Source organism: Sinomonas notoginsengisoli (assembly GCF_021554725.1).
GTDB lineage: Bacteria > Actinomycetota > Actinomycetes > Actinomycetales > Micrococcaceae > Sinomonas > Sinomonas notoginsengisoli.
The window spans coordinates 113,420-169,438 of record NZ_JAIZDP010000004.1; the positions used below are offsets into that span (position 1 = coordinate 113,420).

General features: G+C 68.8%; 53 protein-coding genes and 1 tRNA gene (2 of these 54 only partly in view). 30 read left to right on the forward strand and 24 right to left on the reverse strand.

Annotated features, from left to right (window positions below; genetic code table 11):
- The 5 genes from LF262_RS09310 to LF262_RS09330 all read left to right on the forward strand — a co-directional run.
- Positions 1–24, forward strand: the 3' end of a protein-coding gene (locus LF262_RS09310; protein WP_235780026.1) for a methylated-DNA--[protein]-cysteine S-methyltransferase. The gene continues 615 nt to the left of window position 1, outside the view; 24 of the gene's 639 nt are visible here — the last part of the coding sequence; its start codon lies off the left edge, out of view; its stop codon occupies positions 22–24.
- A complete protein-coding gene (locus LF262_RS09315) occupies positions 21–692 on the forward strand; it encodes an alpha-ketoglutarate-dependent dioxygenase AlkB family protein (RefSeq protein ID WP_235780027.1) in 672 nt (223 codons plus the stop codon). Before LF262_RS09310 ends, LF262_RS09315 begins: the two co-directional genes overlap by 4 nt.
- Before the next feature lie 24 nt (positions 693–716).
- Entirely contained in the window at positions 717–1,325 is a 609-nt protein-coding gene (locus LF262_RS09320; protein ID WP_235780028.1) for a DNA-3-methyladenine glycosylase I, read from the forward strand.
- Positions 1,326–1,456: 131 nt separating this feature from the next.
- Positions 1,457–2,269: a DNA-3-methyladenine glycosylase family protein gene (locus tag LF262_RS09325; protein ID WP_235780176.1), complete on the forward strand. Its 813-nt coding sequence runs from the start codon at positions 1,457–1,459 to the stop codon at positions 2,267–2,269.
- 176 nt (positions 2,270–2,445) lie between these two features.
- Positions 2,446–2,532: transfer RNA gene (locus LF262_RS09330), tRNA-Ser, on the forward strand.
- A gap of 152 nt (positions 2,533–2,684) precedes the next feature.
- On the opposite strand, the gene LF262_RS17225 is transcribed toward LF262_RS09330, so the two are convergent.
- Positions 2,685–2,777, reverse strand: coding sequence for a PE-PPE domain-containing protein (locus LF262_RS17225; protein ID WP_372462758.1), 93 nt, complete (start codon positions 2,775–2,777; stop codon positions 2,685–2,687).
- 101 nt (positions 2,778–2,878) lie between these two features.
- Here LF262_RS17225 and LF262_RS09335 point away from each other — a divergent pair, with 101 nt between their 5' ends.
- From LF262_RS09335 to LF262_RS09345, 3 genes are all read left to right on the forward strand, one after another.
- Complete coding sequence (locus tag LF262_RS09335) at positions 2,879–3,052, forward strand: hypothetical protein (protein WP_235780029.1); 174 nt, start codon at positions 2,879–2,881, stop codon at positions 3,050–3,052.
- 245 nt (positions 3,053–3,297) lie between these two features.
- The gene (locus tag LF262_RS09340; RefSeq protein WP_235780030.1) at positions 3,298–3,684 is read left to right on the forward strand and encodes a hypothetical protein; all 387 of its coding nucleotides are present in this window, start codon (positions 3,298–3,300) and stop codon (positions 3,682–3,684) included.
- Between the two features lie 12 nt (positions 3,685–3,696).
- The gene (locus tag LF262_RS09345; RefSeq protein ID WP_235780031.1) at positions 3,697–4,887 is read left to right on the forward strand and encodes a cation:proton antiporter; all 1,191 of its coding nucleotides are present in this window, start codon (positions 3,697–3,699) and stop codon (positions 4,885–4,887) included.
- A gap of 94 nt (positions 4,888–4,981) precedes the next feature.
- Here the strand turns inward: LF262_RS09345 and LF262_RS17105 are convergent, their stop codons facing one another.
- Entirely contained in the window at positions 4,982–5,404 is a 423-nt protein-coding gene (locus LF262_RS17105) for a hypothetical protein (RefSeq protein ID WP_235780032.1), read from the reverse strand.
- On the opposite strand from LF262_RS17105, the gene LF262_RS17110 reads away from it, so the two are divergent.
- A complete protein-coding gene (locus LF262_RS17110) occupies positions 5,382–5,732 on the forward strand; it encodes a DUF4232 domain-containing protein (protein WP_235780033.1) in 351 nt (116 codons plus the stop codon). The genes LF262_RS17105 and LF262_RS17110 overlap by 23 nt on opposite strands.
- A 189-nt stretch (positions 5,733–5,921) precedes the next feature.
- On the opposite strand, the gene LF262_RS16945 is transcribed toward LF262_RS17110, so the two are convergent.
- Positions 5,922–6,053: a hypothetical protein gene (locus tag LF262_RS16945; protein WP_268933734.1), complete on the reverse strand. Its 132-nt coding sequence runs from the start codon at positions 6,051–6,053 to the stop codon at positions 5,922–5,924.
- 170 nt (positions 6,054–6,223) lie between these two features.
- Here LF262_RS16945 and LF262_RS09360 point away from each other — a divergent pair, with 170 nt between their 5' ends.
- Both LF262_RS09360 and LF262_RS09365 read left to right on the forward strand, forming a co-directional pair.
- Positions 6,224–11,119: an ATP-dependent helicase gene (locus tag LF262_RS09360; RefSeq protein WP_235780177.1), complete on the forward strand. Its 4,896-nt coding sequence runs from the start codon at positions 6,224–6,226 to the stop codon at positions 11,117–11,119.
- A 6-nt stretch (positions 11,120–11,125) separates the two neighbouring features.
- Positions 11,126–11,992 (forward strand): DNA-formamidopyrimidine glycosylase family protein, encoded by an 867-nt coding sequence (locus LF262_RS09365; RefSeq protein ID WP_235780034.1) that lies wholly within the window; start codon positions 11,126–11,128, stop codon positions 11,990–11,992.
- 46 nt (positions 11,993–12,038) lie between these two features.
- Here LF262_RS09365 and mgtA read toward each other — a convergent pair whose 3' ends face one another.
- From mgtA to LF262_RS09380, 3 genes are read right to left on the reverse strand one after another with little or no spacing between them, the layout of a single operon-like run.
- Positions 12,039–14,768, reverse strand: coding sequence for a magnesium-translocating P-type ATPase (gene mgtA, locus LF262_RS09370; protein ID WP_235780035.1), 2,730 nt, complete (start codon positions 14,766–14,768; stop codon positions 12,039–12,041).
- Between the two features lie 36 nt (positions 14,769–14,804).
- Entirely contained in the window at positions 14,805–15,518 is a 714-nt protein-coding gene (locus LF262_RS09375; protein ID WP_235780036.1) for an SRPBCC family protein, read from the reverse strand.
- Positions 15,515–16,144 (reverse strand): ArsR/SmtB family transcription factor, encoded by a 630-nt coding sequence (locus tag LF262_RS09380; RefSeq protein ID WP_235780037.1) that lies wholly within the window; start codon positions 16,142–16,144, stop codon positions 15,515–15,517. The genes LF262_RS09375 and LF262_RS09380 overlap by 4 nt, the downstream gene beginning before the upstream one ends.
- Before the next feature lie 119 nt (positions 16,145–16,263).
- Here LF262_RS09380 and LF262_RS09385 point away from each other — a divergent pair, with 119 nt between their 5' ends.
- The gene (locus tag LF262_RS09385) at positions 16,264–16,941 is read left to right on the forward strand and encodes a hypothetical protein (protein WP_235780038.1); all 678 of its coding nucleotides are present in this window, start codon (positions 16,264–16,266) and stop codon (positions 16,939–16,941) included.
- 124 nt (positions 16,942–17,065) lie between these two features.
- On the forward strand, positions 17,066–17,746 hold the full coding sequence (locus LF262_RS09390) for a response regulator (RefSeq protein ID WP_308190515.1): 681 nt from the start codon (positions 17,066–17,068) through the stop codon (positions 17,744–17,746).
- A 28-nt stretch (positions 17,747–17,774) separates the two neighbouring features.
- Here LF262_RS09390 and LF262_RS09395 read toward each other — a convergent pair whose 3' ends face one another.
- Positions 17,775–19,466 (reverse strand): GAF domain-containing sensor histidine kinase, encoded by a 1,692-nt coding sequence (locus LF262_RS09395; protein ID WP_235780039.1) that lies wholly within the window; start codon positions 19,464–19,466, stop codon positions 17,775–17,777.
- 189 nt (positions 19,467–19,655) lie between these two features.
- Here LF262_RS09395 and LF262_RS09400 point away from each other — a divergent pair, with 189 nt between their 5' ends.
- Both LF262_RS09400 and ppsA read left to right on the forward strand, forming a co-directional pair.
- On the forward strand, positions 19,656–20,066 hold the full coding sequence (locus LF262_RS09400) for a four-helix bundle copper-binding protein (RefSeq protein ID WP_235780040.1): 411 nt from the start codon (positions 19,656–19,658) through the stop codon (positions 20,064–20,066).
- A 4-nt stretch (positions 20,067–20,070) separates the two neighbouring features.
- Entirely contained in the window at positions 20,071–22,500 is a 2,430-nt protein-coding gene (gene ppsA / locus LF262_RS09405; RefSeq protein WP_235780041.1) for a phosphoenolpyruvate synthase, read from the forward strand.
- A gap of 98 nt (positions 22,501–22,598) precedes the next feature.
- Here the strand turns inward: ppsA and LF262_RS09410 are convergent, their stop codons facing one another.
- Complete coding sequence (locus tag LF262_RS09410) at positions 22,599–23,024, reverse strand: Hsp20/alpha crystallin family protein (RefSeq protein ID WP_235780042.1); 426 nt, start codon at positions 23,022–23,024, stop codon at positions 22,599–22,601.
- Positions 23,025–23,149: 125 nt separating this feature from the next.
- Positions 23,150–26,026 carry a phosphoenolpyruvate carboxylase gene (gene ppc / locus LF262_RS09415; protein WP_235780043.1) on the reverse strand — a complete coding sequence of 959 codons (2,877 nt, stop codon included), beginning with the start codon at positions 26,024–26,026 and terminating at the stop codon, positions 23,150–23,152.
- Between the two features lie 49 nt (positions 26,027–26,075).
- Between ppc and LF262_RS09420 the strand changes: the two genes are divergently transcribed.
- From LF262_RS09420 to LF262_RS09430, 3 genes are read left to right on the forward strand one after another with little or no spacing between them, the layout of a single operon-like run.
- Positions 26,076–27,026, forward strand: coding sequence for a pseudouridine synthase (locus LF262_RS09420; protein WP_235780044.1), 951 nt, complete (start codon positions 26,076–26,078; stop codon positions 27,024–27,026).
- 32 nt (positions 27,027–27,058) lie between these two features.
- Positions 27,059–27,577: an O-acetyl-ADP-ribose deacetylase gene (locus LF262_RS09425; RefSeq protein ID WP_235780045.1), complete on the forward strand. Its 519-nt coding sequence runs from the start codon at positions 27,059–27,061 to the stop codon at positions 27,575–27,577.
- A gap of 1 nt (position 27,578) precedes the next feature.
- Positions 27,579–28,247 (forward strand): DedA family protein, encoded by a 669-nt coding sequence (locus tag LF262_RS09430; RefSeq protein ID WP_235780046.1) that lies wholly within the window; start codon positions 27,579–27,581, stop codon positions 28,245–28,247.
- 19 nt (positions 28,248–28,266) lie between these two features.
- Here the strand turns inward: LF262_RS09430 and LF262_RS09435 are convergent, their stop codons facing one another.
- From LF262_RS09435 to LF262_RS09440, 3 genes are read right to left on the reverse strand one after another with little or no spacing between them, the layout of a single operon-like run.
- Complete coding sequence (locus LF262_RS09435) at positions 28,267–28,572, reverse strand: hypothetical protein (RefSeq protein ID WP_235780047.1); 306 nt, start codon at positions 28,570–28,572, stop codon at positions 28,267–28,269.
- Positions 28,573–28,616: 44 nt separating this feature from the next.
- Complete coding sequence (locus LF262_RS17270; RefSeq protein ID WP_443729155.1) at positions 28,617–28,718, reverse strand: MFS transporter small subunit; 102 nt, start codon at positions 28,716–28,718, stop codon at positions 28,617–28,619.
- 1 nt (position 28,719) lies between these two features.
- Positions 28,720–30,108 (reverse strand): OFA family MFS transporter, encoded by a 1,389-nt coding sequence (locus tag LF262_RS09440; RefSeq protein ID WP_235780048.1) that lies wholly within the window; start codon positions 30,106–30,108, stop codon positions 28,720–28,722.
- Between the two features lie 152 nt (positions 30,109–30,260).
- Here LF262_RS09440 and LF262_RS09445 point away from each other — a divergent pair, with 152 nt between their 5' ends.
- Both LF262_RS09445 and LF262_RS09450 read left to right on the forward strand, forming a co-directional pair.
- Positions 30,261–30,908, forward strand: a complete 648-nt coding sequence (locus LF262_RS09445) for a LysE family translocator (protein WP_235780049.1) — start codon at positions 30,261–30,263, stop codon at positions 30,906–30,908.
- A 40-nt stretch (positions 30,909–30,948) separates the two neighbouring features.
- A complete protein-coding gene (locus LF262_RS09450) occupies positions 30,949–31,776 on the forward strand; it encodes a DUF1684 domain-containing protein (protein ID WP_235780050.1) in 828 nt (275 codons plus the stop codon).
- Positions 31,777–31,879: 103 nt separating this feature from the next.
- Here the strand turns inward: LF262_RS09450 and LF262_RS09455 are convergent, their stop codons facing one another.
- Positions 31,880–32,656, reverse strand: coding sequence for a 3-hydroxyacyl-CoA dehydrogenase (locus LF262_RS09455; protein ID WP_235780051.1), 777 nt, complete (start codon positions 32,654–32,656; stop codon positions 31,880–31,882).
- Between the two features lie 139 nt (positions 32,657–32,795).
- Between LF262_RS09455 and LF262_RS09460 the strand changes: the two genes are divergently transcribed.
- The 5 genes from LF262_RS09460 to LF262_RS09480 all read left to right on the forward strand — a co-directional run bounded on the left by LF262_RS09460 (position 32,796) and on the right by LF262_RS09480 (position 38,929).
- Positions 32,796–33,971 carry a glycoside hydrolase family 76 protein gene (locus LF262_RS09460; RefSeq protein ID WP_235780052.1) on the forward strand — a complete coding sequence of 392 codons (1,176 nt, stop codon included), beginning with the start codon at positions 32,796–32,798 and terminating at the stop codon, positions 33,969–33,971.
- A 207-nt stretch (positions 33,972–34,178) separates the two neighbouring features.
- Positions 34,179–35,210, forward strand: coding sequence for an iron ABC transporter substrate-binding protein (locus LF262_RS09465; protein ID WP_235780053.1), 1,032 nt, complete (start codon positions 34,179–34,181; stop codon positions 35,208–35,210).
- 135 nt (positions 35,211–35,345) lie between these two features.
- Positions 35,346–36,845, forward strand: a complete 1,500-nt coding sequence (locus LF262_RS09470; protein WP_372462762.1) for an ABC transporter permease — start codon at positions 35,346–35,348, stop codon at positions 36,843–36,845.
- Positions 36,842–37,990: an ABC transporter ATP-binding protein gene (locus tag LF262_RS09475; protein ID WP_235780055.1), complete on the forward strand. Its 1,149-nt coding sequence runs from the start codon at positions 36,842–36,844 to the stop codon at positions 37,988–37,990. The genes LF262_RS09470 and LF262_RS09475 overlap by 4 nt, the downstream gene beginning before the upstream one ends.
- Before the next feature lie 129 nt (positions 37,991–38,119).
- Positions 38,120–38,929: an MBL fold metallo-hydrolase gene (locus LF262_RS09480; RefSeq protein ID WP_235780056.1), complete on the forward strand. Its 810-nt coding sequence runs from the start codon at positions 38,120–38,122 to the stop codon at positions 38,927–38,929.
- Between the two features lie 72 nt (positions 38,930–39,001).
- Here LF262_RS09480 and LF262_RS09485 read toward each other — a convergent pair whose 3' ends face one another.
- The 8 genes from LF262_RS09485 to LF262_RS09525 form a co-directional block, all read right to left on the reverse strand.
- The gene (locus LF262_RS09485; protein WP_235780057.1) at positions 39,002–39,754 is read right to left on the reverse strand and encodes an SDR family NAD(P)-dependent oxidoreductase; all 753 of its coding nucleotides are present in this window, start codon (positions 39,752–39,754) and stop codon (positions 39,002–39,004) included.
- Positions 39,755–39,791: 37 nt separating this feature from the next.
- On the reverse strand, positions 39,792–41,915 hold the full coding sequence (locus LF262_RS17115; RefSeq protein WP_308190516.1) for a fumarylacetoacetate hydrolase family protein: 2,124 nt from the start codon (positions 41,913–41,915) through the stop codon (positions 39,792–39,794).
- Positions 41,916–42,016: 101 nt separating this feature from the next.
- Positions 42,017–43,477 (reverse strand): aldehyde dehydrogenase (NADP(+)), encoded by a 1,461-nt coding sequence (locus LF262_RS09500; protein ID WP_235780058.1) that lies wholly within the window; start codon positions 43,475–43,477, stop codon positions 42,017–42,019.
- A 76-nt stretch (positions 43,478–43,553) separates the two neighbouring features.
- Complete coding sequence (locus LF262_RS09505) at positions 43,554–44,465, reverse strand: dihydrodipicolinate synthase family protein (RefSeq protein ID WP_235780059.1); 912 nt, start codon at positions 44,463–44,465, stop codon at positions 43,554–43,556.
- A gap of 18 nt (positions 44,466–44,483) precedes the next feature.
- On the reverse strand, positions 44,484–45,314 hold the full coding sequence (locus LF262_RS09510; protein ID WP_235780060.1) for a fumarylacetoacetate hydrolase family protein: 831 nt from the start codon (positions 45,312–45,314) through the stop codon (positions 44,484–44,486).
- A gap of 47 nt (positions 45,315–45,361) precedes the next feature.
- Positions 45,362–46,660 carry an alpha-hydroxy acid oxidase gene (locus LF262_RS09515; protein WP_235780061.1) on the reverse strand — a complete coding sequence of 433 codons (1,299 nt, stop codon included), beginning with the start codon at positions 46,658–46,660 and terminating at the stop codon, positions 45,362–45,364.
- A complete protein-coding gene (locus LF262_RS09520; RefSeq protein WP_235780062.1) occupies positions 46,657–47,712 on the reverse strand; it encodes a C-terminal binding protein in 1,056 nt (351 codons plus the stop codon). The genes LF262_RS09515 and LF262_RS09520 overlap by 4 nt, the downstream gene beginning before the upstream one ends.
- Positions 47,709–49,115: an MFS transporter gene (locus LF262_RS09525; protein ID WP_235780063.1), complete on the reverse strand. Its 1,407-nt coding sequence runs from the start codon at positions 49,113–49,115 to the stop codon at positions 47,709–47,711. The genes LF262_RS09520 and LF262_RS09525 overlap by 4 nt, the downstream gene beginning before the upstream one ends.
- Before the next feature lie 156 nt (positions 49,116–49,271).
- On the opposite strand from LF262_RS09525, the gene LF262_RS09530 reads away from it, so the two are divergent.
- From LF262_RS09530 to LF262_RS09540, 3 genes are all read left to right on the forward strand, one after another.
- Positions 49,272–50,024 carry an IclR family transcriptional regulator gene (locus LF262_RS09530; RefSeq protein ID WP_235780064.1) on the forward strand — a complete coding sequence of 251 codons (753 nt, stop codon included), beginning with the start codon at positions 49,272–49,274 and terminating at the stop codon, positions 50,022–50,024.
- Positions 50,025–50,140: 116 nt separating this feature from the next.
- Positions 50,141–51,079, forward strand: coding sequence for a sugar kinase (locus LF262_RS09535; RefSeq protein WP_235780065.1), 939 nt, complete (start codon positions 50,141–50,143; stop codon positions 51,077–51,079).
- A gap of 16 nt (positions 51,080–51,095) precedes the next feature.
- A complete protein-coding gene (locus LF262_RS09540) occupies positions 51,096–51,728 on the forward strand; it encodes a bifunctional 4-hydroxy-2-oxoglutarate aldolase/2-dehydro-3-deoxy-phosphogluconate aldolase (protein WP_235780066.1) in 633 nt (210 codons plus the stop codon).
- Positions 51,729–51,870: 142 nt separating this feature from the next.
- On the opposite strand, the gene LF262_RS09545 is transcribed toward LF262_RS09540, so the two are convergent.
- Complete coding sequence (locus tag LF262_RS09545; RefSeq protein WP_235780067.1) at positions 51,871–52,245, reverse strand: acylphosphatase; 375 nt, start codon at positions 52,243–52,245, stop codon at positions 51,871–51,873.
- Between the two features lie 3 nt (positions 52,246–52,248).
- Positions 52,249–52,956, reverse strand: a complete 708-nt coding sequence (locus LF262_RS09550; protein ID WP_235780068.1) for a phosphatase PAP2 family protein — start codon at positions 52,954–52,956, stop codon at positions 52,249–52,251.
- 123 nt (positions 52,957–53,079) lie between these two features.
- Between LF262_RS09550 and LF262_RS09555 the strand changes: the two genes are divergently transcribed.
- On the forward strand, positions 53,080–55,032 hold the full coding sequence (locus tag LF262_RS09555; RefSeq protein WP_235780069.1) for a glycogen debranching N-terminal domain-containing protein: 1,953 nt from the start codon (positions 53,080–53,082) through the stop codon (positions 55,030–55,032).
- 37 nt (positions 55,033–55,069) lie between these two features.
- On the opposite strand, the gene LF262_RS09560 is transcribed toward LF262_RS09555, so the two are convergent.
- Positions 55,070–55,660, reverse strand: a complete 591-nt coding sequence (locus LF262_RS09560) for a YdeI/OmpD-associated family protein (RefSeq protein ID WP_235780070.1) — start codon at positions 55,658–55,660, stop codon at positions 55,070–55,072.
- A gap of 95 nt (positions 55,661–55,755) precedes the next feature.
- On the opposite strand from LF262_RS09560, the gene LF262_RS09565 reads away from it, so the two are divergent.
- A protein-coding gene (locus LF262_RS09565) for a YbhB/YbcL family Raf kinase inhibitor-like protein (RefSeq protein WP_235780071.1) crosses the window boundary here: on the forward strand, positions 55,756–56,019 show its start. The gene runs 462 nt beyond the window's last position; the window shows 264 of its 726 coding nt (coding positions 1–264); its start codon is at positions 55,756–55,758; its stop codon lies beyond the right edge, outside the window.

Consider the following 56,019-nt stretch of genomic DNA (forward strand, 5'->3'; position numbering starts at 1 on the left):
CTCGCTCTCGAGGCGGCAGCGTGAATACGGCACTCTTCGGCGACGAGCTGTTGGAGCGGCCTCGCCGCGAGCTCAGCCCGGGCGCAGTGCACGTCCCGGGCTGGCTCAGTCTCCCGCAGCAAGCCTGGATTACCGCTCGATTCCACGAGTGGTCCGCGGGACCGGTCCCGCTCCGGGCTGCGAGCGTGCGTGGCCACGAGATGTCGGTCAGGACCCTTTGCCTGGGCTGGCACTGGCAGCCGTACCGGTACACGCGTGAGGCCACCGACGTCAATGGCGCCCGAGTTCTGCCACTCCCGGAGTGGCTGGCGCGGGTCGGCCGCCTCGCCGTCGCCGAGGCCTACGGACAGAGCACCGAGGGCGAGGACTACACACCGGACACCGCACTTGTGAACTTCTACGACGAGTCGGCGCGGATGGGCATGCACCAGGACAGGGACGAACTCTCGCGGGCACCGGTCGTGTCCCTCTCCGTCGGCGACAGCTGCCTGTTCCGCTTCGGCAACACCGGCACCCGGACGAGGCCCTACGAAGACATCACCATCGCGTCCGGAGACCTGTTTGTGTTCGGCGGCCCCGCGCGGCTCTCGTTCCATGGCGTCATGAAGACCTTTCCGGGAACGGCACCCGCCGCGTGCGGGCTCCCGTCCGGGCGTATTAACATCACACTCCGCGTGACGGGACTTGCCTGAAGCTGGGCGGGAAAGGGGAACACCATGAGCGAGGCGGCACTCATCACAGGTGAGGACGGGCTGGCCAGACCCTCGTGGGCCGGCTCGGATGCTCTCATGCGCGAGTACTACGACACCGAGTGGGGCATGCCGATCCGGGACGAACAGGGCCTTTACGAGCGCATCTGCCTTGAGGGCTTCCAGGCTGGTCTGTCGTGGGCGACCATCCTCCGCAAGCGGCCCGCCTTCAGAAACGCCTTCGCCGACTTCGATCCGGACGCCGTGGCGCTGTTCACCGAGGACGATGTCGAGAGGCTCATGCTCGATCCGGGCATCGTCCGCAACCGGGCGAAGATCAACGCCGCGATCACGAATGCCAAGGCCACCATCGCGCTGCGCCGGGAAGGAGGGCTCGTAGAGTTCGTGTGGTTCTTCCAGCCGCCCGAGACGCCCGCTCCGGCATCGTTCGCCGAGATCCCTTCGACGTCCCCTGAGTCTGTTGCACTGTCGAAGGCCCTGCGCAGGAAAGGGTTCGCCTTCGTCGGCCCCACCACAATGTTCGCCCTGATGGAGGCGGTAGGCATCATCGATACCCATCTCGTGGGGAGCCATCGGCGCGGAAGCTCGGGCGTATGGCCCCTCACGCAGGTTTAGCGGACAAAGTGGAGAGGGGCTCGGTGGAAGGCGATACGGCAGTAATGCGCGGCAGAGGGGCGAAGTCGCAACCCGAACTGTCTGACGTGCCCGTGCGCCTTCTCGCGGAGGACGGACTTGAGCCACGAGCGATGGTGGCGAGCTTGGCTGCACACACCGTTCCCGCCGCCGAACGCACTGACTCCGAGAATGCCACACACCAACGCCTCATCCACACGGTTCAAGGTCCGGTCGCGGTATCCGTTCACCTGGGCGCTGACGGGGTGGACGTAGTTGGACAGGGCATCTCGGCAACGGACGAGCCGGTCCTCGGCGCAATCCGAGTCTGGCTTGACTTGGATGCGGACCTCGTTCGGGTCCATTCCATCCTCGCTCGCGACCCACTCCTCAGGCCGCTTGTGCTGGCCCGTCCAGCGCTACGCGTCATCGGCACAACGGACTCGTTCCAGACGGCCGTCACGACCGTCCTCGGGCAACAGGTTTCGCTCGCCGCTGGACGGACGTTTGCGGGGCGGCTCGTCGCAGCATACGGCGCACCGGGGCCCTCCGGCCTGCGTCAGTTTCCCGACTCCCAGACTCTTGCAGCAGCTGATGTCGCGCAGATGCGCGCTGCCATTGGGCTGACGGAGTCCCGGGCGCGCACAGTGAAGGCCGTCGCGGGTGCCTTCTCAGAGCGGGGCCATCCCCGAGGCGGTCAGACGCTGCCCCTCACACGAGACGAACTTCTCGGTCTTCCCGGAGTCGGCCCGTGGACGGCCGACTACATCGAGGTGCGCACCGGGAATCAGGACGCCTTCACGCCCGGCGACCTCGTGCTCCGACGCGCCCTCGGCGGGATCACCAGCCGGGCCGCGGCGAATCGTGCCGAGGCTTGGAGACCTTTCAGGGCGTATGCCCTGGCACACTTGTGGACGGCGACCGCCTATGTCTCAGGCGTGGGCTAGCGGGCTCCCCACGAGGCGGTTCGGCGACGAGCCATACGCGCGAACGCCTCCGGTGTCGATCGTTCTGGTGCAGGGGTCGTCCGGCGCTTCGTGCCGCGTGGGTCTCCCCCAATCGAGGCGAGGCCAGCGCCGCGGTTTGGAGTGGCGGGAACATGCCGGTAAAGTAAATGCCTGCTGGTGGTGTGTCCGAGCGGCCGAAGGTGCATCACTCGAAATGATGTTTGGTGTAAAAGCCAACGGGGGTTCAAATCCCTCCACCACCGCCCAGCACGAAGGCCCCCACGGCCCCGGAATCACAGGGAAGTGGGGGCCTTAGTCATGCTCCCGTCGTGCCGTTTGGGCACCTCTCGGAATAGGACCCAGGCGGCACGGGACGACCCCCGGCTCACAACGAGTCGGGGGTCGCTCGTTGTCCTCAGAGCTCCACGAAGCCCAGTTCAACCATAGACAGGATGTTCAGCGGCCAGTCGGGGAAGTCGGCAATTCCGTCATAGTCCATGCCATCCATCGTAGGACCGGCACGCCGCCAATTTGCCCCACGCTCCGACAAGGGAAATAGGGCATGGGGATAACCTGCTCAACCCGGACGGTTTACGCCAGAGTGGTCGCATGACTTCACCACAACTCGTGCGGCCCGCACGCGTCATGAACACCCAGCGCAGCTTCTATAGCTTGACCGTCCAGAACCTGGCGGACCGGGCCGGCGTAGGCCTCCGCACGATGCATGGATGGCTCAGGGCTGAGAACGCGCCGCAGGTTGCGAGCCGGGGTGCACTGCCGTGAGGCGCGAGAAGAGCAGCTGGCTGACGCCGATCCCCAGCGGCGGCCGCCACAGGGTCGGCCGCCCGAGCTGTGGGACAGGAGGGCCGCAAGGGTCGCGAACGAGGCCGCAGCAAGCCCGCGCAGCATCCGGGGAGGGCCACGACCTCGGGATGACATCATTTTCACCGCGCACAGGGCGCGCCCCGACCTAGGGAACCAGTGCTGACGTATGATACGGGCCACACGTCAGGGAACGGAGAGTGCCGATGTCGGTCAAATGGCTCAAGGAGCCGGAGGATCAGGACTACCCGGCCGCGGCAGCCTACCTTTCGCTACTCGTGCCGCCGCAGGACGTCAAGCTGGTCGTGAAGGCCCTGCGCAAGGCGCCCGTCACCGTGCAGAAGGCGAAGGACATCCTGCGCGCCTCACGTCTGGACCTGCTCGACGAGTCCAATGCCCACGTCCGCTCAGACCTGGCGAAGATCCACAAGGGCGAGAAGCTGTCCCCCATCCTGCTGGTGCGCGGCGACCTCGTCTCTGGGGTGCCGCTGCACATAGCGGACGGGTACCACCGGGTGTGCGCTAGCTACCACACAGACGAGAACACAGATATCCCAGTCAAGGTCGCAGACTTCCCTACCCGGAATGCGTGAGGACGCGCGGGCGTGTCCTTCTTCGAACTCTCACTGATCTGCATCGTCGCCCTCGTGGGACCCGCACTCGCCGCGAAGCGCTCGTGGCACCTGCCTCTCGTGCTCGGGGAACTCATCGCAGGCGTCATTGTCGGCAAGTCCATCCTGGACTGGGTCAACGCCGGGGACGAGACACTGACGTTCCTCGCGGACATCGGCTTCGCGCTCATGATGTTCGTAGCCGGCACCCATGTCCCCATGCGGGACCGGACCATCCGGGCCGCGGTGGGCAGGGGAGCTCTCCGCATGGTCCTCACGACCGCGGTGGCAACCGCCATCGGCATCGGAATCGCTCTCCTTTTCGCCTCGCACAACGCCCCCCTGTACGTCGTGCTGATCGCCTCGTCCTCGGCCGCACTCGTCCTCCCCATCGTCACCTCGCTCAAGCTGACCGGACGGACCGTCCTCGAACTCACGGCGCAGGTGGCCCTCGCGGACGTCGCGGCGATCGTGGCCCTCCCCCTCGCCATCGATCCGGCCAACGCTGGCCCGAAGGCCGCCGGTGCGGGCGCGGTGGCCGCATCCGCCGTCGTGCTCTGGGCGTTCCTGAGGCGCTTCGAGAACAACGGTTCGAGGGAGCGCCTCCATGACTTCTCCGAGGAGCGCAAGTTCGCCCTCGAGCTGCGGATCCAGCTCTCGATCCTCTTCGCGCTCGCGGGGCTGGCCGCCTTCACCCACGTCTCGATCATGCTCGCGGGGTTCGCGTTCGGGTTGGCCGTTTCCGCAGTAGGCGAGCCACGGCGGCTTGCGCGCCAGCTGTTCGCCGTCAACGACGGCTTCCTCGGGCCGGTCTTCTTCGTCTGGCTTGGGGCCTCGATCGACCTCCGCCAGCTCGGAGGCCACCCCCAGATGATCCTCCTCGGCGTCCTGCTGGGTCTGGGTGCCGTAGTGGCTCACTCCCTCAATCGGCTCATAGGGCTGCCGCTTCCGTTCGCGATCGGCTCGGCGGCCCAGCTCGGCGTGCCGGTCGCCGCGGCGACGATCGGCCGCACCGTGGGGGCCCTCGCGCCTGGGGAGGACTCTGCGCTCCTGCTCGGCGCCCTCGTGACCATCGCGAGTACGACGGCGGCCGCTGCCTGGGCGGCCAGGCGAGCGGCGGCGGCGGGGCCAGCTCCGGCCTCCGGTCCACCGCCCCCACAGGACGGGGTGCAGCCCGCGCAGTAAATCCTCGTCAGCATTGCGCTCGTCCGGAGGAGAGCCCTCAAGGCCTGACGTCGCCCCGGTCCGGCCCCATCGCGCCGCGGCCGGCACGTCAGGGCTACGGCTGGGCATGTTGCCGAAGCGTGACCCGCTCAGAACGGCATTGCGCCTTGACGGCAGTGTGGCGGGAGTGAATGGTGGGACCCATGAAACGGATTCGGCGTGCCCTCGTCCTCGCCTCCCCGCTCGTGTTGGCAGCGGGGTTGGCTGGCTGCGGATCGGGAGGGGCGGCGCCGACCGCCTCGTCGGCGTCGTCGAGCGCGTCCTCCAGTTCCACGCAGAGCCCGTCGCAGAGCCCGTCGCAAACCCCCACGTCCAGTGCTTCCTCGGGCGAGAGCACTGCCCCGGCCTCGCCGAGCGGGACGCCGAGCACGCCCGCGGCGGGAGGCACAGCGCGGTGCCTCTCGACCCAGCTCGAGGGCAGCATCCAGCCTGGGGCCGGCGGGGCGGCCGGGACTGTGTACGCCAAGATTGCGCTCAAGAACGTCTCCCAGGCCCCTTGCCTCCTGCAGGGCTTTGCGGGCGTCTCGCTCATCAACGGGCCCGAGGGCGAACCGATCGGGGCCCCGGCAGACCGGGACACCTCCGTTGCGGTGGTTCCCATCATCCTCCAGCCGGGGCAGAGCGGTGCTGCGGACTTCGGCCTGCGACAGGCACGCAATTTCCAAGGATGCACAGTGGTGGATGCGGCCGGTTACCGGGTATATCCGCCTGAGGACTATGGCTCGCTGTTCATTCCGTCTCCCGCAACGGCCTGCGGCAATGCGGACATCCATCTGCTCACGCTGCGGGCATTCCAGCCCTTCTAGGATATGCCGGGCCTTGCGAGAAAACCGGGGCCTGGAGAAACGCCCCGAAACGTGATGGACGGCCGGAGCGCGGCACGCTCTCCGGCCGTCCGGGCCAGCAGCTTTACCTGTGACTCAACGCGGCAAACCGCGGAATCCGGCTACTGGCCGACCCTCTGCGCGCCCAGCGTCAGAAGCCAGGTGGAACTGTCAGAGGGCGCCCTTGCGGCGCCACGGAAGGAATTGATCCGCGGACGACTTCGCCTTCTTCTCGACGCGCTTTTCCTTGATGGACTTTCCCTGTTTGAGGTTCTTGCTACTTCGCGGAGATTTTCCTGACATTTCAGCTCCCTACTCGAAAAAAAATCGAAACCGGCATACCTGTATCCATGACCATACCCGAGAAAAAAATAAAAGCCAGTGCTCGAGATGGACCGGGCGGAGCGAGGAGTGTCGGTGGGGTAGAGGATGATGGTGCCGTGACCCGGGAGCAGGCAGGACGCGCGGCAGTGATGGACCGGTTCGGTGCGCCTACACGCGAGTGGTTCCTGGGCGCCTTCCGCGACCCCACGCCCGCCCAGGCCGGCGCATGGGAGGCCATCTCCTCGGGCCGGCACGCGCTCGTGGTTGCTCCGACCGGTTCGGGAAAGACGCTCGCGGCGTTCCTCTGGTCTCTGGACAGACTCCTCGCGCACGACGGCGCCCGCCCGGCTGAGGCGTCAGGCGTGCCGGGCGCTGGACGCGGCGACGCCCTGCCGGGGCTGGGCAGGACCGATCTGCCTGCTGCCCAAGACAGCGGCGATCCGGCGGCTGGCCGAGGGCGGCGCCGTCGTGCGCCCAAGAATCACACCAAGGTCCTGTACATCTCCCCGCTCAAGGCTCTCGGGGTGGACGTCGAGCGCAACCTGCGCGCCCCGCTCATTGGCATCTCACAGACGGCGCGTCGGCTGGGCGTGCCGGTGCCAGAGGTGAGTGTAGGCGTGCGCAGCGGTGACACCTCGGCGTCGGATCGGCGCGCGCTGCTCTCAAACCCACCGGACATCCTCATCACCACACCCGAGTCGCTCTACCTGATGCTGACCTCCCAGGCGCGCGAGACGCTCACGCAGGTCGAGACGGTGATCGTGGACGAGGTCCACGCTGTCGCAGGGACCAAGCGAGGCGCGCATCTTGCCGTCACTCTCGAGCGACTCGATGCGGTCCTGGGGCGTCCCGCGCAGCGTATCGGCCTCTCCGCGACGGTCGAGCCCAAGGAGCTCGTGGCGCAGTTCCTAGCCGGGCAGACACCATGCGAGGTCGTGGCACCGCCCGCGGCCAAGACCTGGGAGCTAACGGTCACCGTGCCCGTCGAGGACATGAGCGACTTGGCCGCAGCTGCCGCTGCCCACGACACGGGCCCGGCATCGGGGCTCCAGCCAAGCGCCTCCATCTGGCCCCACGTCGAGGAGAAGATCGTCGATCTCATCCTCGCGAACCGGTCCACCATTGTCTTCTCCAACTCGCGTCGCCTCGCCGAGCGGCTCACGGGCCGGCTCAACGAGATCTACGCCGAGCGGATGCAGCCGAGCGTCTGGGACGAGCCACTCGCCGCGGAGCCAGGGGACGAAGGTCTCGGGCTCACGACGGCGGGAGGCGCCGTGTCCACGGTGGTTGAGCGGCGTCGGAACCAGACCCGCACTCCTGCCGAGATGATGGCCCAGGCGGGCCAGACAGCGGGCGCCGACCCTGTGCTCGCGCGCGCCCACCACGGCTCGGTCTCGAAGGAGCAGCGGGCACAGATCGAGGACGACCTCAAGTCCGGGCGCCTGCGCTGCGTGGTCGCGACGAGCAGCCTCGAACTCGGGATCGACATGGGCCTGGTGGACCTCGTGATCCAGGTCGAGTCGCCTCCATCCGTCGCGTCCGGCCTGCAGCGCGTGGGCCGCGCGGGCCACCAGGTCGGAGAAGTCTCCCAGGGCGTGCTGTTCCCAAAGCACCGCGCGGACCTCGTGCATACCGCGATCACCGTCGAGCGGATGCTCGCGGGCCAGATCGAGGCCCTGCGCCTCCCCGCCAATCCCCTGGACATCCTCGCGCAGCAGACCGTGGCGGCCACAGCACTCGGGCCCGTGGACGTCGAGGAATGGTTTGACACGCTCCGCCGGTCCGCGCCGTTCGCGACTCTGCCGCGCTCGGCGTTCGAGGCGACGCTGGATCTGCTCTCAGGCAAGTACCCCTCGGATGAGTTCGCCGAGCTGCGCCCGCGCATCGTCTGGGACCGCACAGAAGGAACCATTGTGGGCCGACCCGGCGCCCAGCGACTCGCCGTGACCTCCGGCGGGACCATCCCGGACCGCGGGCTCTTCGGGGTGTACATCGTCGGGACCGAGGAGGAATCTGGCACGGCGGCGCAGGCGGCGCGCGGCGGGCGGCGCGTCGGGGAACTCGACGAGGAGATGGTCTACGAGTCGCGTGTCGGGGACATCTTCGCTCTGGGGGCCACGAGCTGGAAGATCGAGGACATCACGCATGACCGCGTGCTCGTCTCCCCTGCCTTCGGCCAGCCCGGGAAGCTGCCGTTCTGGAAGGGCGACGGCGTGGGCCGCCCCGTCGAGCTCGGACGCGCCCTCGGAGCGTTCCAGCGCGAGGTCTCCGGCGCCGACCGCGAACGCGCTACGGAACGCATCGAGGCAGCTGGGCTCGACGCCTTCGCTGCCGGGAACCTCCTGCAGTACCTGGAGGAGCAGAAGCAGGCCACGTCGATCGTGCCGAGCGACCGGACGCTCTTGGTCGAGCGGTTCCAGGACGAACTCGGGGACTGGCGCGTGGTCCTGCACTCCCCATTCGGGATGCCCGTGCACGCGCCGTGGGCCCTCGCAGTCGGCCGGCGGCTGAGCGAACGGTACGGCCTCGACGGCTCGGCGATGGCCGCCGACGACGGCATCGTGCTGAGGGTGCCCATGATGGAAGACGAGCCTCCGGGTGCCGAGCTGTTCGTGTTCGATCCCGAGGAGCTCGAGGGAATCGTCACCGAGGAGGTCGGCGGATCCGCCCTGTTCGCCGCACGGTTCCGCGAATGCGCCGCCCGGGCGCTCCTGCTCCCCCGCCCGAATCCTGGCAAGCGCCAGCCGCTCTGGCAGCAGCGCCAGCGGGCGTCGCAGCTGCTCGACGTCGCCAAGAAGTACCCGCAGTTCCCGATCATCCTTGAGGCCGTGCGCGAGTGCCTTCAGGATGTCTACGACCTTCCGGGCCTGCGCGACGTCGCGGGTGCGGTGCAGCGCCGCGAACTCCGGCTGGTCGAGGCGACCACGCAGCAGCCCTCCCCATTCGCCCGCTCCCTGCTCTTCGGGTATGTTGCGCAGTTCCTCTACGAGGGCGATTCGCCCCTCGCCGAGCGTCGCGCCGCCGCGCTGTCCCTCGATTCGACCCTGCTCAACGAGCTCCTCGGCCGAGCGGAGCTGAGCGATCTGCTCGACCCCAAGGTCATCGAGCAGACCGAACGCGAACTGCAGAGGCTCACCGAGGACCGCAAGCTCAAGGGACTCGAAGGGGCAGCGGACCTGCTGCGGCTGCTGGGGCCGCTGTCAGTCGAGGAGGTGACGGAGCGGCTCCAGGACACTGACGGCGCGCCTGCTCATCTCGAGCACCTTGTTGCCGGCCGCCGGGCACTTCTGGTGAATGTTGGCGGCGTGGAGCGGTTTGCCGCGATCGAGGATGCCGCGCGGCTCCGGGATGCTCTCGGCGTGCCCCTGCCGATGGGCATTCCGCTCGCGTTCATCGAGCCGGTGGCCGATCCCCTCGGAGACCTTGTCGGGCGGTACGCCCGCACGCATGGGCCGTTCGTCGCCGGGGAAGCCGCAGCCCGGCTCGGACTGGGCGTCGCCGTCGTGCACACCACCCTCAAGCGGCTTGCCGCGGACGGTCGCGCGGTCGAGGGCTCCTTCCGCCCGCGCTCAGGCGAGTCGGTGGCATCGCCCGCTGAGGAGTGGTGTGATGCCGAGGTGCTGCGGAAGATCCGCCGCCGCTCGCTCGCCGCGCTGCGGGCCGACATCGAGCCCGTGGACCAATCGGCGTTCGCGCGCTTCCTCGCGGCGTGGCAGCACATCGGGAGCGTGCGCGGGAGCCAGCCGCGCGGCACCCTCAAGGGCCACGACGGCGTCCTGGCGGTCGTCGACCAGCTCGCCGGCGTGCCGATCCCCGCGAGCGCGTGGGAGTCCCTTGTGATGCGCTCGCGCGTCTCCGACTACGCGCCGTCGATTCTGGACGAGCTCATGGCCAGCGGCGAGGTGATGTGGACGGGCGCCGGGTCGATCCCCGGGAACGACGGCTGGGTCAGCCTCCACCTCACCGACTCGGCAGCCCTCACCCTCGCGCCGGATGGGGAGTTCACACCCGACGCCGCGCAACAGCGCATCCTCGACTACCTCGCCGGAGGTGGCGGCTACTTCTTCCGTCAGCTTGCCGAGGCAGCCGGGGGGATGGACGCCGTGCTCTCCGACGAGGCCGCCCTGCAGGCGCTCTGGGACCTCGTCTGGGCCGGGCGCCTCACCGGGGACACCTTCGCCCCGGTGCGGGCGATGCTCGACGCCGGGCACACGGCACACCGGCAACCCTCGCGCACGCCCCGGGTACGCTCATACGGCTACGGCGGGAGCCTGCGCCGCGGACGGCTGCCCCGAATGGGACGCCTCGGCGCAGTGGGCGTGAACGGATTCGAGCCGCCCTCTGCCGCCGCGCCGCCGACGGCAGTGGGTCGCTGGTCCGCAGTGCCGCATCCGGACCTCGACACGACGGTCAAGGCCCACGCGCTAGCGCAGCTGCTGATGGACCGCTACGGCGTGCTGACTCGCGGCTCGGTGACTGCCGAGAACGTCCCGGGTGGGTTCGGCCTCCTGTACAAGGTCCTGGCGCGGCTCGAAGAGTCCGGCGTGTGCCGCCGCGGGTACTTCGTGGACCGGCTTGGCGCGGCCCAGTTCGCCGTCCCCGCCACCGTGGACCGCCTGAGGACGTTCGTGCGCGACGACACCCTCGCCGCGGAGCCCGCCGCCGCACCCCCGCGCGACGCGCTCGCCCTCGCGGCCACGGACCCCGCAAACCCTTACGGCGCCGCTCTCGCCTGGCCGGAAGTCCCTGGGGCCGCGACCGGCCACCGGCCGGGGAGGAAGGCCGGCGCCCTCGTCGTGACGGTCGACGGCGCACTCGCCCTCTACGTAGAGCGCGGCGGCAAGACGCTCCTCGCCTTCAGTGAGGACGAATCCGTGCTGGCACCTGCGGCTGAGGCACTGGTGGGAGTGGTCCGTGCCGGAGCGGTGGACAGGTTGGCCATGGAGAAGGTCAACGGACATGATCTCCTCGACACCCCACTGGCCCGGGCCCTCACCGGTGCGGGCGCCTACTCGACCCCGCGCGGCGTGCGGATTAGGGCGTGAGGGTCCGTGCCTGAGGGCGACAACGTCTACCAGGCCGCCCAGAAGATGCACAGGGCCCTCGCGGGCAAGCGCCTCGCGGCGAGCGACTTCCGGGTTCCCGGCTTCGCGACTCTGGACCTCGCCGGCTGGACCGTTCTCGAGGTCGTCTCCCGAGGCAAGCACCTGCTGCACCGGCTCGCTCCACCGGTGACCGAGGACGGGGACACGGGGCCTGGACCGCACGACGGCGCGGGGCGGCTCAGCATCCACTCGCACCTGTCCATGGAGGGCAGTTGGCAGGTGTATGCCCCCGGCCAGAGGTGGCGGAAACCTGGCCACACGGCGCGCGTGGCGCTCACGGCCGAGGACGGCACGGGGGCGGTCGGCTTCTCCCTCGGCCTGCTCGAGGTGATCCCGACCGTCGAGGAGAACGCCGCGGTCGGGCATCTCGGGCCCGACCTCCTGGGCCCGGACTGGGACCCCGCCCGTGCGGAAGCGAACCTGCGCGCGGATCCCGGCCGGGCCGTGGGCCTCGCGCTCCTGGACCAGCGGAACCTGGCCGGGATGGGCAACATCTACCGCTGCGAAGTGTGCTTCCTCAGCCGCGTCCATCCCGCGACGCCCGTCGAGAACGTCCCGGACCTCGCCGGCATAGTTGCCCTGGCAAAGAGGCTCCTCGAGGCGAACAAGGCACGGCCACGCAACACGGTGGGCGGGTTCGGTCCGCGCAACGGCACGTGGGTCTACGGCAGGACGGGCCAGCCGTGCCTGAGGTGCCGCACGCGGATCGAGCACGGCACGCTTGCCGAACCCACTCCCGGCACCGGGACGCGTATCGGGGAGACGCGCGAACGGGACATCTGGTTCTGCCCGAGCTGCCAGCCGCTCCGCTGACTCTTCCCTCTTGGGAGAACGCCTCTGGGGGAGAACGCCTCTGAGGCTAGCGGCGCCCGGCGGCGACCCCGTGCCCCGGCGGGCGGCGGAACTTCGCCCTGCCCGTGTGCACGAGGAACGGCACAGCGCGACGATGGACCCGGGACCGGCCGTGGTGCAGGCCCACGGCCCGGGCGGCTGCGCGGGCCTCGGCCCGACCGGGGGCCTCGCGTCCGGCGCGGGCATCCTCCGCCCGGTAGTAGAAGTACTTGGCGATCTCCACGAGCACCAGATACAGGAGCACCATGCCCACCAGCGCGAGGAAGAAGTCCGCGGGGAGCGGCGAGAAGCCGACGAGCTCGCCGATCGGCGTGTACGGGAGCACGGCACCGATCGCCACCACGGCCAGGACACTCGCGGTCAGCGCCGCCGATGCGCGGGAGCGGACGAAGGGGATGCGCCGCGTACGGATCACGAAGACGATGAGCGTCTGCGTGGCAAGGGACTCGACGAACCAGCCCGCACGGAACTCCTCGGGGGCGGCCTGGAAGACCCACAGCATGAGCCCGAACGTGGCGAAGTCGAACAGCGAGGAGATCGGCCCGAACGCGATCATGAACCGCCGGATGCCGCCAATGTCCCAGTGGGCCGGCTTGCGCAGCTGCTCGCGGTCCACCTTGTCGGTGGGGATGGAGAGCTGGCTCGAGTCGTAGAGCAGGTTGTTGAGCAGGATCTGTCCGGGGAGCATGGGCAGGAACGTGAGGAACGCGCTCGCCGCGGCGGCGGAGAACATGTTGCCGAAGTTGCTGCTCGTGCCCATGAGCAGGTATTTGACCGTGTTGGCGAAGATGCGCCGGCCGCCCATGACCCCGTCCGCGAGCACGCCGAGGTCCTTCTCGAGGAGCACGACGTCGGCGGCGTCCTTCGCGACGTCGGTCGCCGAATCGACGGAGATGCCGACGTCGGCGCGGTTGAGGGCGAGGGCGTCGTTGACGCCGTCGCCGAGGAACCCCACGGAGTGGGTGCGGCGCAGGACCGTGACGATCCGGGCCTTCTGCTCGGGCGAGACTCGCGCGAACACCCGGGCGCCGGCGGCAGCGGCGGCGAGGGCGCCGTCGTCCATCGCCTCGATCTGGGTCCCGGTGAGCACCGTCCCTGGCGTCATCTTCAGCACTGACGTGACGTGCTCGGCGACGAGGGCGTTGTCCCCCGTTGCGATCTTGACGTCGACGGAGAGGCTGGCGAGCCTCGCGAGCGATGCGCGGGCGTCGTTCTTGGGCCTGTCGATGAAGCTGAGGTATCCGGCGAGCGTGAGCGGCCCGGCGTCGTCGTGCGCCGCAGTGTCCGGGGCTGCGGCCTCGGCTGGCCCGCTCGCCACGGCAACGACTCGCGCGCCCCTGCAGAACAGCGCCTCGAGGGCTACACGGTCCGCGTCGGTGACGCCGGCGCAGGCCTCGAGGACGGCCTCGGGGGCGCCTTTGAGGATGTGCACCGGAGCGCCGCCCGGCTGGTCCGGCGCGACGACGGTCTCCATGGTCCGGGTCTCGTGGTCGAAGGGCCGCAGCGACATCCGGCGCCGGCCCCCCAGGCTCGCGGGCAGGTCCGGGAACGCCTCCCAGAGAGCCGCGTCCACGGGGTTCTGGCCCGCGCCCGAGGCGCCCGGTTCGCCCGGGTCGACCTCGCAGCACAGCATCGCGAGCTCAGTGAGCCGCCTCGCGCCGTCGCCCGTGGGAGGGCCTGCGGGGACTGCTTCCTCGAAGCCGATCCTCCCCTCGGTCAGCGTGCCGGTCTTGTCGGTGATGAGCACATCGAGGTTGCCGAGGTCCTCGATCGCGAGCAGCCGCTTGACGAGCACCCCGCGCTTGCCCAGCAGCCGGGAGCCGGCGGCGAGGGACGTGCTCACGACGGCGGGCAGCAGCTGGGGCGTGATGCCCACCGCAATCGCGAGGGAGAACAGGACCGAGTCGAGGAACGGACGCTGCAGGATCAGGTTGATCACGAGGATCCCCACGGTGAGGAATACCCCGACCCACAGGAGCATGAGCGAGAACTCCTTGAGCCCGCGCTGGAAGGAGGTCTCTGGGAGCCCCTGCGCGAGTCCGGCAGCGATCCGGCCGAACTCGGTGTCGCGGCCCGTGGCGGTGACGACGGCGCGCGCGGACCCGGCGTGGACCACGGTGCCCATGAGGAGGGAGTCTGTCAGGTCCGCGAGGTCCGACCCGGCCGGGACCGGATCCCCGGACTTCTCCACGGCGGCCGACTCGCCGGTGAGCACGCCCTCGTCCGTCTCGAGGCCCACGGCGTCCAGCACGCGGGCGTCCGCGGGAACGATGTTGCCCAGGCCCACGCGAATGAGGTCTCCCGGGACCAGTTCGCGAACGGGCAGCTGGCGCTCGGAGCCGTCGCGCACCACGACGACGGTGTGGCTGATCCGCTCGTGCAGGTCCGCGGCGGTCTTCTCGGCGCGGAACTCGTTGGCGAAGCCGAGCAGGGCGCTGCCGAGGAGGATGGCGACGATGATGGACGCATTGAGGTGGTCCCCTGTGGCGAAGGACATGGCCGCGGCTCCCACGAGGAGCGCCTGGAGCGGGCTGGCGAACTGCCGCACCAGCACGTGGAACCAGCTCACGCGCCTCGCCTCGAGGACGTTGGCGCCGTCGGCGAGCCGGCGCGCCGCCTCGGCTCCGGAGAGCCCTTGCGCGGAGGTCCCCAGTGCGGCAAGCACGGCCTGCGCGGGCATGGCCGCGGCCTCGGCTGCCGGGATCTGGACCCGTTCGGAGACGGTATCGACGCTCACGGGGTCATGCTACGCGGCACAGATGGCAGTTCTGGACTACGCGTACAGCTTCTCCAGGTACGCTCGCCACGCCTCGGCGTGCTGGTCTGCGCGCGACGCCCGTACAGCCTCCGACGCGGAGTCGAGCGAGAAGTCGTGCACGGTCAAGCCCACGCGGTCACCAAAGAGATTGCGCCCGAAGACGCGCACCATCGCATCGCCCGTGCGCAGGCCGAGGAAGTACTCGTTCGCGTAGTCCACAGTGGCCTCGACGGGCCCCAGTACCGGCAGGTCGAGCTCCTTCTTCTCGCCTGGGATCACACCGACCAGCCCGAAGGCGGCGAGGAAGCGCTCGAAGGCGTCCGGGGCAATCGAGCCGTCCGGTCCCCGGACCTCCACGTAGACCACGGTGCGCCCGTCGAAGTTCGCGAGGTACTGTCCCAGAGTGTGGAGGTAGAACAGGGTGTGCTTGGCGGCGCCGTCGTACTGCTGCTCCCAGTTGTCGGTGAGCACGCCCGAGTGGACGTAGTGCAGGTGGGTCCCTTCCGGTCCGGGGGTGAGGACGTGCTCAAGCTGGTTGAACCAGCCGTCGGGCCCCTCCATGCGGGTCACGAGATGGCTGGGGTACTCGTCGACAGTCCGGACGGAGGGCCACTGGTCGGTGGGGAACATCCACGCTGCAGTGTCCTCAGTGATCGCCTTCCAGATCTGCTCCGGCGATGCGGCCAGGACCACGTCCTGGACGATCTCGAACGGATGTTGCTCGGTCATGGCTGGATCTCCTTGTCTGGGGTGCCGGGCGCGGGGACGTCCGGGGGCTCCTTGAGGGTGGGGTGGAGGGCGACGACGAGCCGGTGCCTGCGCCCGCCCGCCGCCCCAGGTTCGTGGTACTTCGCGGCGAGCGTGGCCACCTCGGCGCCCAGCTCGGCCGCGAACGCCGCCCGCGAGGCGGCGGACGCGAAGGTGATCTCGCCGTCGACCGCGTAGGTGGCGAGCTGCTGCTTGGCCGAGGCAGCGCCCGAGATGAGCCTGCCTACCTCGCCCACCATGCGCGAGGCGAGGGCCAGGAGCCAATAAGCGCTGAACCGGTCCCTCACCTGCGCGGGATCCGGCTGGACGACGGCGAGCGCCTCCGGCGATATGACGTAGGACGCCGCCGTGGCCTGCAGGACACGCTCCATGACGTTGCCCTTGCGCCGTTCCTGGACGAGGGTCACGAGCCCGTGCTCCTCGAGCGCCCTCAGGTGGTAGTTCACCTTCTGCCGCGGCAGCCCCAACCTGGCGGCGAGCCCGGAGGCGGACGACGGCGCGGCCAGCTCCCGCAGCAGCCTCGCCCTGAGCGGGTCGAGACTCGCGGCCGCTGCCGCCGCATCCTCGATCACGATGACGTCCTGCATGTCTCCAGTTGACTACCGACGAATTAATTTGTCAAGGAGATTCTAGAAGTCGGTGTTGCGGTGGGCGTACCCTCGAATCAGCTACCGGCTGGGAGGCAGCGTACCCACGAGGAGCAGCCATGCGCGACGACACCATGACCTCGCTTGGACATCTCCCGGCCGACGGCCCTGCCGCCCTCGCCGCGTACACCGCGGCCGGCCTTGGCGCTTTGGCGGTGGCCAGCTTGGCGGCGATGTACGCGGTCGAGGTCCCCCGCGGAGGTCCATACGTATTCGGCGGGATCAACGACTTCACTGGGGGCCTGTTCTACCTCGCAACCATTCCGCCCATCCTCCAGATCCAGCGTCGACTCGGCCGCGGCCCTCGGACCCGGGCCGGAACGGTGGCCGTTGTGGTGTGCTCGGCCGCCGCTGCCGCGAGCGGCGTCCTGCTGTCCTTGCATCTCATCGGCTTCGGCCCCTCGACCGCCGTGAGCGTGGCCGGGATCGTGGCCCAGGCCGCGTGGGCGGCGCTCGCGAACCACAGACTGCTCCATCACCCCAGGTACCCCCACAGGCTGGCCATGGCCGGCCGGGCGATCGGGCTGGGCATGCTCGCGGCCCTGCCGATCATAGGAGCGGGCTACCTCGCAAGCGGTGTGCCTGCGCTCCAGATGACCCTGTACGCTGCGGGCGCGGCCCTGGGTGTCGTCGCATACCTCGGATGGCCCTTGTGGCTTTTCACGGCGGGGCGCTATCTGGCCGGGCACGGGGAGAGGGCCCACCGGAGGGGGCCCGCTTCCGCCCGCCCGGTGTGAGGAGCCAGCCGGGAAGCGGCGACGGCCGAGCGGCGGGCTAGAACAGCCCTAAGTCCCTAGGCGCCCTGATTGAGGCGAGCAGAGAATGGGAAGGTCAGCTGGGAAACAGGGAGAGGGTCGCACCGTGCACCGTGAAACGCCTGCCGAATCCGCCAAGCCGGGAGCTCTGCGCGTCTTCATCCTCGATGACCATGAACTCGTGCGCCGCGGCCTCCAGGAACTGCTCGAGGCCGAAGGGTTCGAGGTTGTGGGGACGTCAGGCACAGCCGCAGAGGCAACACGCCGAATCCCGGCCCTCAAGCCGGACGTTTCCGTCCTCGACGTCCGCCTCCCCGATGGCACGGGGATCGAGGTCTGCCGCGACGTCCATGCGGTCGACCCCACCCTGCCCTGCATCATGCTCACGAGCTACGACGACGAGGACTCCCTGCGCGGGGCGATCCTCGCCGGCGCCAATGGCTACGTCCTCAAGGAGATCCGGGGCACGGAACTGATCACGGCGCTGCGACGCGCAGCCGGCGGAGAGTCGCTGTTCGATCCGGCCCTCAAGGCCAAGGTCCTCGCCGGGTTCGCGCCCCGTGAGGAAGAGGTGACGGATCCCCGGCTCGCCCTGCTGAGCCCGCAGGAGCGCCGCGTCCTCGCGCTCATCGGCGAAGGCCTGACCAACCGGGAAATCGGCGAGAAGCTCTTCCTCGCGGAGAAGACCGTCAAGAACTACGTCTCGTCCCTCCTGTCCAAGCTCGGCTACGAACGGCGGACACAAGCGGCGCTGTTCATCGCCCGGAACTCCCCCCACGGACACTGACCCTCAGCGCGGCGAGCGGTGGGGTACCTCACCGCGAGTTGAGTGGAACAGCCCACCGAAGCCGAGTGCCGCCGTCCTCCGCGGGACCGAGCTCGAAGCTGCCGCCGAGCGCGGCGGCCCGCTCCTCGACGTTCTTGAGCCCGCTGCGGCGCGTGACCTCACCCAGGCCTCGGCCATCGTCAGCCACCACGAGCTCGAACTCACCGTGGGCCACCGACACGGTGACCCACAGCGAGTCCGCCCGCGCATGCCGAACCACATTGGACACGCTCTCGGTGAGCACGGCGAGGGCCTGATCCCCCACGGCAACGGAGACGGCAGTGTCGATGGGGCCGAGGAGCTCGACGCGGGGCGTGGTGGGCAGTTCCTCGGTACGCTCCTGGACCACCCTGACCAGGCGCGCACTCAGGCTGTCGCCGCTCCTGGCCTCATTCAGCGAGTAGATGGTGCTGCGCAGTGCGGCGATGGTCTCGTCGAGCTCCCCCGTGATCGAATCGATCTTCTCGGCGGCCCGCCCGGCGTCCGCCCCCTGGCCCACGAACCGCCGGAGGCCCTGCAGGCTCAGGCCTGCCGCGAACAGGCGCTGGATGACCACGTCATGGAGGTCGCGGGCTATGCGGTCCCGGTCGGTGAAGACGAGGAGCTCCTCGCGCTGCCGGTGCTGGCGGGCCACCTGGAGGGCAAGGGAGGCGTAGGCGCAGAACGCCGGCGCCATCTCGAAGTCCACTACGGAGTAGGGGTCCGGGTGCAGGCGGCCGAAGACCGCGGCGCCGGCGTCCTGCCCCGACTGTCCGCACGGGACCACGAGAACGTGCCGGATCGGAGTGTCGGGACCCAGGACTTCGGTGCCGGTCAGGAGCAGGGCCTCGCCCGCGACGGAGACCTTGGCGGCGACAGTGAGGGCGCCGGCCCGCGCCACCTCGTCGAAGGCATCCTTCGCCGGCCCAGCCACGGCACGCCATTCGTGGCCCATTCCGGCGCCCCGCGGCCTCAGGATCGCCACGAGGTCTGACTCGGATATGGTCAGGGCCTGATCGGCGATGAGCTCGCTTCCGGTCGACGGGTCATCGAGGCCGAGGACCTTTCCGGCGGCCTCCATGCTGGCCTCGCGCCACTGCTGGCGCCGGGCGATGTTCGAGAAGAGGCGCGCGTTCTCGATCGCCACTCCGGCCGCAGCGGCGAGGGCTACCACGAGGTCCTCGTCCTCGGCGTTGAAGTCCTCGCCGTTCGCCTTCTCGGTCAGGTAGAGGTTGCCGAACACCGCGTCGCGGACGCGGACCGGCACGCCGAGGAACGTCTTCATCGGCGGGTGATTCGCGGGGAACCCGTAGGAGTCCGGGTGGGAGCCGAGGTCGTGGAGGCGGATCGGCTGTGGCTCGCGGATGAGCAGGCCGAGGACACCGTGCCCGGTAGGCCTCGGACCGATCTTCTTCACGGTCTCCTCGTCGAGGCCCACCGTCACGAAGAGGCTCAAGTGCGTGCCGTCCGGACCGAGCACGCCGAGCGCCGCGTACTTCGCGCCAACGAGTTCCTGCGCCGAGGCCACCACTCGCTCGAGGACCGCCTCGAGCGTGAGCTCCTCCGCGATGGATACGACCGCCGCGAGCAGCCCGCGCATGCGCTCCTGGGTCTCAAGCAGTTCATGGGCGCGTGAGACGAACTGGCGCAGCAGGTCCTCGATCCGGCTCGTCGCGCTGTCGGGTTTGCCCGCATCTTCCATTGGCACCTTCACTGTCCCTCACCCCAGGCTCAGTATGCCCAGATCACCTCTGGCTGCTCCACCTCCCGCGCCAGTATTTCGGCGCTGATCAGGACCAAAGACTCTCGCGGAGCAGCTGGTGCGACGCAAGCATGGGGTGAGGAGCGGCGTCGCCCGTCCCGGCATCACGCAAAGATCCAGGAGCACCGCATGTCACACGCCCGCCAGGCCCTAGTAGTCCACCCCGCCGCGCCGGACATGGACGAATCCCAGCGAACGGCCCTGAGCGAGTGCATCGATGCAGCACTCGCCTGCGGCCAGGCCTGCACCACCGGCGCGGACGCCTGCCTCGAGGAACCGGGCGTGACGCACCTGCGCCACCTGATCCGGGCCCAGCAGAACTGTGCGGCCATGTGCTCGGCCACGGCACAGATCCTCTCGAGGTTCGGCTCCGACTTCGGCCCCACCCCGGCCTCCGTGCTCCGCGCCCTCGACGACGTGGCTGCGCTGTGCGAGGACGTGTGCGGCGTGTATGCGGGGGCCTACGCCCACTGCAGGGTGGCCGCCGAATCCTGCGCCCGGGTGCGGGTCGCCGCCGCCGCGATGCTGGCCCTGGACTGACGCCGTGTCCGCGCCGTCCAGTCCCGGAACGCCGCTCGTCCTCACGTTCGAGGAGGTCGGCCTCGCCGACCTGGCCCGAGTCGGAGGGAAGAACGCCTCTCTGGGGGAACTCACCCGGCACCTCCGGGAAGTCGGCGTCGCCGTCCCTGAGGGCTTCGCCACGACCGCGGCCGCGTACCGCCTCTTCGTCGACGCGAACAGGATCCGGGATTCCCTGGCCGACCTGCTCTCCGCATTCCGCGCAGAGCAGGCAAGCCTGAGGCGCACCGGCGCAGCCGCCCGGGACCTCTTCCTCTCGGGGAGCTTCCCCGAGGAGCTCGCGACGGCGGTGCGCGCCGCGTACCGCGACCTCGCCGCCCGGGTGGGGCGGGACCAGCCGTCCGTGGCCGTGCGGAGCAGCGCGACCGCGGAGGACCTGCCCGAGGCAAGCTTCGCGGGGCAGCAGGAGACCTTCCTGAACGTGGTGGGCGAGGACGAGCTGATCGACGCGTGCCGTCGGTGCTTCGCCTCGCTCTTCACTGACCGTGCCATCACCTACCGGGAACTGCGCGGGATCGACCACCTCGACGTCGCGCTCTCGATCGGCGTGCAGCGCATGGTCCGCTCCGATCTGGCCGGTTCAGGAGTCATGTTCTCCCTCGACACCGAATCCGGCTTCCCCCGGATGGTGGAGATCAGCGCCGCCTGGGGCCTGGGCGAGACCGTGGTGCAGGGCACGGTAAATCCGGACTCGTACGAGGTTTTCTCGCCATTGTTGGCCCAAGCAGGGGCCCGACCCATCATCTCCCGCACGGCCGGGGCCAAGGAGGGCAAGCTCGTCTTCGCCGGGGGCTCGGGGACGGAGATGCTCGAGACGTCCCCTGCGGAGCGCGCCGGGTTCGTGCTCGACGACGACGAGATCCTCACGCTCGCCCGATGGGCCGTCGCCGTGCAGGAGCACTACGGCCGGCCGATGGACATGGAATGGGCCAAGGACGGAGAGACACGCGAGCTGTTCATGGTCCAGGCGCGGCCCGAGACCGTGCAGGCACGGCGTGGCACCTCGGCGTTCCGGGTCCACCACCTGACGGGAACCGGGCCCGTCCTTGCCCACGGCGCGGCGATCGGGGACGCCGTGGCGTCCGGCGAGGCGTGCGTCATTGCGGACCCGTCCCAGATCGCGACCTTCCGCGACGGCGCAATCCTCGTCACCACCATGACGGATCCTGACTGGGTGCCGATCATGAAGCGCGCCTCGGGAATCGTGACAGACCATGGCGGCCCCACGAGCCACGCAGCGATCGTGAGCCGCGAGCTTGGCGTGCCGGCCGTCGTGGGGACCGTGAGCGGCACCACATCGATCACGGACGGGGAGCCGATCACGGTCTCGTGCGCCCAGGGCGCGGAGGGCCTCGTGCTCGGCGGGCTCGTCCCGTTCGAGGTGGAGGACGTGGATGTCGGGGCGCTGCCGGAGACCCGAACCCACATCATGGTGAACCTCGCCGACCCCTCGGCAGCATTCCGGTGGTGGCGCCTGCCCGCCTCCGGCGTGGGGCTCGCGCGCATGGAGTTCGTCATCAGCAACCTCATCCGCGTGCACCCGATGGCCCTCGTGCATCCCGAGCGGGTCGAGGATCCCAGTGAGCGGGAGGAGATCGAGGAGCTCACCCGCGGCTACGCCGACCCGACAGAGTACTTCGTGGAGCGGCTGGCGACGGGCATCGCCAAGATCGCCGCACCCTTCCACCCTGGTCCCGCGATCGTGCGGCTGAGCGACTTCAAGACCAACGAGTACGCAGGACTGCTCGGGGGCGCCGCCTTCGAGGATGCCGAGGAGAACCCCATGCTCGGCTTCCGCGGTGCCTCGAGGTATTACGACGACCGCTACAAGGAGGGTTTCTCCCTCGAGTGCCGGGCCCTGAAGAGGGCGCGGGAGGGGCTCGGGTTCGCGAACGTGATTGTCATGGTGCCCTTCTGCCGCACACCGGGGGAGGCTGATGCCGTGCTGGCTGCGATGGCCGAGCACGGGCTGGCCCGCGGAGAGAACGGACTCAAGGTGTACATGATGTGCGAGATCCCCTCGAACGTGGTGCTCGCCGAACAGTTCGCCTCCCGATTCGACGGGTTCTCCATCGGGTCCAACGACCTCACTCAGCTCGTTCTCGGCGTGGACCGCGACTCAGAGCGGCTCGCGTCCCGGTTCGACGAGCGCGATGAGGCGGTCACCACGATGATCGCCGAGGCCATCCGGAAGTCCCACGAGGCCGGAATCCCCATCGGCATCTGCGGCCAGGGCCCGAGCAACCATTCGGACTTCGCCGAGTTCCTCGTCGGTGAGGGCATCGACTCCATCTCCCTCAACCCGGACAGCGTGCTGCGCACAGTGCCCATCATCGCCGCTGCAGAGGACCGCACGAAGGCAGGGGCAGCCGCTAAGGCAGAGGCAGCCGGGTGAGCACGCGTTTCGCACGCACGACGGGTGCCCGACCCATGTGGGTCGGGCACCCGTCGTCGCACGTGCCCCGATGAGGTGCCGGCGGCCCCGGCCTGGTGTCAGCCGCGGGTCACCTGCACTTTGGACGTGGTCGGAGTCGGCGGGGTGGGGGGAACGGGCACGCGGACCTCGAGCACCCCGTCCTTGTACGAGGCCGTCACAGACTCAGCCGTGACGCCCTCGGGCAGAGGGAGAGACCGTGAGAATGAGCCGTAGCGGAACTCGGAGCGGTAGGAGTCCTTCAACTTCTCTTCCGTCTTCTCCTCGCGATGCCCGCTGATGTGCAGGGAACCTTCGGAGATGCTCACATCGACGTCCTTCTCAGGGTCGATTCCCGGCATTTCCGCCCGGACCACGAGCGAATCGCCTTCACGGACCTCCTCGACCTTGATAGCAGTGCTCGAGGTGTCGCCTTCGAAGAACTTCTCCAGGAGTTCGAACGGCCGCCTGCTGCGCGGATCAAGCCAGTGGGCAAGTTCGGACATGGGTCATCACCTTCCTCGATCGGCGGGCCCCTGGCAGGCCCACCCCTCACCTAGCCTGCAACGGATGAGGGCCGGTTGGAAGGGCCGATAGTCCTACGGGCGGCTGTGGGCGGAGCGCCAGGCGCCTAACCGGTGTTGCGCAGCCCCGCGGCGACTCCGTTGATCGTGATGAGCAGTGCGCGCTGGAGCTGGCCGGCGAAACCGGGCCCGCCGGCGTCGTGCGCGCCCTCTCGTGCGCCCTCTCCGGCGGCGCCGGCCCGGAGGCGCCGGAGCAGTTCGACCTGGAGGTAGCTGATGGGGTCGAGATACTGGTCGCGGATCTCCAAGGTGCGCTTGAGGGTTGGAGCTGTGGCGAGGAGCTCGTGCCCGCCCGTAAGGCGTAGGACCTCGGCTACCGTGAGCTCGTACTCGGCGCGAATCGACTCGAAGACGTGGTGCAGCTTGGGCGGGACGAGGGACGTCACATAGTACGAGGCGATCTCGAGGTCCGTCTTGGCCAGGGTCATCTCAACATTCGAGATGACGGACTGGAAGATGGGCCACCGCTCCTGAAGCTCGCGCAGCTCGCGGTCCTTGCCGGCCTCCCGCGCGGCGCGCAGACCCGAACCAACGCCGAACCAGCCGGGGATGATCTGCCGCGACTGCGTCCAGCCGAACACCCACGGGATGGCCCGCAGTCCGGGCAGCCCCTCGATCCCCTCCGTCGCAGTCTCCGGATCGGGCCGCTGGGCAGGCCGCGATCCGATGTTGAGTTCGATGATCTGCTCAACGGGGGTCGAGGCGATGAAATACGCCGGCAGGTCAGGATCGTCCACGAGGGCTCGGTAGCGCGCGAACGCCGCGTCCGAGATGAGGTCCATGAGCTCGCTGTAGCGGTCGCGCACATCATCGCTGATGCGCGGCAGGCGGTGGAGCGCCGAAGCGCGCATCACGGCGGCGAGCGCGAGCTCGAGGTTGTCCCGCGCGAGCTCAGGCAGAGAGTACTTGTCGCTGATCACCTCGCCCTGCTCGGTGAACTTGATCTCGCCCTCGAGGACGCCGTTGGGCTGGGCCATGATCGCCTCGTACGTCGGCCCGCCGCCGCGGCCCACCGATCCCCCGCGGCCGTGGAACAGCCGCAGGCGCACGCCGTGCCGGGCCGCGACGTCGCGGAGCTGGCGTTGCGCCTTGTGGATCTCCCACTGGCTCGTGAGCACCCCGGACTCCATGTTGGAGTCCGAGTACCCGAGCATGACCTCCTGCACATCCCCGCGCAGCCCCACGATCTCCCGGTACGCGGGCTCCGAGAGCAGGTCGTCGAGGATCTCCGCGGCGCCACGCACCTCCTCGAGGGTCTCGAGGAGCGGGGCGAACCCGATGTGCGCGTACGGCTCCTCGCCGTGAAGCCGCACGAGCCCGGCCTCTCGGGCCAGCAGCGCGGGCGCCAGCACGTCGTCGGCCCCCCGAGTGACCGACACGATGTACGTCTCGATGACGTCCGGGCCCAGGAGCCGCCGCGCCTGCCGGACCACGCGCATCGTCTCGTACACGCGGCCGGCGTGCCCCGGCAGCACGATGGGGTGTGCGGACACGGGGCGGCGCGAGCCGAGCTCCGCGGCCAGAACCTTCCGGCGCTCCTCGCGCGGCAGTTCAGCGTAAGGGCGGCCGAGCTCCGCGAGCGGATCGAGCAGGAGCCCCACGGCTTCGTGGTGGTACTCGGCGTGCTCGCGGATGTCGAGGGTCGCGAGGTGCAGCCCGAACGAGGCGAGGACGCGGCGCGCGGTGGCCAGCACGCCGTCGGCGGCCAGGGGCGCGTGGGCCCGCAGCGAGCCCTCGATCACGTCCAAATCCGCGGCCAGCTGCCCGGAGTTGACATAGTCGCGGCCCGGCTCATGCGGGGTGCCGGAGGCGACCCGACGCGCTGTATTGAGGAGCTTGGCCTTGATACACGTGAGCTTGAGCCGATACGGCTCACGGGCGTTGAGCTCCAGGACGCGCGGATCCAGACCCGGGAGCCTGTCCAAATCACTCCGGATCGACTCCTCCAGTTCGGGATCGACCGGGGCGATCGCCTGCGAGTTGGAGAGAGTGCTGATGAGCTCGTCGATGATGCCGACGGCAATCCGCACCGCATGCTGGTTCTGCAGCCTCAGGATCTCGCGTGTCACCTCGGGAGTCACGTTGGGGTTGCCGTCCCGGTCCCCGCCGATCCATGAGCCGAAGCGCAGCGGCGCCCGGCCCGTCGGAAGGCTGACGCCATGCTCGGCAAGGAGCCCGGCGAGCTCGTCGAGCACCTCGGGAAGAGCGCCCGCCAGGACCTCGCCGAGGTAGTACACAGCGTTGCGCGCCTCGTCGATCGGGGCGGGGCGGACGTGCCGGATCTCATCCGTCTGCCACATCTGGTCGATCAGCTCGGACAGGTGGCGGTCCTGACGACGGCGCAGCTCGGTTCCCTCGGCGGAGGGCACCGCGAGGATACCCTCGATCGCGCGCAGTTTGTCCAGGACCGACCGGCGCGACGCCTCCGTAGGATGTGCGGTGAACACCGGACGGACATCGAGCGTGTCCACGACATCCTGGAGCACGGCGGGGCCAGCCTGCTCGGCAATGTCGCGGACCGCGGAAGCCAGCCACGCGTCGTCGTCCGCCACCGCACCGAGCTCGCGGACGCGGTGGAGCTGCTCAGCGGCGTTGGCGAGGTGGAAGTAGAACGCGAACGCGCGCACGAGATCGGTCGCCTCGTCCAGCGGCAGGGAGGAAAGGAGCTCGCGGACCTGTTCGGCGACGTCGGCCGCGTTCCATGGGCCCAGCGCGCCCGCTCCCCCGCGGCTGGCCTCCTTGGACTCCTTGGTCAGGAGGCGGACCTCCTCGACGAGGCGCAGGAGCCCGGGCCCATGCTGGCGCACGAGGGACTCGCCCAACAGCGTCGAAACGCGGCGGACGTCGGCTCTCAGTTCTGCCGCCGGACCAGCGGCGGCAGCGGCGCCGGTGCGGGCATCTGGCAGGTCGGCGGGCACGGTCATGGCCTCCAGCGAATAGGGTTCCAGCGCACAACGCTACCCTTGATGGGTGATGAAATCCCCCCTCCCCGTGCGCAACGGCGTCAACGCCACGCGCCTGCGCCTGCCAGCGGAGGGACCATGGGACACCGCACTGGACTACATGCTGCACCGCTGGGGGCACATCGACCCCGAGGGGATCCTCGAAAGGTTCGACGGCGGCGAGATCGTCGCCGCCGACGGCTCACCGCTGTCCCGGGACACCCCTCTCGAAGAGCACACCTTCATCTGGTACTACCGCACGCTGCCGGCCGAGGTGCGCCTTCCGGTCGAGGTCTCGGTGCTCTATCGGGACGAGCACGTGGTGGTCGCCGACAAGCCCCATTTTCTCCCCACCACGCCCGGCGGCACGTACATCCAGGAGTCGGCCCTCGTGCGGCTGCGGAATGAGCTGGACCTGCCTGACCTCGTTCCCATGCACCGCCTCGACCGGATGACCGCGGGCGTCCTCCTGTTCTCCGTCAGCCCCGAGACTCGCGGGCGGTACCAGGTCCTGTTCGAGCGGCGGGCGGTGCAGAAGGAGTACGAGTGCGTCTCACGCTTGGACCTGGCCGGCGGCGCGCACGACGCCGGGTGGGCTGCCCAGCGGTTCCGCTCGCCCGCCGTCGTGCGGAATCGAATGGTGAAGTCGCGCGACTACCTGCTCGCCGCGGTGGTGCATGGGGAGCCGAACGCCGAGACGCGTGTGAGCCTTGAACGGGTGGGCGGACCGGCCGATGCGCCGCGGGCGCTGTTCCGGCTCGAGCCGCACACCGGCAAGACCCATCAGCTGAGAGTGCACATGGCTGGGCTCGGGGTGGGGATCATGCACGATCCGTTCTATCCTGTGCTCCGCGACAAGGCCCCCGACGACTACTCCCGGCCGCTCCAGCTCTTGGCCCGAGGCATCCGGTTCCGCGACCCCATGTCAGGGCGGGATGTCGAGTTCCGCAGCGAGCTGACGCTCCAGGAGACCCCCGCCTGACGTTGGGGGGTCTCTTGGCGCACACTTAGTCCATGCGGATCGAGATCGTCGAGGGCGACATCACCACACGCCGGGTCGACGCGGTCGTCAACGCGGCAAACTCCTCCCTCCTCGGCGGCGGGGGCGTGGACGGAGCAATCCACCGAGCGGCCGGCCCGGAACTGCTCGAAGCGTGCCGGGCCCTCCGCCGCACACGCCTGCCAGAAGGCCTCCCGGTGGGCTCGGCCGTGGCGACCCCCGGCTTCCGTCTGCCCGCGCAATGGGTGATCCACACGGTGGGGCCCAACTGGAACGCGGGACAACGGGACCCGGAACTGCTCGCCTCCTGCTTCGCCGAGAGCCTCGCGGTGGCGCGCGAGCTCGGCGCGGCATCGGTCGCGTTCCCCGCGATCTCAGCTGGAATCTACGGGTGGGACCGGAACGTCGTGGCCACCACAGCGGTCGAGACCGTGCAGAGTGCGCCGGACGGGAGTGTCGAGACCGTGGAGTTCGTCCTGTTCGGCGCGACCACCGCCGCGGCCTTCGCCGCCGCCCTTCACCGGGCCAGCTGAGATGGACGCCGCCCTGATTGAAGGGCTCACCGGACCTTGGGCGCTGGCTTGGCTTGTGCTCATGATCGTGGCCGACGGATTCTTCCCGCCCGTGCCGTCCGAAGTTGCCCTGATCGCCGCCGGCGGCGCGGCCGCCGAGGGACGGCTGAGCCTGCCGGTCCTCATCGCACTCGGAGCACTTGGCTGCTGGCTCGCGGACCTGGCCGTGTACCTCCTCTTCAGGTACCGGCTCACGGGTCTGCTCGACCGCGTCGGCTGGGGCAAGCGGATCCACAGCACACTCCACACGGCGGTCGAACGGTTTGGCAGCACCTCGACCTATGGCGCTATCGTCGGCATTCGCTTTCTCAGCGGCGGCCGACTGGCCGCGAGCGCGACCTCGGGGGTTGCCGAGGTACCACTGCGGGGATACGCCGCGGCGTCCGCCGTGGGAAGCGTCCTCTGGTCGGCCTGGCACGTGGGGCTTGGATACGTCACCGGGACCGCGACCGGCCTCCCCTTCTGGGCGAGTGCACTCATCGGATCCGGCATCGGCCTCACGGTCGCACTCGTCTTCGGGGCCGCCGTGGCGGCCCGGCAGCGCCGGCTCGGCGCCGGAGCCCGCCGGACTCGTGGGTTTCGACACAACTCAGAGCCGATTCCCCCCGAAAACGGACCGACCGCGCCCTGAGCTGTGCAGTTTCCCACTGCTACACCGGCACCCACGCTCCCCGACGCCGACGGAGCACCTGGAGCCGGCCTGTGGTCGCGACGTCCTCCACAGCGTCCTGGACCGCAAGGGCGGCGTGTCGCGCTGCGGCGACCTCGGCATCGTCGTTCTCCGCCTCGACTAGGAACCGCAGCGTGATCTGGGGGACGCCGCGGACCACGTTGATCTGGTGCGCCTCCACGTGGTGCATCGAGTCGAGTGCCTCTCGCGCGGCTTCCATGACCCGCTCCGGTGCGTAGCCGGGACGGAGGCCCGTAATCTGCAGGACGGCGCGGTAGCTGGGCATGCGGCCTACGGTACTGCAGCCGGGGAGCCCGGTAGCCGCGGGCGTTAGCCGAACAGGTCAGCCACCTTCATGAGCGTGGTCGCGACCCCGAAGAGGAGCGGCAGGCCCACAAGGGCCCAGACGATGACAAGGCGTGCAGTCTTCAAGTCAGCTCTCCTTCTTTGCGCCCGTGGTGGTGGGCTCCTGCGGCTCGTGGAATCTCTCGTTCACCGGCCGGATGAGCAGGTTCGCGATGAACCCGACAACCAGCAGGCCCACCATGATCAGCAGCGCCGGCTGGTAGGCGGCGGCGTTGAGCTTGCCTGGTGTTCCCTGCGAGTCGAGCACCCCGTTGATGATCAGCGGACCCACGACGCCGGCGGCGGACCAGGCGGTGAGGAGGCGGCCATGGATGGCCCCCACCTCGAGGGTGCCGAAGAGGTCGCGCAGGTATGCAGGCGCCGTGGCGAACCCGCCGCCGTAGAACGAGATGATGATGAACGCGAAGAGCACGAACAGGGCTGTGGCCGTGTGCCCGGCGAAGGCCAGCAGCACATACAGGACTGCACCCACGCCGAGGTAGCCCATGTACATGCGCTTGCGGCCGATCACGTCCGACGTTGCCGACCACGCGAAGCGCCCGGCCATATTGCCGATCGAGAGGAGCCCGACGAACCCGCCCGCCACGGACGCCGCCACAAGCGACTTCCCGCTCGGCTGTCGGAAGAAGTCCTGGATCATCGGGGCGGCCTGCTCGAGGATGCCGATTCCGGCCGAGACGTTGCAGAACAGCGCCGTCCACAGGAGCCAGAACTGCGGGGTCTTGATCGCTTTGGCGGCCCGGACGTTGGCGGTGGTGATGAGGGCGTGGGTGCGGACCAAGGCCGGGTCGAAGCCCGCGGGCGCCCAGCCGGGCGGCGGGACCTTGATGGTGAAGGCCCCGAAGAGCATGTATGCCAGATAGATCACGGCGAGCGAGAGGAACAGCTTGCCCACTGCGTCGCCGCTCGCCACCCCGCCGGGTGCCGCTGAGGCGGAGTCGTAGGCGTTCAGGAGCGCCGTGGAGAGCGGGCTCGCGATGAGCGCCCCGCCTCCGAAGCCCATGATCGCGAGGCCCGTGGCGAGGCCCGGGCGGTCGGGGAACCACTTGATGAGCGTCGAGACCGGCGAGATGTAGCCGATGCCGAGCCCGATCCCCCCGATCACCCCGTACCCCAGGTACACGAGCCACAGCTGGCGGGTGAAGATGCCCATGGCGCCGACGAGGAAGCCGCCCGCCCAGAACACTGCGGCCACGGCCATGGCCTTGCGGGGCCCATTATGGTCCACCCACGTGCCCATGATGGCCGCGGAGAGGCCGAGCATCACGATTGCCACCGAGAAGATGACCCCGATCTCGGTCAGGCTAGCGCCGAAGTGCTTGACCAGGGCGGTCTTGTACACGCTCGTCGCATACGCCTGGCCGATGCACAGGTGCACCGCGAGCGCTGCGGGGGGGATGAGCCACCGGTTAAATCCTTCTGGGGCAACGCTGTGCGCCCGGTCGAGCCACGCCATCGGGGTCCTCCTGTCTCAGCCCGGCCCTGCCGCAGCTGTTCCGATTAAGCTAGCGGTCCACGAGTGACTTTCGTCACTTTTGCGCCGAGCGGTAGCTGCGGTGCGGCGAACGGTGCTGAGGAAGCGGCGTCGTCCGCCGATATCCTTGGACGATGACCCTGACCGATTCCCTCCTCGGCTTCGCCGCCATCGCCGCACTCATCACAGTGCTGCCGGGGACAGACACCGCGCTTGTGCTGCGGTACACGATCAGCCAGGGCCGGCGCCACGCGTATACGGCCGCGCTGGGCATGATCACGGGGGCGTTCGTGTGGGGTGCCGCCGCCGCGACCGGGGTGTCCGCGCTGCTCACGGTCTCAGAGGTCGCGTACAACGCCCTGCGGGTCGCCGGCGCCCTCTACATGCTGTGGCTGGCGGTGGGCCTGTGGCGGGCCTCGTTCGCGAAGCGCGACGGCGAGCTGCCGCCCGGCGCCCTCCCTCCCCACAGCCTCGAGCCACTACGGCGAACGTGGACCAAGGGCTTCGTCTCGAACATCCTCAATCCCAAGTACGGCATGTTCTGCATCGCCGTCATCCCGCAGTTCCTCGTTCCTGGCGTGCCGTCGGTGTGGATGGGGCTCCTGCTCTCGGTCGTGGCGAGCATCGAGGCCATCCTGTGGTTCGTGGCCATCGTGGCCGCGGCGCGCTTCTTCAGCCGGTGGCTCAACGGCGTCACGTTCCGCAAGTGGATCGACCGGGTGACCGGGACGGCGCTGGGGGCGTTCGGCGTCGCCGCGATCCTCGAGACGCGCCACGCCTGAGAGCGGGAATATCGCCGGGGCGCGGGGCTTTTTCAGAAGCATGACCGACTCCACCGCCACCCGGACCACCGAGGCCCAGCTTGCCCGCTGGCGCCGCTTCCGCGACAACCGCAACGCGGCGCTCGCCGCGGAGCACGGCTGGCTCACGCTGACCTCGTTCCAGTGGCTCGAGCCCACGCCATCCCCCATGGAGCTAGTGCCGGGGCTGTGGTCCTTCTCCGCGGAGGGCGGGCGCACGACGGCGGTACTCACCGCGCGTGCCTCCGACGGCTTGGCCCTCGCGGACTCCGGTGAGCCGGTCGGCGGGACGATCACCGCCGAGCTCGCGGACGAGGAGTCGCTGAACTGGGTGCAGGCCGGCACGATCGTCGTGGAGCTCGCGATGCGCGCCGACCGGTACGCCATCCGCACCCGGGACTCGGCGTCGCCGACCCTCACAGAATTCATGGGCGTCCCGGTGTTCGACTACGCACCGGATTGGGTCGTGGAAGCCCAGTGGGAGCCGTACCCCGAGCCGCGGGACGTGCCCATCTCCACGGCGAATCCCCTCGTGGACGGCGTGCACCGCTCCGCCGGCGAGGTGGTGTTCCACCGTAATGGGCACGAGTACCGGCTCCAGGCCGAGCAAGGCAGGCTCGGGGAGCTGACCATCACGTTCCACGACGAGACCAACGGCCGGACCACCGATGACTGGCGCAAGGTGGAGACGCCCCGACCCCGCCCCGATGGCACGGTGGTGCTGGACTTCAACCGCGCCATCAACTACCCGAGCGCCTTCACGCCGTACGGGACGTGCCCCATGCCGGTGCGGGGGAACTCCCTGGACCTCGCCGTCGAAGCGGGCGAGAAGAGCCCCGACCCCGTCTGATGCGGGGTCACATCCCAACGATGCGGGGTCACATCCCAACGATGCGGGGTCACATCCCTACGATGCGGGGGTCGCCCAGGTCCCGATCTGAGTCGCGTCCCGTTTACTTCGGCGCCATGCGGATCGCGCCGTCGAGCCGGATCGTCTCACCGTTGAGCATGGCGTTGTCCACGATGTGCGCCACGAGGTTCGCGTACTCTGCGGGGCGCCCGAGCCGGGCCGGATGCGGGACCTGCTTGCCGAGCGAGTCCTGCGCCTCTTGGGACAGCCCGGCCATCATCGGCGTCTCGAAGATCCCGGGCGCGATCGTCACGACGCGGACGAGCGAGCGGGCAAGCTCCCGCGCGATCGGGAGCGTCATGGCGTGGACCGCGCCCTTCGACGCGGCATATGCAGGCTGGCCGATCTGCCCGTCGAATGCCGCGACCGAGGCGGTGTTGACGATGACTCCGCGCTCCGGTCCGCCGAGCTCCGTGCTCACGGGCTCGGCTGCAACCATGGCCTCGGCGGCAAGCCGGATGACGTTGAACGTCCCGATCAGGTTCACCCGGATCACGCGCTCGAACTGCTCCAGTGGCAGCACGCCCTCGCGCCCCAAAACCCTGCCCGGGGTGGCGATCCCCGCGCAGTTCACCACAACGCGCAGCGGCCCGAGCTCTCCCGCACGCACGACGGCGTGCCGCACCTGCTCCTCGTCCGTCACATCCGCGGGGGCGAACACCGCGCGGTTGCCGAGCTCGGAGGCGAGGGCTTCGCCCGCCCGGCCTGGCAGGTCGACCAGGACCACGGCGGCCCCGTCGGCATGCAGGCGCCGGGCGGTCGCAGCGCCGAGCCCCGAGGCACCTCCCGTGATCAGCGCACTCGCACCATGAAGCTCCATCAGACCTCGCTTCGGTTAATACTCGATAACTCCGGCCATCCTAGTGGACCTCGTGACGCCGGTCACGACGCTTCCCCGCGGGCGGCTTTCGAAATCCGCCCGGAGCGAGGCCGCCGAGCTGTCCGGCTACGCTGGCGCCATGGATGCGGAGACAAGCACGGCGACGTGGGCCGAACGCGCCCGGTCCGCGGCAACCTCGGTCAACTCAGGATTCGGCCACCGCGTCCTGCGCCTGGTCCCGGGCACCTGGATCGCCTCGGTCACGAGGCCTGCCCGGAAGGTCGGCCGGCCGTGGGACCCGTGGCACTACTGGTGGCAGGCGCACTACGTGGACTGTCTCGTGGACGCGTCATGGCGCCAGCTCGATGACCAGTCACCACAGGGACATGACCCCTCAACGGGGGCGGCGGGGGCAGGGTCCGAGCCGCGGGAGCTCGCGCTCGCACGGGCGCTGCTGGCTGGCATCAGGATCCGCAACTTCTTCCAGTACCGCAACGCGTTCTATGACGACATGGCCTGGCTTGCCCTGTCAGGGAGCCGTACGCAACGGCTCACTGAACGGGTGCATGGGCGCGGGCTCCGGGATGCGGAGACGATCACCCGCACGCTGGGGAGGCAGCTGGTCGCCGCGAACACCGGGGCTGGCGGCGGGGGCCTGTTCTGGAACACACGGCGCCGCTTCAAGAACATGGCCGCCACGGCGCCGGCCGCCCTCTTCTTCGCACGCACCGGCGAGCGCGACCGCGCCCAAAAACTCGTCGACTGGATGGACGCGACGCTCTTCGACCCGGCGCAGGGCCTCTACCTGGACGGCATCAACCTCGCCAAGGACGGCACTACGGAGCTCGTCCGCGACATCTGGACCTACAACCAGGGCCCGGTCCTCGGAGCCCTCCTCGAACTCGCTGGCGCAAAGAACCTCGCCCGCGCCGAGGGGCTCATCGCCGCGATCGACCGCCACCTCACGGTGGACGCGCACGACGCCGCGCTGGGCCGCCCGCTTCGGGGCGACGGCGGCGGAGACGCGGGACTGTTCATGGGAATCCTCGCCAGGTACCTCACCCTGGCCGCTCTGGACCCCAGCCTCCGGCCGGAGGCTGGGGACACTGCACGCCGGCTGGTTCTCGACACCGCCGAAGCCCTGTGGCGTGGCGCCGAGAGGCACCCCGGAACGCGGGGTGAGGCCTACTGGACGTTCCCTCAGAAGCCCGGGCAGGCGGCGTCGGACGAGTACCCGCGCGGGAGGCGGGTCGAGCTCTCGACGCAACTGCAGGCGTGGATGGTCCTGGAGTTCGCGCACGAACTGACGCGCTGACGGCAGACTTCCCCTCCTAGCGGACGCGTCACAGGATGACATTAGCGAAGCATCAGGTTGCGTAATTGGGGTGAGATGCGCCACATTATGAAGGGAATCAGGCATTTCTTAGGTGTGGCTAACCTACAGTCGTTCCTGACGTCACCCCGACGACGCCAGCCGGCGGCGCCGTCACCATGACCCGTGACCCACGAAAGGGACGCTCCTATGACGCTCCGCCCCAGAGTCCTCGCTGGCCTCGCGATGATCGCCACGGCCGCCCTCGGCCTTGCCGGCTGCGGCTCTTCCACCTCCGGCGCCGCCAGTGACAAAGGCACGATCACCGTCTACAACGCCCAGCACGAGTCGCTCACAAAGGAGTGGATCGACGCGTTCACGGCCGAGACGGGCATCAAGGTGAACTACCGCCAGGGCGACGACACCGAGATGTCCAACCAGATCGTCCAGGAGGGCGCCAACTCCCCCGCCGATGTGTTCCTCACCGAGAACTCTCCGGCGATGACCCAAATCGAGAACGCGGGCCTGTTTGCGGACATCGACCCCGCCACAGTCACCCAGGTCCCCGCCGAGTACCGTCCCTCGACGAACAAGTGGATCGGCATCGCCGCGCGATCGACCGTGTTCGTCTACAACAAGGACAAGCTCTCTCAGGACAAGCTGCCCAAGTCGCTCATGGACCTTCAGAACCCGGAGTGGAACGGCCGCTGGTCCGCCTCGCCGTCCGGCGCCGACTTCCAGGCAATCGTCTCGGCCATGCTCGAGCTCAAGGGCGAGGCCGCGACCAAGACCTGGCTCACGGCCCTGAAGAACAACGCCAAGACCTACAAGGGGAACTCGACGGCCATGAAGGCCGTGAACAGCGGCGAGGTCGACGGCGCGGTCATCTACCACTACTACTGGTTCGGCGACCAGGCCAAGACCGGCGAGAACTCCAAGAACGTGGGCGTCGAGTACTTCAAGAACCAGGACCCCGGCGCGTTCGTGTCCATCTCCGGCGGTGGCGTGCTCAAGTCCTCCAAGAACCAGGCGGCCGCGCAGCAGTTCCTGAAGTTCGTCACGGGCAAGAAGGGCCAGGAGGTCCTGCAGAAGGGCACCTCCTTCGAGTACGCGGTGGGCTCGCAGGTTCCGTCGAATGAAAAGCTGGTGCCGCTGAGCGAGCTCAACGCGCCTAAGATCGATCCGGCCAAACTCAACTCCCAGAAGGTCAACCAGATCATGACGGCAACAGGACTCCTCTAGACCTTGGACTCCACCCCAGCCACAGCCTTCCCCGCCGCCGCGGTACCGGCAGCGGGGAAGGCTGCGCCGCGCGGGGGCGGGAACGCGGTCGAGGACCAGGGCCCCCGTCCCCGTCGCGCCCGTCCCCCGGCCGGAGTGGTCCTCGCCGCCTCCCTCGTGGCCGCCGCGTCCCTGATCCCGCTCGGCTTCGTGGTCGTCATGACGATCACGACGGGGTGGGATGCCGCCATTGCACTCATCTTCCGCCAGCGCACCCTGGAGCTCCTAGGCAATACCCTCGCTCTCGCGGTCATCACTGTGCCGCTGTGCATCGTGCTCGGAGTGGGCGGCGCCTGGCTCGTGGAGCGGACCTCGCTGAAGGGGAACAAGGCCTGGGCGGTCCTGCTCGCTGCACCGCTCGCCATCCCGGCATTCGTCAACTCGTACGCGTGGGTCTCAGCGGTGCCAAACCTCCAGGGCATCTTCTCAGGCGTCCTCATTGCGACGCTCTCGTACTACCCGTTGGTGTACATCCCGATCGCGGCCACACTGTCCCGGATGGACCCAGCGATCGAGCAGTCGGCAGCATCGCTCGGGCTGGGGGCATGGCGCGTGTTCTTCCGTGTAGTCACGCCTCAGCTGCGGATCGCGACCTCAGGCGGGGCGCTGCTCGTCGCCCTCCACCTCCTCGCCGAGTACGGCGCGTTCGCGATGATCCGCTTCGACACATTCACCACGGCAATCATGGAGCAGTACCGCTCGACCTTCAGCGGCGCGGCGGGCAACATGCTCGCGTCCGTCCTCGTGGCCGTGTGCCTCGTGCTCCTCGTTGCCGAGGCCAGGCTCCGGGGCGACGCGCGGTATGCGCGCATCGGCTCGGGGGTGCAGGCCACGCCCGCTCGGCTCGCCCTCGGCCGGTGGCAGGCGCCCGCCCAGCTCGGACTCCTTGCTCTCGCGGTCGTCGCGGTCGGCGTGCCCCTCTGGATGACCATTGCGTGGGCCAGCCAGGGCGGTGGCGCCATCTGGGAGACCCGCGAGCTCGCCGGAGCCCTCGGTTCGAGCCTCTGGCTGGGAGTGCTCGGTGCGGTCGTGACCACCGTCGTCGCGTTCCCGCTCGCGTTCCTCGCCGTGCGCTTCCCGGGGTGGCTCTCGCGAACACTCGAGCTCTCCAACTACGTCACAAGCTCGATGCCCGGCATTGTCCTGGCCCTCGCCTTCGTCACGGTGGCGCTGCGTGCCATCCCGGGCGTCTACCAGACCACCGGCCTGCTCGTCGCCGCGTACGTGCTCCTGTTCCTGCCCCGTGCACTCGTGAACCTGCGCGCGGGGCTCGCTCAGGCGCCCAAGGAGCTCGAGGAGGCCGCCCAGGCGCTCGGGAAGCCGCCACTGCTGGCGTTCTCCCGAGTGACCCTGCGCCTCGTCGCCCCCGCGGCGGCGGGCGGCGCGGCGCTCGTGTTCCTCGCGGTGGTCAACGAGCTCACTGCCACGCTCCTGCTCTCCCCGCTCGGCACGAAGACCCTCGCGACCGAGTTCTGGTCCCTTTCGAGCGAGATCGACTACGTGGGCGCGGCGCCCTACGCCCTCCTCATGATCGCGCTCTCCGCACCGATGACCTACCTGTTGTTCCAGCAGTCCAAGAAAGCAGCCGGACAGTGACCGAACAGTCCCCCACGCCCGTCACCTCAGCTCGCCTTCCTGAACCGCGCGTCGCGCCGCAGATCGCCGAGACGGCCGACCACCACCTCGATATCGAGGGGGTGACCAAGCACTTCGGCCACCAGCAGGTCCTCAAGGGCATCAACCTCTCCGTGGCGCGCGGGGCAACAACCGCGATCGTGGGGCCCAGCGGATCCGGCAAGACCACGCTCCTGCGCCTCATCGCAGGATTCGAGGCCCCCGATACCGGGCGCATCCTCATGGACGGGCGTGAGGTCGCCGGGGACACGTGGGTGCCGGCGCACCGACGCAACATCGGGTACGTGGCGCAGGACGGCGCTCTCTTCCCGCATCTGTCGGTGGCGCAGAACATCGCGTTCGGGCTCGACCGCGAGAGTTTCCGTGGGCGGAAGGCCGTGGCGAGGCGCGTCGAAGAGCTCCTGGACATGGTGGCCCTCGGCTCCTCCTACGCGAACCGCCGACCCCACCAGCTTTCCGGCGGCCAGCAGCAGCGCATCGCGCTGGCCCGGGCCATGGCGTGCGAGCCCGAGGTGATGCTCCTCGACGAGCCGTTCTCCGCGCTCGACGCCGGCCTCCGGGTCTCCACCCGCCGGGCGATCGGCAAGGTCCTGCACGAGGCTGGCGTCACGACCATCCTCGTGACGCACGACCAGGCCGAGGCCCTCTCGTTCGCGGACCAGGTCGCCGTGATGCGCGGCGGCAGGCTCGCCCAGATCGGCAATCCGTTCGTTGTGTACACGCGGCCCGCTGACCGCGCGACCGCCGAGTTCCTCGGCGACGCCGTGATCCTCGAGGCGTGGCTCGAGGGCTCCCTTGCGATGTGCTCGCTCGGCGCGATTCCGGTGCGCCGCCCTCCGACCCAGGGCCGTGTGCAGATCATGCTCCGTCCCGAGCAGATCCGCATCGCCGCCGACTCTCGCATCCACGGGACCGTGCTCGACTGGGACTACTTCGGCCCCGAGTCCTCGGTGCGCATCAAGCTGCCCGATCGGCCCGCGGACCCCCGGGTCCCCGGAGGCGGCGAAGTCATCACGATCCGCCACTGGAATGCCGCCATGGCCCGGGCAGGGATGGACCTCGCGCTCAAGGTCATCGGCGAGGGCGTGGCCTTCCCGGTCGACTGACGCACCCGTCAGTCCAACCCCGCCTGCAGGCTTCCGGGTACGACGGCGACCACCCACCCCCAGCGCGCTCCTCACCGCGGTGAGCGGGCGGCGTCGTGCGCAGGGGAGGTGTCCGGCTAGGCTGAACGCATGGCCGACGACGTGACCCAAGCCTCCGCCGATCCCGCGACCCGATGGGTGACGAGTTCGGCGCTGACCCGCTACCGCCTCGCACCCAACCCCGGGCCGATGAGCCTGGACGGGACGAACTCGTACGTGATCGCGACGCCCGGCTCAGAGTCGGTCGTGGTGGTGGATCCGGGGCCGCTCGACGCCGAGCACTTGGCCGAGCTCGCGGGCGCGGGACGCGTCGAACTCATCATCCTCACCCACCACCATCCGGACCACAGCGAGGCCGCCGAGGAGTTCCACCGGATGACCGGCGCTCCCGTACGCGCGCTGGACTCCAAGCTGTGCCTCGGTGCGGGCCCGCTGGGCGGGGGCGAGCGCCTCGACGCCGCGGGGGTCCGCATCGAAGTCCTTGCCACCCCCGGCCACACGGCGGACTCGATCAGCCTCCACCTGCCAGACGACGGCGAACACGGCTCGGTCCTGACCGGCGACACCATCCTGGGCCGCGGCACCACCGTGATCATGTTCCCCGATGGGCGGCTCGGCGACTACCTCGAAACCCTCCGCCAGCTCGAGGCGCTCGGCCCGGCCACCGTCCTGCCCGCGCACGGCCCGGTGCTGCCGGACCTCGGCCAGATCTCGCGGGCCTACCTCGCCCACCGCGAGGAGCGGCTGGACCAGGTGCGAGCGGCCCTCGCCCAGCTGGGGCAGGATGCGCCAATCGCGGCCGTCACAGATGCGGTCTACACGGACATCGACGGGAACGTGCGCCGCGCCGCCGAGAATTCGGTCGCCGCCCAGCTGGACTACCTGCGCGGCTGGGCGTAGGGGTCCTTCTGCCAGCGGGGGGCGGCACAGCGCACATAGGAAGGGCAGGATCTATCGGGGTCGGGACTCGCGCTATTCCGCCGGGCGGAGCCGCAGCCCCTGCATGCCCCCGTCTACCGCGAGGGAGGTCCCGGTAGTGGACCCAGCTGACGGGGAGGCGAGATAGGTCATCGCGGCGGCCACCTCGTGCGGGGTGACGAGCCGTCCGTGGGGTTGCCGGGCGTTCAGGGCTGCCCTCTCGGCGTCTGGGTGTTCGGCAGAGGCGAGCAGGCGCCCGACCCAGGGCGTGTCGGCGGTGCCGGGGTTGACGCAGTTGACCCGGATGCCCTCCCGCAGATGGTCAGCGGCCATGCTCAGCGTGAGCGAGAGGACGGCCCCTTTGCTCGCCGAATAGAGGGCCCGCGAGGGGATCCCGGCGGTCGCCGCGATCGAGCATGTGTTCACGATGGCTGCCGCCTGCGAACGGCGCAGGTACGGCAGGGCCGCACGACTGACGCGCACCATTCCGAGCACATTGACGTCGAACACCCGGCGCCACTCATCATCGGCATTGTCTTCAACCGTGCCCTGCGCGCCGATGCCGGCGTTGTTGACCACAATATCCAGCCGTCCGAACCTGTCGACAACGGCTTGCACCGCTGCCACAACTGACTCGTCGTCTGCCACATCGCAGTCCACGGCGAACAGCCCGCTGGCGGCATCCCCCGGATTCAGGTCGAGGACTGCCACTGTTGCGCCCGCTGCGGCCAGTCTCGCCGCGGCGGCCGCACCGATGCCGGAGGCACCTCCGGTGACGATAGCCACCATCGAGTCCAATTCATGCATGCGGTCTCCTTCCGTTGCCGCTCGCTTTTGCTGCTGGTCAGGCCTGGGCGAATGTCTGGCGTTGCCGGCCGAGGCCTTCAACTTCGAGTTCGACGACGTCGCCGGCTGCCAGATAGGGGAACCTGCCCGAGAGCGCCACGCCCTCCGGCGTGCCAGTCATGACGACATCCCCAGGCTCCAGTGCCATGTACTGGCTCACGTGATGGATCAGGTAATGCACCGGGAAGATCATGTCCGCCGTACTCGAATCCTGCCGGGGCTCGGCGTTGACCCAACTGCGCAGCCGCAGGTTGTGCACGTCCACCTCCTCCGCTGGCACCAGCCACGGGCCGAGCGGGGAAAACCCAGGAGCGCACTTGCCCTTGGACCACTGGCCGCCGGAATCCTCCATCTGGAACGTGCGCTCCGACAGGTCATTCGCCACGAGGTACCCAGCAATGTGCGACGCTGCGTCCTCCACTGAACACAGGTAGCCAGCCCGCTGGCCAATGACCACGCCCAACTCCACCTCCCAGTCGGTCGTGGTGCTGTTGCGCGGAATGAACGCTGTGTCGTCCGGTCCGGCAACGGTGTTCGGGGTTTTGAGGAAGATCATCGGCGCCTTCGGCGGCTGCGCGCCGGACTCTGCCGCGTGCGCGGCGTAATTCATCCCGACGCAGACGATCGCCGACGGGCGCGCGACAGGGGAACCCACGCGCAGCCCCTCGGCGTCCAACTCAGGGAGGGCCCCATCGGCCAGCTGTCGGCGCACCTCGTCAATGCCCCCGCCCGCCAGGAAGGCCCCGTCGATGTCCGCCGTCAGCGGTGACAGATCATACGTCTTCTCGCTGCCAGCGCCGTCCCCGGCGATGACGGCCGGAAGCTCAGCTCCCAGCGGCCCGAGCCGGACAAACTTCAATCCCTGTGGTTTCAGATCCATCGGTCTTTCTGTCCTCCTGGAAATGGGTTGCTTCACAGTCTGGTCACTCGCCGAGAGGTGTCCTCCCGGGAGAGGAACCCGCTCGTCAGCTCGATTCCGTGGCCGGGGGCCGACGTTGTGGTGATGGTGCCGTTGCTGAGCACGGGCAGGCCTGTGGCGATGTCTTGATACCAGCCGTGGTAGAAGGCGCGGGCAACTTTCCTGGACTTCGACGTTCGGGGTGGCGGTCGCGAGATGTACTGCGGTAGCGAGCGCGACCGGGCCGGTGCAGTCGTGGAGTGCTATGGGCAGGCCGTGGCTGTCAGCGAGGTGGGCGGCTTTCCTCCCCTGGGTGACGCCTCCGCACCATCCGAGGTCAAGGATCGCGGTGTCGATGGCGTTGTTGTCGAAGAGGGCTTTGTAGCCGAGGTTCCCGGCGCCGGTGCTCTCTCCGACTGCGATGGGGATGGGGGTCCGCGCGCGGAGCGCGGACAGCGCTGCTGGCTGGTCGGATCTGATCGGGTCTTCCGCCCAGGTGAGGCCGAAGGGTTCAACGGCGTAAAGGAGGCGGCTCGCTCCTGAGAGGGTCCATTGTCCGTGCAGCTCGAGGTAGATATTGATCTCATCACCGACCTCGTTCCTGATCGCGTCAAGGACGGCCAGCCCGGGGCGGAGGTCAGCGGTCCGGCTTCCGCGGCTTTGCTCCGCGGCGAGGTCGAATGGCCAGATCTTCATGCCGGGGTAACCGGCATCTACCAGTTCTCGGGCCAATTTCGCCGGCTCATGGTGGAATGCCCACAGGTCTTCATAACGGTCCGCCGGTGCCGAGTCAGCGCTGAGGGGAGTGCCCCAATTGGACGAAGATTGGCAGGACTGGGCGTTGATGTAGGAGTACCCGGCACAGGTGTTGTAGACGGGGAGTCCATCATTGAAGCGGCCGCCGAGCAGTTCGTTCAGCGGTAGGGATGCCCGTTTGGCCAGCAAGTCCCAGAGGGCGATGTCGATCGCAGAATTGCCGCGGGCTTCCGCGCCGGAGCCGGAATAGCCGATGTAGGGCTCCAGGGCAGCGGCAGCGGCGGAGGGTGTGTCCGCTCCGCCTTCGGCGAGCAAGGGGGCGGCGACGTCGTGGATGTAGGCTTCGACGCTCGTGGCGCCGAAGAAGGTCTCCCCCAAGCCGAGGGTCCCGTCCTGGTCTCGGATGGCGACGAGGGTGAGGTTGGGCTGAAGCGCTGTTCTGATCGTTTCAATTTCCGTGATGGCCATGGTGCTCCTCGTGGGGGCCGGGTGATGGGGTCGGATTCACAGTTCGGAAATGGGGAAGATCCGGTGCCGGAGCGCCTCTAGTGCGAGCAGCGGGTGCGGGGCTACGACTGCCCGGGGCGATCCCAGCGTCCGTCGATCCGCTGCGGGACGCGCCACGGATTCTCATCCCGAAGCGGTTCGGGCAGGAGGCCTGGCGGGAAAGACTGATAGGAGACGGGGCGAAGGAAGCGGCGGATGGCAGCCGTGCCGACCGACGTGGTGTTGGAGGTCGTCGCCGGGTAGGGGCCGCCGTGGTGTTGGGCGTAGCTGACGGTGACGCCGGTGGGCCAGCCGTTCCAGAGGACACGGCCGCTGATTCCTGCGAGGACCTCCAGCAGGTTGGTGGGGGTCTCATCCGGTTCCGTCTGAAGGGTCGTGGTGAGCTGGCCTTCGAGAAGCCCCGCAAGGTCCGGAAGCTTCATGTCATCCTCGTACTCGATCACGAGGCTGGCGGGCCCGAACATCTCCTGACGCAGCAGCTCAGGTTGGGCCAGCACGTCGGCGCCCGTGGTGTGCAGAACAGTCGGTGCGGGCTGGGGCGCGAAGGTTCCTTCCACGAGGACGTCAACCTCTGACTGGTCCCGGAGTGCGGTGACGGAGCGCTCGTAGCCTTCGAGTATGCCGCTGCTGAGGAGCCGGATCGGCGTGAAGCCCGACAGTGCTTCCGAGAGGAGCCGGCGCAGTTCTTCTCGGCCGGTGGCCGGGACGAACAACAGTCCGGGCTTGGTGCAGAACTGGCCCATGCCCAGGGTGAAGGAGTTCACATACTCCTTCAGGATGCTCTCCCTGCGCCGCTGCCATGCAGCTGTCGTCACGAAGACGGCGTTGATGCCGCCGAGTTCGCCGTAGAACGGGATGGGCTCGGGCCGACTCTGGGCCCGCTGCAGGAGGGCCCGGCCCCCTGCGGTGGAGCCGGTGAACCCGACGGCTTTGATGAGCGGGTGGTCTACGAGGTTTTCGCCGGCAGTCCGGCCGGCCACGAGGGAGAACAGCCCTGGGGGCGCCCCGGCGGACTCGAGGGCTGCCGCAACCGTCTGCGCTGTTTGTTCGGCGAGGTCCGGGTGCGCCTCGTGGGCCTTGTGGACCACGGAGCACCCAGCGGCGAGGGCCGAGGCGCTGTCACCTCCCATCACGCTGAAGGCGAAGGGGAAGTTGGAAGCGCCAAAGACGCCGACTACCCCCACCGGCTGGTTGACCCGGCGCAGGTCCGGCCTAGGACCCATTCCCCAGTGAGGATCAGAGTGGTCTATCGTCGCGTCGAGGTGTTCGCCTTGACGGATCTCGCCCGCGAACAGCTCCAGCTGGAATATGCTTCGCCTGAGCTCCGATTCGAGCCTTGGTTTCCCCAACGAGGTCTCCCGGTCGGCAATGGCCACAAGTGCCGCCTCGTTCCGGGCCAGTCCGTCAGCGATGGCCTCGAGCCACGAGGCCCGGGTGGATAGGTCGACGTGCCGGCCGACGTGAAATGCTTCATAGGCTGCACGAACAGCGGTATCGACTTCGTGCGGGCTGGTGTCCTTCATACGGGTGCTGCCTCCGTGATTTGTGCGGATGCGGGCTGGTGGCGTTGTCTTGGTCGCCGTGGGAGGAATCTGGGCATCAGGCCCAGCCCAGGATGAGGGGGTCGTTTCTTCGAGCGAGGCTGACCAGCCGGTGGTGGGTATGAGGCGGCAGATCGGGGAGAGGAGATCTGGTCTTGGCGCTTGCGATGATGCGGCCTTCCTTCAGCAGAGCTTTCGCTGCACGCAGGCCGCACTGCCGGTTCTCGAAATGGATGAGCGGCAGTATTGCTTCCCAGTCTTTGGCCGCTTCCTCGCGTTCGCCCTTGTGGAAGCGGCGGACGATCGCGCCCAGCTTGTCGGGAAGCATCGAGCTGGACATCGTCCCGCTGGCGCCCGCCTCCAGATCCGGAATCAACGTGATGCCTTCCTCTCCGTCGAAGGGGCCTGGCAGGTCATCCCCGGCTGCTGTGATCAGCGAGCGCAGCTTCTCCGCTGTCTGCGGCATCTCGATCTTGACGTACTTGACCTGTGGGATTTCCCGGGCCAAGCGCGCCAGCAGTGACACCGAAAGCCGGGTTGGGCTTACCGGGGCGTCCTGGACCATGACGTCTATCTCCAGCCCGTCCGCGAGCTTCTTGAAGTATTCGAGGATCGCTTCCTCGTCGGCGACGACTCCGGCTCCGTAGAACGGCGGCATCAGCATCACCATCGAGGCCCCCAGTTCCTGCGCTCGCATAGCACGGGCCCGGGCGACCTTGGCGCTGAAGTGGCTCGCGGCTACGCAAACAGGAAGGCGTCCGCCCACGTGCTCCAATGCGCTCCGGGTGATCAGGTCCCGCTCCGAGTCATCGAGCGAGAATTGTTCCGAAAAGTTCGCCAGAAGGCACACCCCGTCGGAGCCAGCATCCATGAGGTAGTCGAGGACGCGCAGCTGTCCGGCGAGGTCGAGGGTCTCGTCGTCGGAAAAGATGGTAGGGGCCACAGGCAAGACCCCGCTTAGCACAGACATCGTGCTCCTTTCGGCGTCTCAGACACGGGCGACCGGGTTGGCGAGCGTCCCGATGCCCTCGATGGCAATGCTCACGGTGTCCCCCTCGGACAGAATGAAGTCCAGGCCCGGGACGACGGAGGTCCCCGTCGACAGCACAGCGCCTTCGGGGTAGGCCTCTGCCCTGAGGAGGTACGCAGAGAGTTCCGAGAATGTCCTCTTGAGTTTCGCCGTCGACGTGTCCCCCTTCCACACCACTTCGCCATGGCGCGTGATCTCCATCGCGATTCCTGCGTCTTCCGGGTGGGGCAGGTGGGTCGCCAACCGGATCCAGGGACCGATCGCGCAGCTGTGCCGGTATACCTTGGCCTGAGGCAGGTAGAGCGGGTTCTCCCCTTCGATGGATCGGGAGCTCATGTCGTTGCAGATGGTGTAGCCAAGGACTTCGCCTCGGAAGTTCAGAACGAGAGCGAGTTCCGGTTCCGGTACATTCAATTCCGAATCGCTTCGGATGCCTGCCGCTCCCCCGGGGCCGGACACCCGCCACCCGAGCGCCTTGAAGAACAGCTCCGGCCGCTCGGCGTCGTACACCCGGTCATAGATGTCCGCCTCAGTGCTTTCCTCCATCCGGGCTTCCTTGGAGATCTGGTAGGTCACTCCTGCTGCCCACACTTCCGTGTGGTCGTCCACGGGAGCGAGGACCTGCACCGGTGCCTCAGAGGCGAGGGGCGCTGCTTCAAGCATGCGCAGGGCTTCGGGAACCTCGAGGGCCAGCAAGGTCCCGAGTCGGGCCTCCGCGTCGAGGACCCGCAATCCGCCCCGGCTTTGGTAGAACCAGCGGATCGAGCCGCACGCCGTGCGCGCTTTCATGAGAGTTCCTACAGGCATATCGCTTGGGTTCACCATCTGTTTCCTACTCACCGCTTCGGGGCTGGGGTATGGGGGTTCACGTGACGTTCGGCGATTTTCGCCGTTCCGTCGAGGCCGAGGAGTTGGAGGCCGCGCCGATATTCCGAACGAAGGATCTCGACCGCGCGCTCGACGCCGGCTTCCCCACCCGCCATCAGGCCATAGAGATAAGCCCGCCCAACCATCACGGCGTCCGCTCCCAGAGCAACGGCAGCAATGATGTCCTGTCCATGCCGGACTCCGCTGTCCAGGAGCACTGTCGTGTCAGGGCCTACGGCGTCCCGCACTGCAGGCAGCATGTCGAGGCTGGCAGGAGCGCGGTCGAGTTGCCGTCCGCCATGGTTGGACACGACGACGCCGTCGGCCCCGAGATCCATCACCCGGCCTGCATCCGCGGGGTTCTGAATCCCCTTAACCAGGAGCTTGTGCGGCCATTTCTTCCTCAGCCACGCCAGGTCCTCGTAGTCCAGCCCCGGGTCGAACAAGAGGGCCGCGACGTCGGCGGAGGTCCCCGGGAAGTCACGGACGGAGGCGAACTCGATCGGTGCGGTGGTGAGCTTGTTGACCCACCAGTAGGGGAAGCGGGACATGTCGAAGAAGGTCTTCAGGGTCAAGGACGGCGGGATCGTGAGGCCGTTTCGGACGTCCTTCAGCCTGCGCCCGCCCACGGCTGTGTCGATGGTCAGGACCACCGTCCTGCTGCCGGCCTCCAGCGCCCGGTCCACCAGCTGGTTGTTCAACCGGTGGTTGTTGGTGAGGTAGAGCTGGAACCAGTTCTGGCCCTCGGGCGCGGCCTCCCAGATTCCCTCAATAGTGTCGGTTCCCACCGTGGAGAGGGTGTACGGCAGGTTGTTGCGCTGGGCAACCCGCGCGACTGCCCCCTCCCCCTGGTGGTGCATCATGCGGGTGTATCCGGTGGGCGCGAAGACGAGGGGGAAGTCGATCCGTTCTCCCAGCAGTTCTGTGGAGAGATCCGGGTCCACCACCGAATTGAGGTTCTCGGGAATGAATTCTGTTTCCCGGAAGGCGTGCACGTTTCGCGAAGCCGTGATTTCAGCATCTGCCGCACCGTCGACGTAATCGAAGACAGCACGCGGTGTAGTGCGGCGTCCAATGCGCCGGAGGTCCTCTATCGTGAGGGCGTTCTCCAATCGCCGTTTCACCGGATCTAGAACGGGCGCGCGGAACTGCAGCAGCTCGCGGACCTCCGACAGTCGGGGCAGCTGCCGGCGCACCGGCACGCTGCCGTCGGGGGCGGGCTGCACCTGCGGTGCGGCTGCTACGTGCCTTGTTTCGGTCACGGTCATTGGAGTACCTCCGGATTCACGATGTTCCGGGGCGTCTGCCCGGCGACAGCGTCCATCACGTTCTCTGCCGTGCGGCGCTTGAGCTCTTCCTGTGACTCTTCGCTGTACCAGGCGGCGTGCGGGGTGAGGACCACGTTGTCAAGTCCCAAGAGCCTGGCGCCGGGTGGAAGGGGCTCTTCCTCGAACACGTCGAGCCCGGCACCGCGGATAGTGCCCGACTGGAGCGCCTCGACGAGGGCTTCCGTGTCTACGACGCCGCCGCGGCAGGTGTTGATCAGCAAGGCTCCGGCCTTCAACCGTGCCAGCACGTCGGCGTCGATGAGATGGTGCGTGTGCCGGTTGAGGGGGACATGCAGGGAGAGCACGTCGGCGCGGCTGATGAGCTCGTCGAACCCCACGACCTCCGTTCCATCCGGGCTGACGGTGCCGGGAGTGTGGAGGGGGTCGAACCCAATGGTGCTGTAGCCGACCCCCCTCGCCTTCCGTGCGGTGGCCGCGCCGATCAGGCCTAGCCCGACCACCCCGAAGACCCTTCCTGAAAGGCGATGCAGGGGCTGGGCTGGCGCGAGGGAGCAGTCGCCCCGTCGCACCGCGCGATCGAGCATGGCCACTCCGCGGGCCAGGGTCATCGTCAAGGCGAGCGCGTGGTCGCTGACGTCCTCCGTGCCGTAGTCCGGGACGTTGCAGACGGCCACGCCGAACTCGGTTGCGGCGTCCACGTCCACGTTGTCCACGCCGACTCCGTAGCGTCCCACGGCCTTCAATCCGGGCAGAGCCTCAAAGACCTTCCGCGTGACGGGAGCGTACTGGACGAGGATCCCGCGGGCATCGGCCGCCGCACGGATAACGTCTTCCTCCGTCCGGCAGTCAGCCCGGACCAATTCCATTCCCCTCGATCTGGCCACGGCCTCTTCCTCGGCGAGGCACTCTTGGTCCCAGTCGGTGACGACGATGCGCATTGAAGCGCCGGATGATTCACCGCCGGTGTCAGTTGCGTCCTCGCGCAGGGGCGCGGCGACGTCGGCAGCGTGCGTGCCTGAAGGCGATGTCACAGGTCACCCTCCGTCGCCGGGGCCGGCTGCCGCTGCGTCTGCTCTTGGTCAACGTAGCCGTACACCTCGGGGAGGATGTACGTCGCGGCTAGGAACCCGGTCAGGGACAGCAGGGCCACCAATGCGGTGGCCAGCGGGACGCCGAGTGCGGTGAACATGATGGGGAAGAAGAAGATCGTGACGAACGATGCGAGCTTCACGAAGATGTAGCCGAACCCCGAAGCGGTCGCGCGGTAGCGTGACGGGGCGACCATGGAGGCGATCGTCATGCCGTTGGACGCATCCCAGTAGTGGCCGAACATCAGACCGGCTGCCGCGAGGGGGACCAGTGGCTTCCAGTCCACCTGCAGGAAGATGGCCGCAAGGATGAGGGAGACGAACGCCAGGCCGTAACCCACACGGGCGACGCCCTTGTGCCCGATCTTCGGAGTGGCCAGCGGTGCCGTGAAGCCGCCGATCGTTGCGATGACGTAAATCCCAGCGGTAAGGAAGTTGGTCGCCGTAATACCGGACACGCCGGTGAGGATGAGGATGGTGGGCAGGTAGAACCCGAAGGCAGAGAATTCGGCGCCCTGCATGGCGTTGGAGATCCAAGCGAAAATGGTTGCCCGGCGGCGCGTGCGGTCGGCCCAAATGCTGGAAAGGAAGTCCCGGGTGCGGGGACGGTCGATCGCATAGTCCTGATTGGGGAGCATGTCGAGGTCGTCATTGAACATCTCGCGCGAGACCTTCTTGGCCTGCGCGAACTTCCCGCGCTGGATCAGGGCGAGGGCGGTGTCGGGAACGTCGAGGCGCATGACCAGCAAGGCAAGAGCAGGAACGGCCCCTAGCGCCAGTCCGAGCCTCCACAGCAGGGCTTGGTCCATGCCCGTCATGTAGAGGATGGTGATCACCACGATGGCGACGATCTCCCCGACACCGAACATCATCTGCCACCGGTTGCCCATCACTTCGCGCTTGCCCCTGGGCATGCTCTCCATGATGTACGCGTAACCGGTGGAGATGTCGCTCCCGAGCGGGAAGCCAAGCAGGAACCGGATGATGACCAACTGCCACATATCGGTGGCGAAGCCCTGAGCAGCGGCAAGCACGATAAAGGCGACCATGGTGGCTAGGAACACCTTCCGCCTGCCGAAGCGGTCCGCGATCCAGCCTCCGAAGAATGCACCTAGGAGCGCTCCGGCCTGGACTGCGCCCGAGGCCAGGCCCAGCATGGCCGGGCTGGGGTGCAGGTCCTTGCTCACGAAAATCAGGAGGAAGGAAATCGAGTAGAGATCCCAGGCCTCTATCAGGATGGTGGAAATCATCAGCCACCCCGCACGCCGCCCGTCGCCTGTTCCTTCCTGGTTCAGCACATGCTCGGCGGCCCGGTCGCTGAGGCTCAGCAGTTCTTTCTGGTCCATTACGGCTCCTTCGCCGATCAATTGCGTTCCGTTTGACGGAATGGCATTCGATATGTTGGAATCGTATAGGAAACAGTATGTAGGGTCACGGGTCGTGTCAAATGCCCGATTCCGGCAGAGAGCGGCCTCCACCGCGTGAAGGGAAGAAGCAGACCGATGACTTCGATGAGCTCCGGCGAAGGGGCTGCTTCGAGGAAACTCCTCAGAGTCCTCGAAGCACTCGGGAGCGCCGAAGGCCCCTTGCGCCTGGCGTCTCTGGCGGCGGAAACGGGTATGGCCAAGTCCACTGCGCATCGCCTGCTGGCCGTACTGGTCGCGGAAGGGTGGGCGGCTAGCCGCGAGGGCTCCTATGAGCTGGGGCCCCGGGCCAGGGCTGTTGCTGCAGCAGCGATACGCGACCCGGTCAACGCCAGCGTGGACGCAGTCCTTCAGGGCTTGTCCACGGAAGTCTCCCAGACGGTGCATCTGGGGCTGGCAGCAGGCGATCACTTCATCTACACCCACAAAGTGGAGGGCCCGCAGGGCTTCGGCATCGCCTCACACGTCGGAATGAAACAGCTCCTGCACAGCACTGCGATCGGCAAATGCATTCTTGCGGGAGTGGGCGACGCGGAGCTGGCGGACCTAGTCCGGCGCACAGGCTTGCCTGCCCGAACGACTCGCACACACGACACCCTCGACGCCTTGCTGGCCGATCTCGCCGGCGTGAGGGAAAGGGGCTTCGCATTGGACGACGAGGAAAACGAAGACAACATCCGCTGCGTCGCCGTGCCCGTCCGCATCAATGCCAAAACCATTGGCGCCATCAGCATCTCAACAGTCACGCTGCTCACCGATCTCGACACCGTTGTCGGCTTCGTACCCGCCATGAACAAGGCAGCCGCCCGGGTACAAGGGCTTCTGACGTGAGTGTGGTGGCCAGCCGCGTCCTCGTGGCGGGCCAGACCCTGCTTGCCCACGGCACGCTCGTGGACATCACCCCCGAGTGGGGTCTCAGTCGCGAGCAGATCAAAGGATAGGGAGCCATGCCGCACACCTCGAATCCACGCCTGATCACCATCGGCGAAACGATGATGATGGTGACTCCTGCGCGTGCGGAGTCCCTGGCAACGGCCGAAGACGTTCGCCTCCACCCCGGTGGCGCGGAATCGAACGTCGCCTGCCACACTGCGCACCTGGGAATCCCCTCAGCATGGGTCAGCGCCGTCGGCGACGACGTCCTCGGACGCCGGATTGTCCGGTCGGTCGAGGAGCGCGGCGTCGACACCCGGTGGGTGACGTCAGACCCAGATGCCCCCACCGGGGTCTATTTCAAGGACCCGGGCCACGGAGTCCTGTACTACCGGCGTGGGTCTGCCGCGTCCCGGATGAGCCCCGCCACCCTCGCGAGCGTTCCGCTCGAGGATGCCGAGATCGTGCACCTCTCGGGCATCACGCCTGCGTTGTCCGCGACCTGCGCGGCGCTGGTCGACGCCGTGTTCGAGCAGGTCGCCGCCAGCGACGCCACGGTGACCTTCGACGTCAACTACCGCCCCTCCCTGTGGCCCGAGGGTACGGCCTCCGACGTCCTGCGCCAGCTGGCCAACCGGGCGGACGTCGTCCTCGTGGGCCTCGATGAAGCGCAGGCCCTGTGGGGCTGCGGGACGCCGGAGGACGGGCGGGCCCTCCTGGCGGAACCCGACAGGGTTGTGGTCAAGGACGGTGAGGTCGGCGCTACAGAGCTGAGCAGCACCGGAACCGTATTCGAGCCGGCGATCCCCACCGAGGTCCTGGAGGCGGTGGGTGCCGGCGACGCGTTCGCCGCGGCCTACCTCGCAGCCGACCTGAACGGCGCGAGCGCCTCTGATCGGCTCCGTGCCGGCCACGAGCGGGCGAGGCTGGTCCTGCTCTCGATGAGCGACTTCGTCGCAGATCCCCCTCCCGCCGCCGCCACGTCCACTGAGCTCACACACTCCACCGATTGAAAGGACCGGTCTTGCGATGATCGACAACTCAGAGTTCAGCAGCATCTTCGGCGCCGCCCCGCTCATGGCGATCCTCCGCGGCATCGGAGCGGAGAGGAGCCTCGCCGTCTCAACGACTGCCTGGGATCTCGGCATCGACGTGGTCGAGCTGCCCATCCAGACCCCGAACGACCTCGAGGCCCTGCGCGTCGTCGCAGCCGCCGGGCGCGAGAGGGGCAAGGTCGTGGGCGCAGGCACCGTCGTCTCCGTCGAGCACGTTAAGCATGCCATCGACGCGGGCGCCCACTTCACCGTGAGCCCCGGATTCGACCTCGAGGTCGTTCGGGCCTCCTCGGAGGCCGGGCTGCCACCGCTTCCCGGGGTGGCCACGCCGAGCGAAGTCCAGATCGCGCTCAAGGAAGGCCTGACCTGGCTCAAGGCCTTTCCCGCATCCGTGCTCGGCACCGAATGGATCAAGGCGATGAAGGGCCCCTTCCCCGCGGCCAAGTTCGTCACCACGGGCGGGATGCATGCCGGGAACGCGGAGGATTTCCTCGCCGCAGGCGCACGAGTGGTCGCCGTCGGATCCGCCCTGGAGGACCCGGCCCAGCTCCCCAGGCTCGCGGCACTGCTCGGTGCCTTCGTCCAGACTGCGCAGTCGGGGCGGTAGCGATGCTCTCGCAGAGCGATTTACTGGCCTTCGTGGAAGCGAAGCTGAGGTCTTGACAAGCGTGAGGGGTGGGGGCCGGCCTCACCGGTCGTGATCGCAGCCCGCGCGATCGCCCTCCTGCGCGCTACGCCGGGCAGAGGGATCAGAACAGCCGGAATCGGGTGAACTCTCCCGTCGCGGCGCCGATGCTCGCCTCGACCCGTTCCACGCTGCCCGGGGTCTGGTCCGAGCGGAGCCACGCCAGAAGGGCCTCCACGTCCTCGCGCTGGCCCTCGGCCACGACCTGGACCGTCCCGTCGGGCAGGTTGCCCGCCGACCCCACGAGGCCGCGCTGCTCGGCTTCCCCGAGCGTCCAGTAGCGGAACCCGGCTCCCTGGACCATTCCGTGGACCGTGGCCTCGAGCCGTGCCTCAGGCGAATCGGCGGCGTCAGGCGAGTCGGCGGCGTCAGGCGAGTCGGCGGCGTCAGGCGAGTCGGCGGCGTCGTGCGTCTCGTGATGGCGCCGGAAGATTGACATGCCTCAAGTGTCCGCCGAGGCCCGGAAGCCTGCCACCTCCGCAGCTGCCGCGTCCGGGCGGGCGTCGCGGAGCCGGAGCGCGTCGACCCACACGACGGCGGCGAGCACCATCGCGCTGATCGACCAGGAGGCCACAATGTCCGTGAACCAGTGGCGGCCCAGATAGACGTCGCTCGCGGCGACCGCCCCGGCGAGCAGCACGGCACCGAGCGCCCGGGCGGCGAGTCCCCGGATGCTCTCGCGCCTCGCGTAGGCCAGATAGAGGGCCGCGAACAGCAGCGTCAGAGTGCCCGAGGCGTGCGCCGAGGGGAAGGCCGGGCCGTCGGGGCCGCCCACGGCCCCGAACCACGCAGGCGGACGGGCACGGTCCACCCAGTGCCGCGCGCCCGTCACGAGCAGCAGGTCCGCGGCCGAGGCGCCCAGCAGCAGACCCGGCCGCCAGAGCTCACGCCTCCACACGGCCCATACCGCAGCGAGCAGAGCAGCCGCGGCCAGCAGCATGGACGGGGCTGACGCCGCACGCAGCACTTCCGCCACAGACGTCGCAGGTGCCGCGCGGTGGGCTGCCAGCGCATCGAGGACGGGCCAGTCAAGGTCGGCAAGGCCCCAGTCTCCCGCAACCGATTCGAGGAGCCATCCAAACAGCACGAGCCCCGCCGCGCCCAGGACAGCGGCCGCAGCGCGTCTCGTGGATGCGGAGACGTGGACCATCACTCCAGTGTCGCCGCGGCCCGTTGGAGGATCCCGGGAGAAACCTCGGCGCTAGCTGGGAATCGCTGGGGAGGGGCTTCCCCGCCTGTTTCGGATGTCGGTGCCCGGCGGTAGCGTGTCGGCATGAGCCCGCTCCCCCAGCCGTCCCTGCAGCCCTCCCTGCACAGGCAGCACGTGGCCGTGGCCGCTCCGTCGCAGCTCTGGCTCAGCCCAGAGGGCCGCCTTGCGCCGGATCCCGCCGGGCTCACGGGCGTGTTCCACGCGGACACCCGGCTGCTGGACCGGGCGCTGGTGACGGTGGACGGCGGGGAGCCGCAGCCCGTGGGCGTGGTGGTCCGGGGCAACCGGATCACGGTCGAGGGCCTCGCACGGAACATCGCGGGCCCCACCTTGGACCCTGCGGTCCGGGTGGTCCAGGTCTGGACGGTGGAGCCGGGTGCAGTGCGGCACCGGATCGAGCTCAGCACGTCCCTGCCCGAGTGTGCCTGCACGCTCGCCGTACACGTGAGTTCCGACTTTGCTCCGATGGATGCCGTGCGCGTCGGGCGGCCTGGGGAACCTGCGGAGCCCACACACGACGCCGGGCGGCTGGTCTGGGAGCGTAACGACCAGTCGGCTGCGATCACCCCAGCGACGCCCGGTGCGCAGCTCGTGACCTCGATCGACCGGGACTCCGACGACACGGACGGGTTCCCCTCAGGCCACCCGTCCCTCTCGTGGTCTGCGACCCTGCGGCGCGGAGAGCCCTTCCACGCGGAGTGGAGTGCCGCGCTCGAGGATGCGGGCGCCATCGTACGCGCCGCTGCGGATGCCGGCGCAGAGGAGGAGGGCCGGCCGGGTGCCGTGGGGCGTCTGCTGGCGAAGTCCCTCAACCAGCTCGCGGGACTGCGGGTCGCGACCACCCGGCTCCCGGATGCGCCGTTCCTCGCCGCCGGGGCTCCGTGGTACTTCACCCTGTTCGGGCGGGACTCGCTGTGGGCCGCGCGCCTGTTGCTGCCGCTGGACAGCGCGCTGGCCGCGGGGACACTGCACGCGCTCGCGGCGTATCAGGGCACGGAGCGAGCCGTGGAGTCCGCAGAGGAGCCCGGGAAGATCCCCCATGAGATCAGGGCGCGTGAGCTGGTCGTGGACAACGGGCCCGGGGGCGACCAGCTGCGCCTGCCCCCTGTCTACTACGGGACCGTGGACGCCACGGCGCTGTGGCTCTGCCTCCTCGGCGAGCTCTGGCGCACCGGCCGGGCGCCCGACGCGGTGCGACGGCTCCTGCCCGCGGCGCGGCGGGCCGCAGACTGGCTGCTGAATGCCGGCACGGGTCCGCTCGGGTTCCTCGCGTACCGCGACGAGTCGGGCCACGGCCTGAGCAACCAGGGGTGGAAGGACTCGGCGGATGCGATGCAGTTCCTCGACGGGCGGCGGGCCGAGGGCCCGATCGCGCTAGCGGAGGTGCAGGGCTATGCACACCAGGCCGCGCTCGAGGCTGCTGCGCTGTTCGAGGAACTGCGCGAGCCCGGGGGCGGGAAGGGGCTTCGGGGGCAGGCCTCGGCTCTGCGGGACTTCGCGGGCGGGCTGCAGGAGCGATTCCGCGAAGCGTACTGGGTGGACGACGCCGCCGGGCGCTTCCCTGCCATGGCGCTCGATGCCGCGGGCACTCCCCTCGATTCCCCTGGCTCCAACATGGGGCACCTCTTGGGCACCGGGCTGCTCGACGCCGACGAGGCCCGGCTCGTGGTGGACCGGCTGCTGGGTCCCGAGCTGTTCAGCGGGTTCGGGATCCGGACGCTTTCCACGGAGGCCGCCGGGTACTGGCCGCTGAGCTACCATTGCGGCTCAGTGTGGGCGCATGACACCGCGATCGCCGTGCGCGGCATGCTCGCCGAGGGGTTCCGGGCGGAGGCCGCCTCGGTGGCACGGGGGCTGGTCCGGGCATCCGAGTCGTTCGGCAATGGGCTGCCGGAACTGTTCTCCGGGGTCGGGACTGGCGAGTCCGAGCTTGCCCTGGCCTACCCCGCCGCGTGCTGGCCGCAGGCGTGGAGCGCGGCGTCGGCGGTGGTGCTGGCGCAGGCCCTGGCCTCCTGACCTGCTCCCCGCCCGTATGACCGGGCCCAGGCACAGGCTACGGGCGCTTCTTCTGCGGATAGATGGTCTCCTGCCGAGCGAGCATCTCGACATACTCGGCGATCTTGCGTGCCCGCGTCTCGGCCTTCTTGACGGACGTGGTCCGGTAGATTAGGGCATAGCGATGCGTCGACGTGAGCACGTCGAACATCGCCTGGGCCGCGGGCACGGCGGCAATCGCCGCCGCAAGGTCTGCAGGCACCTCGGCGCTGGCTGCACCGTCATAGGCCGTCTCCCACCGCCCGTCGGCCTTCGCGGCCTCGACCGCCGCCAAACCCGCCGGCTCCATCCGCCCCTCAGCTTCGAGCCGGCCCACCCGCTCCACATTGGTCGCAGACCAGCGGCTCTTCGCCCTCCGCGGAGTAAACCGGATCGCCGAGCTTTCGGCGTCCCGGGTGCGCAGCTGCCCATCGATCCACCCGAAACAGAGTGCCTCGAGAACGGCCGGCTCGTACGTCAGTTCCGTGACGGCCCCACCCTTCTTGTGCATCACCAGCCACACACCGGGACTCGAGCGATGGTGCTCGGCAAGCCACTCGCGCCATGCGGAAGCGTCGGGTACCAGGAGCTCTGGAAGATCGAGGGCCATGACGCCAAGCCTTGCGGCGCGTCGTCTAGGGCACAAGGCCCAGGGCACACGGAAGCGCAGCGATGCGACGATAGGTGCATCTGAAAGGACCCTCGATGCTCCGCGCCCACCCCACCCGCTACACCTCGGCCCTGCCCGAGCTCCGCCGGCTGCTCGAGGACATCGGCCTCGTGGCGACCGAGGAGGGCAAGAGCTGGGTGGTGCTCGACGCCGGTAGCGGCCGCGTGCGGCTCCGCTCGGTTTCGGCGGGCTCGCCCGGGGACGGCATGACAGCGTTCAGCGTCGAGATCCGTGAGCCCGGCACCTTCGTGCGGCGCATGGTCCAGGACGGCGGCCGGGCACACGTCGAGGACACCATC

What these genes read in the sequence shown, in the direction of transcription:
- LF262_RS09320 (WP_235780028.1), top strand. Translation starts at nt 717, where the DNA reads ATGAGCGAGGCGGCACTCATCACAGGTGAGGACGGGCTGGCCAGACCC.
- LF262_RS09325 (WP_235780176.1), top strand. Translation starts at nt 1,457, where the DNA reads ATGGTGGCGAGCTTGGCTGCACACACCGTTCCCGCCGCCGAACGCACT.
- LF262_RS17225 (WP_372462758.1), bottom strand. Translation starts at nt 2,777, where the DNA reads ATGGATGGCATGGACTATGACGGAATTGCCGACTTCCCCGACTGGCCG.
- LF262_RS09335 (WP_235780029.1), top strand. Translation starts at nt 2,879, where the DNA reads ATGACTTCACCACAACTCGTGCGGCCCGCACGCGTCATGAACACCCAG.
- LF262_RS09340 (WP_235780030.1), top strand. Translation starts at nt 3,298, where the DNA reads ATGTCGGTCAAATGGCTCAAGGAGCCGGAGGATCAGGACTACCCGGCC.
- LF262_RS16945 (WP_268933734.1), bottom strand. Translation starts at nt 6,053, where the DNA reads ATGTCAGGAAAATCTCCGCGAAGTAGCAAGAACCTCAAACAGGGAAAG.
- LF262_RS09360 (WP_235780177.1), top strand. Translation starts at nt 6,224, where the DNA reads ATGGACCGGTTCGGTGCGCCTACACGCGAGTGGTTCCTGGGCGCCTTC.
- LF262_RS09375 (WP_235780036.1), bottom strand. Translation starts at nt 15,518, where the DNA reads ATGACCGAGCAACATCCGTTCGAGATCGTCCAGGACGTGGTCCTGGCC.
- LF262_RS09380 (WP_235780037.1), bottom strand. Translation starts at nt 16,144, where the DNA reads ATGCAGGACGTCATCGTGATCGAGGATGCGGCGGCAGCGGCCGCGAGT.
- LF262_RS09385 (WP_235780038.1), top strand. Translation starts at nt 16,264, where the DNA reads ATGCGCGACGACACCATGACCTCGCTTGGACATCTCCCGGCCGACGGC.
- LF262_RS09395 (WP_235780039.1), bottom strand. Translation starts at nt 19,466, where the DNA reads ATGGAAGATGCGGGCAAACCCGACAGCGCGACGAGCCGGATCGAGGAC.
- LF262_RS09400 (WP_235780040.1), top strand. Translation starts at nt 19,656, where the DNA reads ATGTCACACGCCCGCCAGGCCCTAGTAGTCCACCCCGCCGCGCCGGAC.
- LF262_RS09410 (WP_235780042.1), bottom strand. Translation starts at nt 23,024, where the DNA reads ATGTCCGAACTTGCCCACTGGCTTGATCCGCGCAGCAGGCGGCCGTTC.
- ppc (WP_235780043.1), bottom strand. Translation starts at nt 26,026, where the DNA reads ATGACCGTGCCCGCCGACCTGCCAGATGCCCGCACCGGCGCCGCTGCC.
- LF262_RS09420 (WP_235780044.1), top strand. Translation starts at nt 26,076, where the DNA reads ATGAAATCCCCCCTCCCCGTGCGCAACGGCGTCAACGCCACGCGCCTG.
- LF262_RS09425 (WP_235780045.1), top strand. Translation starts at nt 27,059, where the DNA reads ATGCGGATCGAGATCGTCGAGGGCGACATCACCACACGCCGGGTCGAC.
- LF262_RS09430 (WP_235780046.1), top strand. Translation starts at nt 27,579, where the DNA reads ATGGACGCCGCCCTGATTGAAGGGCTCACCGGACCTTGGGCGCTGGCT.
- LF262_RS09435 (WP_235780047.1), bottom strand. Translation starts at nt 28,572, where the DNA reads ATGCCCAGCTACCGCGCCGTCCTGCAGATTACGGGCCTCCGTCCCGGC.
- LF262_RS09440 (WP_235780048.1), bottom strand. Translation starts at nt 30,108, where the DNA reads ATGGCGTGGCTCGACCGGGCGCACAGCGTTGCCCCAGAAGGATTTAAC.
- LF262_RS09445 (WP_235780049.1), top strand. Translation starts at nt 30,261, where the DNA reads ATGACCCTGACCGATTCCCTCCTCGGCTTCGCCGCCATCGCCGCACTC.
- LF262_RS09450 (WP_235780050.1), top strand. Translation starts at nt 30,949, where the DNA reads ATGACCGACTCCACCGCCACCCGGACCACCGAGGCCCAGCTTGCCCGC.
- LF262_RS09455 (WP_235780051.1), bottom strand. Translation starts at nt 32,656, where the DNA reads ATGGAGCTTCATGGTGCGAGTGCGCTGATCACGGGAGGTGCCTCGGGG.
- LF262_RS09460 (WP_235780052.1), top strand. Translation starts at nt 32,796, where the DNA reads ATGGATGCGGAGACAAGCACGGCGACGTGGGCCGAACGCGCCCGGTCC.
- LF262_RS09465 (WP_235780053.1), top strand. Translation starts at nt 34,179, where the DNA reads ATGACGCTCCGCCCCAGAGTCCTCGCTGGCCTCGCGATGATCGCCACG.
- LF262_RS09480 (WP_235780056.1), top strand. Translation starts at nt 38,120, where the DNA reads ATGGCCGACGACGTGACCCAAGCCTCCGCCGATCCCGCGACCCGATGG.
- LF262_RS09485 (WP_235780057.1), bottom strand. Translation starts at nt 39,754, where the DNA reads ATGCATGAATTGGACTCGATGGTGGCTATCGTCACCGGAGGTGCCTCC.
- LF262_RS17115 (WP_308190516.1), bottom strand. Translation starts at nt 41,915, where the DNA reads ATGGCCATCACGGAAATTGAAACGATCAGAACAGCGCTTCAGCCCAAC.
- LF262_RS09500 (WP_235780058.1), bottom strand. Translation starts at nt 43,477, where the DNA reads ATGAAGGACACCAGCCCGCACGAAGTCGATACCGCTGTTCGTGCAGCC.
- LF262_RS09505 (WP_235780059.1), bottom strand. Translation starts at nt 44,465, where the DNA reads ATGTCTGTGCTAAGCGGGGTCTTGCCTGTGGCCCCTACCATCTTTTCC.
- LF262_RS09510 (WP_235780060.1), bottom strand. Translation starts at nt 45,314, where the DNA reads ATGAAAGCGCGCACGGCGTGCGGCTCGATCCGCTGGTTCTACCAAAGC.
- LF262_RS09515 (WP_235780061.1), bottom strand. Translation starts at nt 46,660, where the DNA reads ATGACCGTGACCGAAACAAGGCACGTAGCAGCCGCACCGCAGGTGCAG.
- LF262_RS09525 (WP_235780063.1), bottom strand. Translation starts at nt 49,115, where the DNA reads ATGGACCAGAAAGAACTGCTGAGCCTCAGCGACCGGGCCGCCGAGCAT.
- LF262_RS09530 (WP_235780064.1), top strand. Translation starts at nt 49,272, where the DNA reads ATGACTTCGATGAGCTCCGGCGAAGGGGCTGCTTCGAGGAAACTCCTC.
- LF262_RS09535 (WP_235780065.1), top strand. Translation starts at nt 50,141, where the DNA reads ATGCCGCACACCTCGAATCCACGCCTGATCACCATCGGCGAAACGATG.
- LF262_RS09540 (WP_235780066.1), top strand. Translation starts at nt 51,096, where the DNA reads ATGATCGACAACTCAGAGTTCAGCAGCATCTTCGGCGCCGCCCCGCTC.
- LF262_RS09545 (WP_235780067.1), bottom strand. Translation starts at nt 52,245, where the DNA reads ATGTCAATCTTCCGGCGCCATCACGAGACGCACGACGCCGCCGACTCG.
- LF262_RS09550 (WP_235780068.1), bottom strand. Translation starts at nt 52,956, where the DNA reads ATGGTCCACGTCTCCGCATCCACGAGACGCGCTGCGGCCGCTGTCCTG.
- LF262_RS09555 (WP_235780069.1), top strand. Translation starts at nt 53,080, where the DNA reads ATGAGCCCGCTCCCCCAGCCGTCCCTGCAGCCCTCCCTGCACAGGCAG.
- LF262_RS09560 (WP_235780070.1), bottom strand. Translation starts at nt 55,660, where the DNA reads ATGGCCCTCGATCTTCCAGAGCTCCTGGTACCCGACGCTTCCGCATGG.